At 45.9% G+C, this 57,671-nt stretch carries 46 protein-coding genes (1 of these 46 running past the window's edge); 17 read left to right on the top strand and 29 right to left on the bottom strand.

Going from position 1 to position 57,671, the window contains the following annotated elements:
- The 3 genes from acnD to prpB form a co-directional block, all read right to left on the bottom strand.
- A protein-coding gene (gene acnD / locus QN395_RS00230; protein ID WP_322121605.1) for a Fe/S-dependent 2-methylisocitrate dehydratase AcnD crosses the window boundary here: on the bottom strand, positions 1–1,150 show its start. The gene continues 1,442 nt to the left of window position 1, outside the view; the window shows 1,150 of its 2,592 coding nt (coding positions 1–1,150); the start codon lies at positions 1,148–1,150; its stop codon lies off the left edge, out of view.
- 103 nt (positions 1,151–1,253) lie between these two features.
- Positions 1,254–2,402: a 2-methylcitrate synthase gene (prpC, locus tag QN395_RS00225; protein WP_323491875.1), complete on the bottom strand. Its 1,149-nt coding sequence runs from the start codon at positions 2,400–2,402 to the stop codon at positions 1,254–1,256.
- A gap of 178 nt (positions 2,403–2,580) precedes the next feature.
- A complete protein-coding gene (prpB, locus tag QN395_RS00220; RefSeq protein ID WP_322119480.1) occupies positions 2,581–3,471 on the bottom strand; it encodes a methylisocitrate lyase in 891 nt (296 codons plus the stop codon).
- Positions 3,472–3,780: 309 nt separating this feature from the next.
- Here prpB and prpR point away from each other — a divergent pair, with 309 nt between their 5' ends.
- The 8 genes from prpR to phnE all read left to right on the top strand — a co-directional run bounded on the left by prpR (position 3,781) and on the right by phnE (position 11,599).
- Positions 3,781–5,496, top strand: coding sequence for a propionate catabolism operon regulatory protein PrpR (prpR, locus tag QN395_RS00215; protein ID WP_322119481.1), 1,716 nt, complete (start codon positions 3,781–3,783; stop codon positions 5,494–5,496).
- 255 nt (positions 5,497–5,751) lie between these two features.
- Positions 5,752–6,126, top strand: a complete 375-nt coding sequence (locus QN395_RS00210) for a response regulator (protein ID WP_322119482.1) — start codon at positions 5,752–5,754, stop codon at positions 6,124–6,126.
- 11 nt (positions 6,127–6,137) lie between these two features.
- Positions 6,138–6,749, top strand: coding sequence for a chemotaxis protein CheX (locus QN395_RS00205; protein WP_322119483.1), 612 nt, complete (start codon positions 6,138–6,140; stop codon positions 6,747–6,749).
- Positions 6,749–7,777 carry a sensor domain-containing diguanylate cyclase gene (locus tag QN395_RS00200; protein WP_323491874.1) on the top strand — a complete coding sequence of 343 codons (1,029 nt, stop codon included), beginning with the start codon at positions 6,749–6,751 and terminating at the stop codon, positions 7,775–7,777. The genes QN395_RS00205 and QN395_RS00200 overlap by 1 nt, the downstream gene beginning before the upstream one ends.
- A 287-nt stretch (positions 7,778–8,064) precedes the next feature.
- Complete coding sequence (locus QN395_RS00195) at positions 8,065–8,943, top strand: putative selenate ABC transporter substrate-binding protein (RefSeq protein ID WP_322119485.1); 879 nt, start codon at positions 8,065–8,067, stop codon at positions 8,941–8,943.
- Between the two features lie 6 nt (positions 8,944–8,949).
- Positions 8,950–9,888, top strand: coding sequence for a phosphonate ABC transporter ATP-binding protein (locus tag QN395_RS00190; protein WP_323491873.1), 939 nt, complete (start codon positions 8,950–8,952; stop codon positions 9,886–9,888).
- A gap of 11 nt (positions 9,889–9,899) precedes the next feature.
- Positions 9,900–10,748 carry an ABC transporter permease gene (locus tag QN395_RS00185; RefSeq protein WP_322119487.1) on the top strand — a complete coding sequence of 283 codons (849 nt, stop codon included), beginning with the start codon at positions 9,900–9,902 and terminating at the stop codon, positions 10,746–10,748.
- A gap of 41 nt (positions 10,749–10,789) precedes the next feature.
- Complete coding sequence (gene phnE, locus QN395_RS00180) at positions 10,790–11,599, top strand: phosphonate ABC transporter, permease protein PhnE (RefSeq protein ID WP_322121606.1); 810 nt, start codon at positions 10,790–10,792, stop codon at positions 11,597–11,599.
- A 121-nt stretch (positions 11,600–11,720) separates the two neighbouring features.
- Here the strand turns inward: phnE and QN395_RS00175 are convergent, their stop codons facing one another.
- From QN395_RS00175 to QN395_RS00155, 5 genes are all read right to left on the bottom strand, one after another.
- Entirely contained in the window at positions 11,721–12,713 is a 993-nt protein-coding gene (locus tag QN395_RS00175) for a YeiH family protein (protein ID WP_416200160.1), read from the bottom strand.
- Positions 12,714–13,339: 626 nt separating this feature from the next.
- Complete coding sequence (locus QN395_RS00170; RefSeq protein ID WP_322119489.1) at positions 13,340–14,512, bottom strand: alginate O-acetyltransferase AlgX-related protein; 1,173 nt, start codon at positions 14,510–14,512, stop codon at positions 13,340–13,342.
- A gap of 11 nt (positions 14,513–14,523) precedes the next feature.
- On the bottom strand, positions 14,524–15,933 hold the full coding sequence (locus QN395_RS00165; RefSeq protein ID WP_322119490.1) for an MBOAT family O-acyltransferase: 1,410 nt from the start codon (positions 15,931–15,933) through the stop codon (positions 14,524–14,526).
- 12 nt (positions 15,934–15,945) lie between these two features.
- Positions 15,946–16,620 (bottom strand): alginate O-acetyltransferase AlgF, encoded by a 675-nt coding sequence (locus tag QN395_RS00160; protein ID WP_322119491.1) that lies wholly within the window; start codon positions 16,618–16,620, stop codon positions 15,946–15,948.
- 126 nt (positions 16,621–16,746) lie between these two features.
- Positions 16,747–17,406, bottom strand: a complete 660-nt coding sequence (locus tag QN395_RS00155; protein WP_322119492.1) for an SGNH/GDSL hydrolase family protein — start codon at positions 17,404–17,406, stop codon at positions 16,747–16,749.
- 527 nt (positions 17,407–17,933) lie between these two features.
- Here QN395_RS00155 and argF point away from each other — a divergent pair.
- From argF to QN395_RS00140, 3 genes are all read left to right on the top strand, one after another.
- Positions 17,934–18,857 (top strand): ornithine carbamoyltransferase, encoded by a 924-nt coding sequence (gene argF / locus QN395_RS00150; protein ID WP_322119493.1) that lies wholly within the window; start codon positions 17,934–17,936, stop codon positions 18,855–18,857.
- Between the two features lie 108 nt (positions 18,858–18,965).
- Entirely contained in the window at positions 18,966–20,198 is a 1,233-nt protein-coding gene (locus QN395_RS00145) for an argininosuccinate synthase (RefSeq protein WP_322119494.1), read from the top strand.
- Between the two features lie 115 nt (positions 20,199–20,313).
- Positions 20,314–20,628 carry a pyrimidine/purine nucleoside phosphorylase gene (locus QN395_RS00140; RefSeq protein WP_322119495.1) on the top strand — a complete coding sequence of 105 codons (315 nt, stop codon included), beginning with the start codon at positions 20,314–20,316 and terminating at the stop codon, positions 20,626–20,628.
- A gap of 173 nt (positions 20,629–20,801) precedes the next feature.
- On the opposite strand, the gene murB is transcribed toward QN395_RS00140, so the two are convergent.
- Positions 20,802–21,830, bottom strand: coding sequence for a UDP-N-acetylmuramate dehydrogenase (gene murB, locus QN395_RS00135; protein ID WP_322119496.1), 1,029 nt, complete (start codon positions 21,828–21,830; stop codon positions 20,802–20,804).
- Between the two features lie 86 nt (positions 21,831–21,916).
- On the opposite strand from murB, the gene QN395_RS00130 reads away from it, so the two are divergent.
- Together QN395_RS00130 and QN395_RS00125 are read left to right on the top strand one after the other, a co-directional pair.
- A complete protein-coding gene (locus tag QN395_RS00130; protein ID WP_322119497.1) occupies positions 21,917–22,408 on the top strand; it encodes a YajQ family cyclic di-GMP-binding protein in 492 nt (163 codons plus the stop codon).
- Between the two features lie 96 nt (positions 22,409–22,504).
- On the top strand, positions 22,505–23,149 hold the full coding sequence (locus QN395_RS00125) for a retropepsin-like aspartic protease (RefSeq protein WP_322119498.1): 645 nt from the start codon (positions 22,505–22,507) through the stop codon (positions 23,147–23,149).
- A 100-nt stretch (positions 23,150–23,249) separates the two neighbouring features.
- Here the strand turns inward: QN395_RS00125 and aroG are convergent, their stop codons facing one another.
- The gene (gene aroG, locus QN395_RS00120) at positions 23,250–24,311 is read right to left on the bottom strand and encodes a 3-deoxy-7-phosphoheptulonate synthase AroG (protein ID WP_322119499.1); all 1,062 of its coding nucleotides are present in this window, start codon (positions 24,309–24,311) and stop codon (positions 23,250–23,252) included.
- Positions 24,312–24,350: 39 nt separating this feature from the next.
- On the opposite strand from aroG, the gene QN395_RS00115 reads away from it, so the two are divergent.
- The gene (locus QN395_RS00115) at positions 24,351–24,503 is read left to right on the top strand and encodes a hypothetical protein (RefSeq protein ID WP_323492428.1); all 153 of its coding nucleotides are present in this window, start codon (positions 24,351–24,353) and stop codon (positions 24,501–24,503) included.
- A gap of 212 nt (positions 24,504–24,715) precedes the next feature.
- Here QN395_RS00115 and QN395_RS00110 read toward each other — a convergent pair whose 3' ends face one another.
- The 10 genes from QN395_RS00110 to QN395_RS00065 all read right to left on the bottom strand — a co-directional run bounded on the left by QN395_RS00110 (position 24,716) and on the right by QN395_RS00065 (position 44,366).
- Positions 24,716–25,129 carry a tetratricopeptide repeat protein gene (locus QN395_RS00110; RefSeq protein WP_322121607.1) on the bottom strand — a complete coding sequence of 138 codons (414 nt, stop codon included), beginning with the start codon at positions 25,127–25,129 and terminating at the stop codon, positions 24,716–24,718.
- A 6-nt stretch (positions 25,130–25,135) separates the two neighbouring features.
- A complete protein-coding gene (locus QN395_RS00105) occupies positions 25,136–29,431 on the bottom strand; it encodes a cellulose biosynthesis protein BcsC (RefSeq protein WP_322119500.1) in 4,296 nt (1,431 codons plus the stop codon).
- Positions 29,432–29,685: 254 nt separating this feature from the next.
- Positions 29,686–34,206 (bottom strand): UDP-forming cellulose synthase catalytic subunit, encoded by a 4,521-nt coding sequence (gene bcsA / locus QN395_RS00100; protein WP_322119501.1) that lies wholly within the window; start codon positions 34,204–34,206, stop codon positions 29,686–29,688.
- Positions 34,206–34,973 carry a cellulose biosynthesis protein BcsQ gene (gene bcsQ / locus QN395_RS00095; RefSeq protein ID WP_322119502.1) on the bottom strand — a complete coding sequence of 256 codons (768 nt, stop codon included), beginning with the start codon at positions 34,971–34,973 and terminating at the stop codon, positions 34,206–34,208. Before bcsQ (QN395_RS00095) ends, bcsA begins: the two co-directional genes overlap by 1 nt.
- Positions 34,970–35,554, bottom strand: coding sequence for a BcsR/BcsP family cellulose biosynthesis protein (gene bcsR, locus QN395_RS00090; RefSeq protein WP_322119503.1), 585 nt, complete (start codon positions 35,552–35,554; stop codon positions 34,970–34,972). The genes bcsQ (QN395_RS00095) and bcsR overlap by 4 nt, the downstream gene beginning before the upstream one ends.
- A 39-nt stretch (positions 35,555–35,593) precedes the next feature.
- Positions 35,594–36,091, bottom strand: coding sequence for a cellulose biosynthesis protein BcsD (bcsD, locus tag QN395_RS00085; RefSeq protein WP_322119504.1), 498 nt, complete (start codon positions 36,089–36,091; stop codon positions 35,594–35,596).
- Positions 36,092–36,455: 364 nt separating this feature from the next.
- Complete coding sequence (gene bcsQ / locus QN395_RS00080; RefSeq protein WP_322119505.1) at positions 36,456–37,235, bottom strand: cellulose biosynthesis protein BcsQ; 780 nt, start codon at positions 37,233–37,235, stop codon at positions 36,456–36,458.
- Positions 37,236–37,296: 61 nt separating this feature from the next.
- Positions 37,297–38,757 (bottom strand): metalloprotease TldD, encoded by a 1,461-nt coding sequence (gene tldD / locus QN395_RS00075; RefSeq protein ID WP_322119506.1) that lies wholly within the window; start codon positions 38,755–38,757, stop codon positions 37,297–37,299.
- Positions 38,758–38,923: 166 nt separating this feature from the next.
- Positions 38,924–39,736 carry a carbon-nitrogen hydrolase family protein gene (locus QN395_RS00070; protein ID WP_323492427.1) on the bottom strand — a complete coding sequence of 271 codons (813 nt, stop codon included), beginning with the start codon at positions 39,734–39,736 and terminating at the stop codon, positions 38,924–38,926.
- 265 nt (positions 39,737–40,001) lie between these two features.
- The gene (locus QN395_RS00065) at positions 40,002–44,366 is read right to left on the bottom strand and encodes a YhdP family protein (RefSeq protein WP_323492426.1); all 4,365 of its coding nucleotides are present in this window, start codon (positions 44,364–44,366) and stop codon (positions 40,002–40,004) included.
- Positions 44,367–44,811: 445 nt separating this feature from the next.
- Between QN395_RS00065 and glnE the strand changes: the two genes are divergently transcribed.
- A complete protein-coding gene (gene glnE / locus QN395_RS00060; protein ID WP_322119509.1) occupies positions 44,812–47,598 on the top strand; it encodes a bifunctional [glutamate--ammonia ligase]-adenylyl-L-tyrosine phosphorylase/[glutamate--ammonia-ligase] adenylyltransferase in 2,787 nt (928 codons plus the stop codon).
- 129 nt (positions 47,599–47,727) lie between these two features.
- On the opposite strand, the gene pbpG is transcribed toward glnE, so the two are convergent.
- From pbpG to QN395_RS00045, 3 genes are all read right to left on the bottom strand, one after another.
- The gene (gene pbpG / locus QN395_RS00055) at positions 47,728–48,732 is read right to left on the bottom strand and encodes a D-alanyl-D-alanine endopeptidase (protein WP_322119510.1); all 1,005 of its coding nucleotides are present in this window, start codon (positions 48,730–48,732) and stop codon (positions 47,728–47,730) included.
- A gap of 293 nt (positions 48,733–49,025) precedes the next feature.
- A complete protein-coding gene (locus tag QN395_RS00050) occupies positions 49,026–49,721 on the bottom strand; it encodes a nitroreductase (RefSeq protein ID WP_322119511.1) in 696 nt (231 codons plus the stop codon).
- Between the two features lie 130 nt (positions 49,722–49,851).
- Positions 49,852–50,283, bottom strand: a complete 432-nt coding sequence (locus QN395_RS00045; RefSeq protein ID WP_322119512.1) for a thioesterase family protein — start codon at positions 50,281–50,283, stop codon at positions 49,852–49,854.
- A 438-nt stretch (positions 50,284–50,721) separates the two neighbouring features.
- On the opposite strand from QN395_RS00045, the gene QN395_RS00040 reads away from it, so the two are divergent.
- On the top strand, positions 50,722–51,288 hold the full coding sequence (locus QN395_RS00040) for a phasin family protein (RefSeq protein WP_322119513.1): 567 nt from the start codon (positions 50,722–50,724) through the stop codon (positions 51,286–51,288).
- Between the two features lie 99 nt (positions 51,289–51,387).
- On the opposite strand, the gene QN395_RS00035 is transcribed toward QN395_RS00040, so the two are convergent.
- The 6 genes from QN395_RS00035 to QN395_RS00010 all read right to left on the bottom strand — a co-directional run bounded on the left by QN395_RS00035 (position 51,388) and on the right by QN395_RS00010 (position 56,966).
- Positions 51,388–52,110 (bottom strand): ABC transporter ATP-binding protein, encoded by a 723-nt coding sequence (locus QN395_RS00035; protein WP_322119514.1) that lies wholly within the window; start codon positions 52,108–52,110, stop codon positions 51,388–51,390.
- Complete coding sequence (locus QN395_RS00030; RefSeq protein WP_323492424.1) at positions 52,110–52,880, bottom strand: ABC transporter ATP-binding protein; 771 nt, start codon at positions 52,878–52,880, stop codon at positions 52,110–52,112. Before QN395_RS00030 ends, QN395_RS00035 begins: the two co-directional genes overlap by 1 nt.
- Positions 52,881–52,891: 11 nt before the next feature.
- Entirely contained in the window at positions 52,892–54,088 is a 1,197-nt protein-coding gene (locus tag QN395_RS00025) for an ABC transporter permease subunit (RefSeq protein ID WP_322119516.1), read from the bottom strand.
- Positions 54,089–54,098: 10 nt separating this feature from the next.
- The gene (locus tag QN395_RS00020; protein WP_322119517.1) at positions 54,099–55,028 is read right to left on the bottom strand and encodes a branched-chain amino acid ABC transporter permease; all 930 of its coding nucleotides are present in this window, start codon (positions 55,026–55,028) and stop codon (positions 54,099–54,101) included.
- Between the two features lie 538 nt (positions 55,029–55,566).
- A complete protein-coding gene (gene ispH, locus QN395_RS00015) occupies positions 55,567–56,502 on the bottom strand; it encodes a 4-hydroxy-3-methylbut-2-enyl diphosphate reductase (protein WP_322119518.1) in 936 nt (311 codons plus the stop codon).
- 8 nt (positions 56,503–56,510) lie between these two features.
- Positions 56,511–56,966 carry a peptidylprolyl isomerase gene (locus tag QN395_RS00010; protein WP_322119519.1) on the bottom strand — a complete coding sequence of 152 codons (456 nt, stop codon included), beginning with the start codon at positions 56,964–56,966 and terminating at the stop codon, positions 56,511–56,513.
- Between the two features lie 305 nt (positions 56,967–57,271).
- Here QN395_RS00010 and QN395_RS00005 point away from each other — a divergent pair.
- A partial coding sequence (locus tag QN395_RS00005) for a helix-turn-helix domain-containing protein (RefSeq protein ID WP_323493087.1) occupies positions 57,272–57,671 on the top strand: 400 nt, incomplete at its 3' end.

The following is a 57,671-nucleotide window of genomic DNA, read 5'->3' as shown; positions in this document are numbered from 1 at the left end:
CTGCGATACCTTTGCTTGCCAGATCAGCAGTGGCAACACGTGCATGCGGGTTGGACGGGCCGGCCATATTACGTACTACGGAAGACAGATCAAATTTCAGTACCCGCTCATACTCAGCTGTCTTCAAGCTATCTGCCCACAAGCCAGTGTGCTTGGCATACGTCTCCACCAGTTTGACTTGTTCATCTTCACGTCCAGTCAATTTCAGATAGTCGATCGTTTGTTGGTCGATAGAAAACATCGCTGCGGTCGCGCCATATTCCGGTGCCATATTGGAAATCGTTGCACGGTCGCCAAGGGTTAATGCAGCAGCGCCTTCGCCATAAAATTCGAGATACGCGCCAACCACTTTTTGTTTACGCAAAAACTCGGTCATGGCCAGAACGACGTCGGTCGCCGTAATATTCGGTTGTGGACGACCAGACAGTTCTACGCCGATAATATCTGGCAAACGCATCCACGAGGCACGACCCAACATCACGTTTTCTGCCTCTAAGCCACCAACACCAATCGCCAGTACACCCAAGGCATCCACATGTGGTGTGTGACTGTCAGTACCGACTAGAGTATCGGGGAAAGCCACGCCATCTTTGATCTGAATCACCGGAGACATACGCTCCAGATTGATCTGATGCATGATGCCATTACCCGGCGGGATCACATCGACATTCTTGAACGCTTTTTTAGTCCAGTTGATGAAGTCGAAACGATCTTCATTACGACGGTCTTCAATCGCACGATTTTTATTGAACGCATCGGGATCAAAACCGCCACACTCCACTGCCAGCGAATGATCGACAATCAACTGTACAGGCACCACAGGATTGACCTGAGCCGGATCACCACCTTGGTCCGCAATCGCATCACGCAAACCGGCCAAATCAACCAGCGCAGTTTGTCCGAGAATGTCGTGACACACCACACGTGCCGGGAACCACGGAAAATCCAGATCACGCTTACGTTCAATGAATTGCTTCAATGAGTCGGTCAGTGTCGCCGGATCGCAACGACGTACCAGATTCTCGGCAAGAACACGAGATGTGTATGGCAACTTATCATACGCACCAGGCGCAATCGCATCGACTGCGGCACGCGTATCGAAGTAATCCAGCGTAGTGCCTGGGAGTTGTTTGCGGAATTGAGTATTCATCATTCAGTCAGTCTAAAATAATCGAATCGCAGCAGCCAAGAAAGTGGCAGGTATGTCATGTGCATCCACCAATTTCTTGTTTGCTAGCTAGCGAAAAAGCTGTTTACTTACGGTCTTTCAGCGCCACAAATTGCAAATCTTCAGGACCAACATAATTCGCGCTTGGACGAATGATCTTGTTATCGATACGCTGTTCAATGATGTGTGCTGCCCAGCCGGAAGTGCGCGCAATGACGAACAACGGTGTGAACATGGCAGTTGGCACGCCCATCATGTGATAAGACACGGCAGAGAACCAGTCCAGATTCGGGAACATTTTTTTGATATCCCACATTACTGTTTCTAAGCGTTCAGCAATATCAAACATTTTGGTAGAGCCTGCCTCAACCGACAACTGACGTGCGACTTCTTTGATGACTTTGTTACGGGGATCAGACACGGTATAGACCGGATGTCCAAAACCAATCACCACTTCTTTATTTTCTACCCGCTTTTTGATGTCCGCTTCTGCTTCATCCGGATTGTCGTAACGCTTCTGAATTTCAAATGCAACTTCATTAGCACCGCCGTGTTTTGGTCCGCGCAAAGCACCAATGCCGCCGGTGATAGCGGAGTGGATATCAGAGCCTGTACCAGCGATCACGCGGCAGGTAAATGTGGACGCGTTGAACTCGTGTTCTGCATATAAAATCAGCGACGTATGCATGGCTTTTTCCCATGATGCGCTTGACTTTTTACCGTGCAACAGATGCAGGAAATGTCCACCAATAGAATCATCATCCGTCTCGACGTCTATCCGTTTGCCGTTGTGACTAAAGTGGTACCAGTACAGTAGCATGGAGCCAAGAGACGCCATTAACTGGTCAGCGATATCACGCGCGCCTGGCGTATTGTGATCATCTTTTTCTGGCAAGGTGCAACCTAAAACCGAGACACCCGTGCGCATGACATCCATCGGATGGGCAGACGCTGGCAGAGCTTCTAGCGCTGCTTTCATATTAGCGGGCAAACCGCGCAAGGATTTCAGCTTGTTTTTATAGGCTTTAAGCTCAGCGATATTAGGCAATTTGCCGTGCACCAGCAGATGCGCAATTTCTTCAAACTCGCAGGCATCTGCAACGTCCAGAATGTCGTAGCCGCGATAGTGCAAATCGTTACCAGTTTTGCCGACGCTGCACAGAGCAGTGTTACCGGCAGCAACACCAGATAAGGCAACGGATTTTTTTGGTTTGAAAGGAACGGCTTCAGTCATCGTGTTCTCCACAGTTAAATATGAATATACTCCCAATCAGTATAACTAGACTGTCCAATGATTCTATGGACAATTAGCCTATTTATCAAAAAATAATGGGGAGTATATTGTTTTAATACAATTAATCACTTAGTTCTTGGCCTGGATTTACAGGCATATACAAAAAATTAAGCACAACTTATTTTGCTTTTTGCTGCATAAACAAGGCATCCAGCTTTTGCTCAAAATCATAGTAGTTAATACGCTCATACAATTCCATGCGGGTTTGCATGGTATCGACCACATTTTTTTGTGTGCCGTCACGACGGATCGCGGTGTAGACACTTTCGGCTGCCTTGTTCATCGCGCGAAAAGCGGACAACGGGTATAGCACCAAGCCCACATCGGCAGCGGCTAATTCTTCCACTGTGTACAACGGTGTAGAACCAAATTCTGTGATGTTCGCCAAGACCGGCACTTTGACTGCCGCGGCAAATTGCTTGTACATCGCCAGCTCTGTAATCGCCTCAGGGAAAATCATGTCTGCACCCGCTTCTACGCAGGCAATGGCACGTTCCATCGCAGCTTCCAGCCCTTCCACTGCCAGCGCATCAGTACGCGCCATGATGACAAAACTCTCATCAGTACGCGCATCCACTGCTGCTTTGATGCGGTCTACCATCTCTTGCTTGCTGACAATTTCTTTATTCGGACGATGACCACAACGCTTGGCGCCGACCTGATCTTCGATATGCATCGCTGCAGCGCCAAACTTAATCATCGACTTGACCGTGCGCGCCACGTTAAAAGCTGAAGAGCCAAAACCAGTATCCACGTCCACCAGCAAAGGCAGATCGCAGACATCGGTAATCCGGCGGACATCCGTCAAAACGTCGTCCAAGTTGGAGATGCCCAAATCTGGCAGCCCCAACGATCCCGCAGCGACACCGCCACCCGATAGATAAATCGCCTTAAAACCTGCTCGTTTCGCTAACAAAGCATGGTTAGCATTGATCGCGCCGACCACTTGTAGCGGCGATTCTTCTTGCATCGCCTGACGAAAACGGGCTCCAGCGGAGAGTTGATTCATGATGTGACCTTTCAAAAAATTATGCAGTATTTCGTTTTACCAATACGGTTTTACTAGCCTTGCCTTTGCAATCAATATGCCAGTCACATTAGTTCATGCACGATTTTTATCAAGCACCATACAAATCAATGACTTAAAGTTAAATCATCAGATAGTAATTTCCTGCAAAAAGCAAATTTGTTTCAAATCAATGTTTCAACTGAACCATAAGGAGTAAAATGAAACGCCACTTGAAACATCTTTTGAAACATTGCATGAAACACACATTGCAACATACCCAGTAATATCACTCACAGAATCTGGCTCATCATGCGCTCACCTCCACCAATTGCACGTGACAGCGGCGACAAACCCGTTATCTGGACGGTTTCTATCTCGCGCTTGTTCGATCTATTCCGCGACATCATGGTCGAATACGATGGCAGCGCGACCATCGAACCATTACATCTCGGATTTGAAGAAGCCGCCCAACATATCCGCCAGCGCCTGCTCACGGAACGTTGCGATGCAGTAATTGCTGCCGGATCGAATGGCGCCTATCTCAAAAATCGTCTACCGATTCCCGTCGTCATTGCCAAAGCCAGCGGCTTTGATGTCATGCAAGCCTTAGCGCGTGCGCGCAAAGTTTCTGCCGAGATCGGCTTGATCACCTATCAAGAAACGATGCCAGAACTGGTCGAATTCAAAAATACGTTTGGTTTTAAGCTGGAGCAACGCACTTATGTCACCGAGGAAGATGCGCGGGCACAAATTAGCGAACTGAAGGCAAATGGCATCAAAGCCATCGTCGGCGCAGGCCTGATCACGGATTTGGCGCAAGAAGCGGGTTTGACCGGCATCTTTATGTACTCAGCCGAGTCTATCCGCCAATCCTTCGAAGACGCCTTAGAAATCGCCCGATTAACCCGTCTAGAATCTGCCCGAGGCAGGCATCATCCGGCGGCAGAATCCTTACGTGCACGCCACAATCTCTCGGATCTGCGCGGCGAGTCTGCTGCAATGCTAGCAACCCGCCAGTCCATTATGCTTTTCGCCCGCTCCCCGGCAACCGTCTTACTGCAAGGCGAAACCGGCACTGGTAAAGAACTCGCCGCACAGGCGATGCATAAAGAAAGCCCCAGAGCACGCCACCCTTTTGTCGCCGTCAATTGCGGCGCGATTGCAGAATCTTTATTAGAGTCAGAATTGTTTGGCTACGAAGACGGCGCTTTTACCGGATCGCGACGCGGTGGTCATGCAGGCTTATTTGAGGCAGCCCATCGCGGCAGCTTGTTTTTGGATGAAATAGGCGAAATGCCTTTGAGTCTGCAAACCAGATTGCTGCGCGTTTTGGAGGAACGCGAAGTGGTCCGGGTTGGTGGCATACGCCCGATTCCGGTGGACGTCCGGATTATCAGTGCCACTCATTGCGATCTGGATGCCAGGATAAAAGAGGGTCGATTCCGCTCCGACTTGTTTTACCGTCTGGCTGTGCTGCGCCTGCAGTTGCCAAGCTTACGGGATCGTAAGGACGATCTGGTGCCATTGGCAGAATGGTGCCTGAAACAGGCGCTTGCGAACCTTGGCAAACGCCCACACGCCAATCTTCATGCAGAAATATTAACTTGCAGCAATTTATTGGCGCGCCATGACTGGCCAGGTAATGTCAGAGAACTACGTAATATGATGGAAAGACTCGCCTTGTTTTTAGCTGCAGAACCTTTACAAGCGTTAACGCCAAGTCTGCTGATGAAGGTAGCTCCCGAGCTTGCATCGGGGCTTACACCTGAGCTTGTACAGGAACTTAGTCCGGGGCTTGTGTATGGTGAGATTAGCAAAGTAATTAGCAACCGAGTTGCTACGGAAGCAGCATTAGCAAATCTATCAGAAGATACGTCAGACATTCTGCAGGCAAATTTAAACGGCGCATCCTTAGAAAAAGTCATGCAACATTTTGAGAATAATCGTGAAGCCGTTGCGCATTATTTAGGGATCAGCAGAACGACCTTATGGCGTAGGTTAAAGAATGCAAAGATTGTGTCTTAACCCAGATTTCCCATCAGACCGCTACCGCTGCGCATAAACACAAATGGCATGCGGTGTGCAGGGCAATAACACCACTGCGATATCAGTGCAAACGCTACAGAGACAATTACACCTTTGGCGAACTGCCCGGCGTTGTTCTAATGGAAAATCTGGGTTGATGTTGCCAAATCAGGTGTTACTTCGCATGCCCCTTCGGGTAAAATGCCTGTAACAAAAAACAAATAAATAAGTACTTAAGTTAAGAAAGTAATGCGCATGACATCAATCACAAAAAAATTACTGATCGTGGATGACAGCAAAGTATCCCGTATGGTGATCAAAGCCCACATTCTGGCCAAGCATGCAGATTGGATTATTGTCGAGGCAGCAACGGGTGAAGAGGCCATCCTCACTGCTGATAAAGAATTACCTGATTTTTGTACGATGGATGTCAACATGCCCGGCATGCTAGGCACCGACGCCGCAGAGAAAATTCTGGGTCAACATCCTTCCATGCGTATCGTGATTTTTTCAGCCAATATTCAAGAAACCTTACAAACCCGCGCACAAGCTTTGGGCGCTGTTTTTGTCGCCAAGCCAGTGACAGAAAAATCGATCGCAAACGCACTGACTCATTTTCTAGGCAGCTAAGTTAAATCCTTATGAATACTTTAACTGAACTTCATCTCGACGCACTTAGCGAAGTATTTAATGTCGGCGCCGGCAGAGCCGCAGCCAGCCTGAGCGAAATCGTCGGCGATGAAGTAAGGTTATCCGTACCCAAAGTCGAGGTCAGAAAATCGACCGAGATTGATGCCTCCATCATGGCGATTGCAGGCAATCGCTTTGGCGCAGTGACGCAGCAATTTACAGGGCCATTTGACGCTGAAGCGGTGTTGATCTTTACAGAAGATCATGCGCTGGAAATTGTGCGCGACATGATGGGCTCGCAAATGAGCATAGAAGAATTGGCAGAGTTTGAACAAGAAGCCATGTGCGAGCTAGGCAACATCATACTCAATGCGTGTTTATCTGCCGTCGCAGACATGCTCGATATCTCGTTCAACAGCTCGTTGCCACACTATGCGATTGCCTCGACTGAGGATCTGTTTAAGCGCATTGCTCAGACTACGGAACATCCCTATATTCTGGTATTGCATATCGATCTGGCGATAGAAAAACGCCATTCCGAAGGCCACCTGGTTTTCTTGCTGAGTTCTGCATCATTAAAAAATCTCGTTGATCAAATTGACCGTTTTTTAGGTAACATCTGATGACTGAATCCGCAGGGGAACCGGTCAACAGTTCCCAGCAGCTTCTTGTAAAAAAAGCTGACCAAATTTTTAACACGATTAACATGGGCTTGATTCTTGTCAACGCCGATGAACAAGTGTTGATGTGGAATGACTGGATGGTCAAGCACAGCGATGTCAGTACCGACCAAGCAATCACAAAAAAACTCGCTGAAGTGTTTAATGAAAGCCCGAGCGCGGCTTTTTTAACCTCGCTCCGCAATACCTTAAATTACGGCTTGCCTGTCGTATTATCGAACGCTCTGCATCGCTCGCCGCTGGCCTTATATGATCCCAGCGAACTGAGTGACGACCGTGTACGTATGCACCAATCTATTTCGATCACACCGTTATTTTCTGATGATGAAGAACGCTGTTGCCTAATCCAGATTACCGACTCCAGCGCCTCCATCAAGCGCGAAAAAATGTTGCGCTCACACTCAGAGATATTGAAGAAAGAAGCTAGTACCGACAGCCTTACCGGCATCTACAACCGGCGCTTTTTTGACGAGCATTTTGCAATTGCGATGGCGCATTCTCGTCGCCAAAAATTACCCTTATCGATCTTTATGTTGGATATTGATTTCTTTAAAGAGTACAACGATTTTTACGGTCATATCGCGGGTGACAAAGCGCTTATCAAAGTCGCAAAAACATTAAAGACACAGCTCTTGCGTGCGACCGATATCGTGGCACGTTATGGCGGTGAAGAATTCGTTCTGATGATGCCGAATATGCCAGAACAAGGTGCGATGCAATTTGCGGAGAAAATCCGTGCTGCGATTTTTGATATCGCCATTCCACATACCAAATCCCGGATTTGTCAGCAAATCAGTATCAGTATCGGCGTCAGCACGTATTTGAGTGATAAAGATATTTCACTCCATAATTTGCTGGAAGCTGCCGATGCAGCGCTGTATAAAGCCAAACAAAGTGGTCGTAATCAAAGCCATTATTTAGCATTAGAGCACGAACAAAATCCAGCTCCGACCGACACTAAAGATGTGTAGTGCTTATTGAACAAAATTGAATAAAATTGAGCCGAGTTAAGAAAAATAGCTTAGTGCAGATGTAATTATCTTGCTCTTTTTCTCCGATCTCTTTTGCATTACTTTACGCTTCGCTGTTGCTCTTTAATGTTGTTCACCACTTGTTTCTTCTGGGTGTTCGATCAATTTATTGAATATACTCCCCAATTTATTTTACAAATATGACTGATAGTCCAATGAATATATGGACGACTAAAATATACCCACTACCAGTATTATTATTTCAACTTTATTCAAGGAAACACATCATGCGCTTTTTATCTTCTTTTTTACCCTCACGCCGCTTGTTCCATGCCGCTGTCGCTGCGACTTTATTATCCGCATCTGGCTTAGCATTGGCGCAGCAGGTATTGCGGGTTTCTGCGATCCCTGATGAAGCACCGACAGAGTTACAACGCAAGTTCAAACCACTGGGCGCGTATCTGGAGAAGAAATTGGGCATGAAAGTTGAATTCACGCCAGTGACTGATTACGCCGCTTCGGTTGAGGGTTTGATCAATAACAAACTGGATATGGTCTGGTTCGGCGGTTTTACCTTTGTGCAAGCCAATGCCCGCAGCAAAGGTCAGGTCGTTCCGCTGGTACAGCGCGAAGAAGATGAAAAGTTTAAATCCGTTTTCATCACTACCAATCCCGCTATCACTAAGCTAGAAGATTTGAAGGGCAAGACCTTCACCTTCGGTTCAGAATCCTCCACCTCTGGTCATTTAATGCCGCGCTCGTATTTGCTGGCTGCCAAAATTAATCCTGATACCGATTTAAAGCGTATCGCTTTTTCTGGCGCGCATGATGCAACGGTGGCTGCGGTGTCTGGTGGCAAGGTAGATGCAGGCGCCTTGAACATTTCGGTCTGGGAAAAACTGGTCTCACAAAACAAAGTGGATACCAAACAAGTGCGAGTGTTCTTCACGACACCAGGCTATTTTGATTACAACTGGTCGGTACGCGCCGATATGCCTGCGGAATTGCGCAAAAAAATCAGCGATGCATTTTTATCTTTAGACCCAGCCAATCCACAAGATAAAGAAATTTTAGATTTGCAACGTGCGACTCGTTTTATTCCTACTAAAGCAGAGAACTATAAAGCGATCGAAGCTGCTGCACATAACGCTGGCTTGCTGAAATAAATTTGCATGTCAGACTCAAAAGTAACTGGCCTCATGGAGAACGGTGCCAACGTGAGCTCAGCCAGCGTGCAATTGGATGGTGTGCATGTAGGCCATCCTGCGTCCAGTAATCGTTCGGGCAAAAACGCAGGTGCGCCAGAATGGGCGTTGAATAATCTGACGCTGCATCTAAAGCAAGGCGAGCAAGTCGCGATTATCGGCCCGTCTGGTGCAGGTAAAACGACTTTGCTACACACCCTGGCTTGCGCCTTGCGACCCGAGTTGGGTCAGATTCAATTGCTAGGTCAACAGCCGTGGACCTTGTCACATCGCGCACGACACAACTTACGTAGCCAACTTTTTTTAGCGCCGCAAACCCCACCACTACCGGCAAGACAACGCGTGATTACCAGCGTGCTGGCGGGTTGTCTGCCGCAATGGTCGCTGTGGAAATCCTTGCGTAGTCTGCTCAAACCGACCGACCCGCTCGCTGCCTGGCAGGCTTTATCACGTTTTGATTTGCAAGATAAATTATATGCACGCGTGGACCGCTTATCTGGTGGAGAACGTCAGCGCTGCGCTTTAGCACGGCTCATTTTGTCTGATGCAAAACTGCTGTTGATTGACGAGCCGCTGTCTGCGCTTGATCCAAGACTGGCAATCCAAACACTGCAAACTCTGCAACAAGAAGCAACCCAACGGCAAGCCACGATGGTATGCAGCCTGCATCAGGTTGAATTGGCACGTCAGTATTTCAAACGGATTATCGGCTTGCGCGACGGCAAAGTTTTTTTTGATAGTGAACATGTGACAGATGAGATGATTGCCGCGTTATATCAAAATGCAAGCGCTGATCTGCTAGAACCGGGTATGGCGAGTATGGTCGGCAATCCAAATCCGTCAGATGCAATGCAAGCCGACATTGATGCACTGGCTAATTGTGCCGTTGATCAGCGCTGCTTTTAATAATCGTGCGCATGTTACTGACCTCCATGCCATCTGGCTCCACAATAACAACTGATCCCGCCTGGCGCGGTCGCATCACTCTGTTTGTCCTCGGATTGATACTCTTGTGGCCGATGCTGGTGATGACGGAATTCAAACCGTGGGAACTGATGGACGCGCAAAGTCTGAATGCGACCTGGCGTTTTCTAATCGCGTTTTTCCCGCCAGCGCATTCCACAGAATTTCTGCTTATCGTCGCAACCGCAACTTGGCAAACAATCGCGATGGCAAGCGCGGGCATGGCGCTCGCCATGATCGCAGCGATCCCTCTGACACTGATCATTAATGAGCACCTGTCCATCTCACGCATAGGATTGCGGCGTATGAGCTGGCCTGCGATGCTTATCCGCCAGACCATACGCTGGGTACTCGTGCTGTTGCGTAGTGTGCCGGAGCTGGTGTGGGCCTTGTTATTTGTCCGCATTGTCGGCTTGGGACCGACCGCGGGTGTGCTGGCAATTGCCCTCACCTATGCGGGCATGCTAGGAAAAGTGTATGCCGAAATTTTAGAAACCAGCGATCCGCTGGCAACCGATACCTTGCTGCAAAATGGATGCAGCCGACTCACCGCCTTCTTCTATGGCGCTTTGCCTAACGCTGCGGCAGAGCTGACTTCGTACACGATTTATCGATGGGAATGTGCGATCCGCGGCTCGGTCGTGATGGGTTTTGTAGGCGCGGGGGGCTTAGGGCAGCGCATGGATGAGTCGCTCAAAATGTTATCTGGCGCAGAAGTGTCGACCATGTTGCTGGTGTTTGTGGTGCTGGTCGCGATCGCCGATAGCGTCAGTAAATTATTCAGAAAAGGACTGGCGACATGAGTCACCCTGATCTGGATGTGAATGCGAATGTGAATATAAATATGAATGCGGCCAAGCCAGCAGTCAATTTACCCAAAGCACCACAGATGATGCGCCCTGTCACCGCCGTCACATTATTACTTTTATTAGCATTGGTGATTGCCAGTTTTATCAGCTTGCCGTCCAAATGGAATGAATTATTTACCGCAGACGCTGGTAGCAAAACAATCGAATTTCTGCAAGGATTTGCACCGCCTGATCTCTCCACCGGCATGCTGCACAAAGTCGGCATTGCTACGTTTGAGACCTTGGCGATGTCGGCTTTAGGCACCTTGATTGCGGCAATCTTAGGACTACTTTTGGCGCTGCCCGCCAGCGGACGCTTTGGCGTCATCGCCATGAGCACGACCCGCTTGTTTCTGAATGTCGCCCGTGCCATACCGGAACTGGTGTGGGCATCCATCATGCTGATCGCCGCAGGTTTGGGGTCATTCGCCGGTACGATTGCCTTGGCCGCACATACCACCGGCGTGCTAGGACGATTATTTGCAGAGAGTTTAGAAAATACGTCGCCGCATGCAGAATCCACTTTACGCATCAACGGCGCCACCGCGATCAACGCATTTTTGTATGCCAAGCTACCGCAAGCCTTGCCGCAAATGCTGTCATACACCTTATACCGCTGGGAAAACAATATCCGCGCTGCCGCCATTTTGGGCGTAGTCGGCGCTGGCGGTTTGGGGCAAATGCTGAAGTATTTTTTGTCCTTATTCCAAATGCAAAGCGCTGCCACAGTGATCATTGCAATGCTGATGTTAGTTGCGATGGTTGACTGGCTTAGCTTTGCTCTACGACGCTGGCTGATGCATTAATTCGCCAGACTATTCACTCAAGCAGCTCCACATACTCCATCCATGTATATATTGACTGTCCATATATTCTTTGGACAATAAGCTATTTTCTATAAAAATAATGGGGAGTATATGAAAATCCCTATAAAAACATACTAACAACGCAGTTAATCCCCAGCCCGCCTGTAGTCAACCAAAGGAACAACACAGCAGCAAGCAATAAAGGTTTGATGCCAGCTTTACGAATCGCCGAAACATGTGTGGTCAAACCTAATGCGGCCATCGCCATGGCTAAGATCACGGTATCAATATCAATCGCGACAGATACGACGGCATGCGGTAAAAAAGCCAGGGAATTTATACCAGCGACAACAACAAAGATTAGTGCGAACCAAGGAACGACGATCTTGCCTGGCTTGTTGCTGATCATTTGATCGGCAAGATCCTTGTCATGCGATGCAGCTTTGCTACGGGATAGATACGCCGACAAGATGATTAAAAACGGTGCCAGCATCATTACTCTGACCATCTTGGCGATCACAGCGGTGTTTGCAGCGTCTTCACTAATCGCATGGGCTGCAGCAACGACTTGGGCAACCTCGTGCACGGTGGAGCCAGTAAAAATACCATACGCAGTTGGGCTGACCTTCAACCAATGCAGTTGAGCATTCAGGTGATACAGCGCTGGATATAGAAAGATTGCTACAGTGCCGAACACCACTACAGTTGATACGGCGACCATCACTTGCTCTGCCTTGGCTTTAATTACAGGCTCCGCCGCCATCACTGCCGCAGCGCCACAGATAGAACTACCGGCGCCAATCAGCATGGCAGTTTTTTGATCCAGCTTAAAGACCTTAGTACCGAGAAACCACGCAAGGCAAAAAGTGCTGGTCAAAACCGCAGCATCAATCACGACTCCGCTGATACCTACCCGGGCAATGTCTTGAAACGTCAGACGCAAGCCATATAAAATAATCCCGAGCCGGAGTAAATTTTGTTTACTGAAAGTGACGCCAGCACCGCTAGTCACCGCGATACGTGGATAAATCGTGTTACCAACCAGCATACCCAGCACAATCGCCAGCGTCAGCGCGCCAATACCGTTGGCTTGCAGGAGGGTGATTTTGCCCATCGCTATCGCAATACTGGCGATCAAAAGCGACAATGCGATGCCAGGCAAATAATGGGGTATTTTCGTGAAAAACGTATTTAAACGAAATGCATTTGAACTCAATAAGTTTGAACTAAAGCTGGCTGAATTAGTGGCGAAGCCGGAAGCAGAATTAGTGGCGAAGCCGGAACCAGATTCTGTATCCGTCTTTATATCGTTGGTCTGCCTTAAAGCGGCTGTCGAAGTCATGTCCATCTCCTTGGGTCTATCTAGATCAGATTGGATCTAATTGGAATATGGCTTCACTTTAGCAGTCGATTAAATACCAGTAAAACGAATAATTTATGTATTTATTAGCTGTTTTTTGGGTTGATTATTTGAATAGATGAAATCCTGAGCCGTTGTTTGATTCACCGACGCCGGCGGATGACTGCTAAAGGCATGCGGAGATGGTAATGCCGACGCAGTAATACCTCGGCATTGCGAGTCTTTAGGAATTTACGATAAAGCGACGCGATACGTCCGAGTATGTTTTTTGAAATCCTCTTTCAGACGTCCAATAAAAATGCGACTGCTGGCATGATTTCACGCTAGCAGCCGCATTTTTATTGGACTTTAGTTTTGGGAATTTCTAAAAACTTCTTACTCTATTTCATTTGCTTCTGATAATTCAGCCATTGTGTTTCAGCTGCACTCAAAGGCTTTTGTAGCATGCGCTCGGGCACTTCCCATAAGACGACTTTTGGAGGACTTTGCTGGAAAGTTTTCCCGCCTAAGTAAGCCAGAGCAGATCCTTCGAAATTACCTCCTTCTTTTGCAAAACTAGCGACGGGTGCACCTAGATAATGACCTAAAAATGGGACGAAATTCGCATTTCTGGAGAATGAGGTACCGATCAAGGCCACTGTCGGTAATCCGGTATCACCGAACAAATCATCGCTGGTGTTGGAGCTTGCGCCAGAGTCTGGTGCAGCGCTGGCGACAATCGTCGTCAACTGGGTCTGTTCCGGCTTCGGACGCAAAATAGCAGGTAAGCCTTGCAAATTGGATACCCGTAACAAATCACCATCTCGCGCTATTGTTGTGCTGTGTAATGCTGCCTTGTCAGGAGCTACAGTTGGCATCGCTTGCATTTTTTCTGCTTGCAAATAACTTGCGATAGCGGCAGCAGCGGCATTTGCGCCGTTTTCATTCCAGTGCGAATCAGTACGGTAATAACGTTCACCCGGAGTCGCGGCCAACACTGGCTCCAGATTAATTGTATTAATTTTTGATTGTTTGAGTAAGGCAACCCAGTTATCAATGCGTCCTGCAAAACTGGCGGGTCTGTGCAAACCGCACAAATGCGCTTGCTCTATGCGTGACTTGTCTGGCACAACGGCGATCACTAATTGTATGCCGCGCCCAGCCAGATTTTTCGCCAAAGCTTTGACAATATTGGCACGAGCTATTGCCGAGTTATTAGGATCTGGGAAAGTTTCTAGTTCATCGCTAAGAAAAAACCAGTCTTTGCAACCAGTGCTGACTGCTGTACCAGTATCACCGGCGATGGTCCAGGTAACAGCGCGCTCTATTTGGCTGAATGGCTTACTGAGTAAAAAATGCTCATTCAATTGCGCTGAAAACCGACGGGTAGATTCGCCACCGAATAATTGCTGTGGCTCAGTAATGCCTGTCCATGCGGTTTCAGGCACATCCCGCAAAGAGGCAATCGTCACGCCAAAACCAGCAACCAATACAATCACAAATGCGATTGCTGGTAAGAAACCGATGATGTTGGCACGGCTGGTTTTTGATGTATTTGGAGTAAATTCGCTCATGGTGATATTCCTTAAAACTGGAAGTACAGGAAAGGAATGGCTTTTTGCCCTGCCAACACAATGACGCCATAGACAAAAGTGAGTATCGGCCAGACTGCGCGCCACACACCACTCCAACCCACAGTAGCTAAGCCACCACGCTTGGCAAAACTGCTAGCGGGATAAATCACGCACAACAAACCAATCGCAAAAATCAACAGCAAGCTAGGTCGCAAGGCCAGTCTGACCGCATCACCCATGGCGAAGCCATTAGCTCCGATTTGTCCAGCCAGCATGCCTAGGGCGGCATCAAAACTGCTAGAGCGAAACACCGTCCAAGCCAGCATCACCACCAACAAGGTCAAAGTGCGTGATGCGGCATTGGGCATGGAATAACCACGCATCGTAAACGCGCGGTCACAGCACAATGCAGAACCTTGAATAATCCCCCAGATCAGAAAATTCCAGTTATCACCACCATGCCACAAGCCGCCAATCGCCATCGTCAGCATCAGGTTGACATAGGTGCGGATTGCCCCACCGCGATTGCCACCAAGAGCTATATATAAATAGTCGCGTAGCCATGACGACAATGTCATATGCCAGCGTCGCCAAAAATCTTGAATTGACACTGCCAGATAAGGATTATTAAAATTTTCCTGAAAACGGAAACCGAGCATCAAGCCTAAACCAATCGCCATCGCACTGTAGCCGGCAAAATCAAAATACAGTTGCAAGGTATAAGCAGCGCAGCCGGCCCAGGCATCCATAAAGGATGGTTGATGCAAGCCAAAAGCGATTGATACAAACGGTGATAAGGTATCGGCAATTAACACTTTCATCGAAAAGCCGACCATAAAACGACGCACGCCAGCAGCAAACTCTTCTGACGAAAAAACCCGCTCACGCAGCTCTTTGTCGATGACTTTATAGCGCACTATCGGCCCTGCAATCAGATGGCCAAACATCGCCATATACGCACTAAAAGAAATGATGCTGTACTGCGCCGGGACAGTCTTACGACGGACATCGACCACATAAGAAATCGCGTGCAATACCGTGAATGACAAGCCAATCGGCAACATCACGTTGACCCACGGAATGGTGGGCAAGTCATGTCCGGTAAAAAAAGTATTCAGGGATTGCACCACCATATTGGTATATTTATACCAGACCAAAGATGCCAGATTGAGGACGATGGTGGTCGCCATGATTCTGGTCTTAACGCGTTCATTCTGAGCTTTGTCGATCAAGATTGCGGCGCCCCATGCGAGAACGGTCAAGGCGATGATCAACAACAAAAATTTAGGTGTCCACCAGGCATAAAATAACCAGCTACCGACCAACAAGGTGTGGTTGCGAAAACGCTGTGGTGTAATTAAATAAAACGCAAAGAAAATAGGTAGGAAGAGAGTTAAAAACTCAAGGGACGCGAATACCATAACTGCTTCCGCTTAAGAGTTATTATCGCGTACAAAAAACGCTATTCGCCCTACTTTGAGCGGCAGTACAAATACGCTGTATCGCTCGCCAGCCTGCAGTTGTGACATGTCTAGCGCAGCGCCGACGGACTTACCATCGCAACTGGCCTGTACCGAGAGTTTTACAGGATTGATTAAACGACGTTGTACAGTCGCTGGTTTAACTGCTTCTAAAATTGCCGTATTTTTCGCGCCGCCAGATAAGGCCGCACTTGCGCATTTTTCATCCAGATTAGACAACGATAAGGACGAGCGCATTGCGTTGAAATCGGTTGGTGATTCTCTGACGATCATGCTCTTGGCGGATGCATCTTTACCGACCACCGCAATCGTAATGAACTCACCAGGTTTAGCAGTAACTTCCACCGGTACTTTGTGACTACCGATTTGTACCGTCGCAGTTAATTTACTGCCCGCTTTGACAGGATAAAAACGGGAAACACGTGCATCACCCTGATTGCCCAAGGCAATTTTGGCCGCGCCATTGACTACGCTGGCTTTATCGTCACTTGCATTCAAAAAGCGCACAAAGGATGAATCTTCACTGGGACCGGTTTCATACAATTGCGTATCGGCATAGGCCGCAAGTGGATTGATGGCAGCCAGCGTTGCGAGCGAGGAAATGCATGCGGCGAAAAGTTTTTTCATAATATTGGGCAGAGTAAAGAGAACGAATTACCTACGAATTCAAAGTCAGGATTAGTGTGTAAGCGCAGTTCCGACGATTGCCCTTCTACAAGGCAATCGTCAACAGCATTCACCGCTAACAACTAATTAATGCTTGATGGTTGCCAACACAGCTGGGGCAGCAATCGCATTACCAATCGCAGCACCCCAAGATTGGTAGCCCGAAGTCGTGAAATGCTGACCATCAATCGTGCTCCACTCACCTTGCTTGGACATTTTTTGAGAATCGATATAAGTACATGGTGCGACGATATCAGCAAGATAGGTAGACATCTCTTTAGCGCGGGCATAAGTCTTGTTAAATGGGCCGCCTTCGGTACCCCAGGCTGGACCTACCCAAACGCAGCTAACGCCGTTATTTTTGATACCTTTAGTCAAGCGAGATACTTGCTGCCAGATCCAGGTTTTTGGTAATTCTGGCTGGGTGTAAGCTGCCATCGTGTCAGCATTGACAACAACGACTAGATTCGGCTTGTAGGTTTTAATCAATTCATTAAAAGGACGTGTCGCAGCGTCAGGACCAGTTTTAACTTCGACCGGACCGTCTTTAATACGTACGGCACCACCGCATGAGGACTGAGTTTTAACCATCCACTCACCGGCAGCTACACCGCAGGCACCGTACGAATATACGACCGCACCTTTGCTCATTAAATCGTCGTGCAAAGTGGTAATCAGATAATCCGGTGTGGACATATGGCTGTCACCAATAATCAACACAGTTAAACCAGCAAGAAGTGCGCTCATAATTGATCCTTTTTAATGAATGAGATGAAGCTTGAATTATAAATTTGATGCACTCTTTAATTACAAATTTCTTAGAAGAATTACTTGAAATCATCAAAATAGTCTTTGATGTGACACAAATTTACAAAACACAGGTGAGCAGACGATTCCACACGGAAACAAATTGTAATTATAGTATCGAAAAAATCACAAACCATAACGCGACGAATCATTTTGATTCACTTAAAACTTATTTGCCTAATTCAATTTTTTAGTGCGTCTACATTCATCACCGGCTCAATCAAAAATCAATACATCAGGACTTGCGCAAAATTGTCTCCACAAGGCTTGGTGACGACGACAGTACCTTAGGGCAGACAAGATGCCGCAGCGCAGCCAAGGCGATTTTTGTGTAAGCCCCATTCAATGAGAAAGTTGAACCAAAGAAGCGTTTTCCACAATTTATATGGCTTAGATAACTAAATCCCTTATAATGAAGCAGTTATAACAAGCGGCGGCAGAATTTCCTCTTGCCGCCGATTTCATTTATGGCTATCAAACATTTCCTGCAGTTCTCTGATTTCACACTGGCTGAATTCAATTATGTGATGGAGCGCGCGCGCATTATTAAGCGCAAGTTCAAGCTCTATGACCCTTACCATCCGCTGCTAGATCGCACCTTAGTCATGGTGTTTGAGAAAAATTCTACGCGTACTCGTTTATCGTTTGAAGCTGGCATGCACCAGCTTGGCGGCGCTGCGATTTATCTTAATACGCGTGACAGCCAACTCGGTCGTGGCGAACCGGTCGAGGATGCTGGTCAAGTCATGTCACGCATGTGCGACATCATTATGATCCGCACCTTTGAACAAGAGATGATAGAGCGCTTTGCGGCCAATTCGCGCGTACCTGTCATCAACGGACTGACCAATCAACATCATCCCTGCCAGGTATTTGCCGATGTATTTACCTACATCGAACATCGTGGATCTATCGAGGGTAAAACCGTGGCGTGGATAGGCGACGCGAATAACATGCTGTATTCATGGTTGCAAGCAGCACAGATTTTCAATTTCCATCTCAACATTTCTACCCCAAAAGGCTATGAACTGGATTTGGCGCAAGTCACAGTGGATAGTCAGTTTTATACTGTATTTGATCGTCCATCAGATGCTTGCGAAGGCGTTGATCTGGTCAACACCGATGTGTGGACTAGCATGGGTTACGAAGAAGAAAATCAGGCACGCCTGAAAGCATTTGATGGCTGGATCGTAGACGAAGCCAAAATGGCTCGCGCCAAACCTGATGCCTTATTCATGCATTGTCTGCCGGCACATCGTGGTGAAGAAGTCTCAGCAGGTGTCATCGACGGCCCACAATCAGTCGTCTGGGATGAAGCAGAAAATCGTCTGCATATACAAAAGGCCTTGCTGGAATATCTGGTCGTTGGAACAATTACCGAGGCAGTCTAATCGCCCAGCCGACATGAAGATCAGTTAAACCTCACTGGATTTTCAAACATTGAAGCAAGTAAAGTTAGTCAAATTCAACATCGTAATAAAGTACACAGAGAGCACATCATGAGCGATATCAAAAAAGTAGTGTTGGCCTATTCCGGCGGCCTGGATACCTCAGTCATTCTGAAATGGCTGCAAGATAATTATCAATGCGAAGTCATCACCTTTACGGCCGATCTTGGTCAAGGTGAAGAGCTGGAACCAGCGCGTCAAAAAGCGATCAAATTTGGCATCAAGCCTGAGAATATTTATATCGATGATGTCCGTGAAGAATTCGTACGTGATTTCGTTTTCCCGATGTTTCGCGCCAACACGATTTATGAGGGTGAATACTTGCTGGGTACATCGATCGCCCGTCCGCTAATTGCTAAACGTCTGATTGATATTGCCAAGGCAACAGGTGCCGATGCGATCTCACACGGCGCGACCGGCAAAGGCAATGATCAGGTACGCTTTGAACTAGGTGCATACGCGTTGATGCCGGGCGTAAAAATCATCGCGCCATGGCGTGAATGGGATTTATTGTCGCGTGAAAAATTGATGAAATATGCGGAAGATGCCGGCATTGAAATCGATCAAAAGCATAAGAATGGCGGCGCACCCTACTCCATGGATGCCAACCTGCTGCACATCAGTTTTGAAGGTCGCCATCTGGAAAACCCTAGTGCCGAAGCAGAAGAAAGTATGTGGCGCTGGACTGTTAGCCCGGAAGCGGCTCCCGATCAGGCCGAGTATCTGGATATTGAATTTGAGCATGGCGATATCGTCGCGCTCAATGGCGTGCGTATGTCACCTGCAACCGTATTAACCGAGTTAAACCGCTTGGGTGGCAAGCACGGCATTGGCCGTCTGGACTTAGTAGAAAACCGTTATGTCGGCATGAAATCACGTGGCTGCTACGAAACACCAGGCGGTACCATTATGTTGCGCGCGCATCGCGCAATTGAATCCATCACATTAGATCGTGAAGTCGCACATCTGAAAGATGATCTAATGCCACGTTACGCCAGCATGATCTACAACGGTTACTGGTGGGCACCAGAGCGTGTCGCACTGCAAACACTGATTGATCACACACAGCAAACAGTCAATGGCTGGGTACGCCTGAAGCTGTATAAAGGCAACGTGATCACCGTGTCACGCGACTCCAAAACAGATTCTCTGTTCGACATGACTATTGCGACTTTTGATGAAGATGGCGGCGCCTACAATCAGGCAGATGCAGGTGGATTTATCAAACTCAATGCATTACGTATGCGGATCGCCGCGAATGCGCGCGCAAAACGCGGTCAATAAAAGTCTTTTTTAAACCCGCAAATCTAACAGCTCGTGATTTCTATACGGGCTGTTTTTTTAGGGCTTTCCACTGAATTTATCTTCAAATAACTCTTAGCACTTATAGGTCATAGCCATGACAACTCAATTCGATCAAGTCAGTGTCGTTAAAAAAGCGAATATCTATTTCGACGGCAAATGTGTTTCACATACCGTTTTATTCGCCGATGGCAGCAAAAAAACGATAGGCGTTATCTTCCCATCCAGTCTGGTGTTTAACACAGGCGCACCAGAACTAATGGAAGTCACCGCTGGCAAATGCCGCATCCGCTTAGCGGGCGAAGATCAGTGGAACGAGTATCAGGGCGGACAAGAATTCAGCGTACCTGGCAACTCCAGCTTTGCAATTGAAGTGACCGAGACATTGGATTACGTTTGTCACTTTGAGTAAACGATTAATAGAATAAATGGGGGAGTATAGGAAGAAACATATGTTAATGTCCAGACTTTCTATGGACGATTAAAAATACACCCCTGTAGTATATTTTAAGGACAGAGCGCAAACGGTCCGTAATATATGAAATTTGTAAGAACAGATGGTGAACCTAGGTCACATGAACTCAGCTAGGCAAACACGGGCTCAATCTCAAGATTAACACCAAATTTTAACGCAACATCATGTTGAATCTGCTTCGCTAATTGACGTACATCCTCCCCTGTAGCGCCGCCGCGATTGACCAATACCAAGGCTTGTTTCTCATACACCCCGGCTCGTCCCAGTGATCGCCCTTTCCAACCAGCCTGTTCGATCAGCCAACCCGCAGCTAATTTAAATTGCCCATCCGGCTGCGCGTAACTGACCAAGTCTGTATAGCTTTCTAATAAGCGCTTACGCAGATCCGCGCTCACAATCGGGTTTTTAAAAAAACTACCTGCATTCCCGATCACTGCAGGGTCAGGTAATTTATTTTGTCGAATAGCGATAATGGCGTTGCTAATATCCACGGCTAGCGGCGCATGAATATGTTGATCAGTTAAAAACTTCGCTACGTCGGCATAGTTGATATGTGCTTGCCATTGTTTTGGTAAGGCAAACGTAACATCCAAAATAAGCAGTCGGTCTTTATACTGATGCTTAAAAATGCTGTCTCTGTAAGCAAATTTACATGCCTCTTTATCCAGCACGATAATCTCGCCGGTAACAAAATCAAACGCACTCAGACTATAGAAATAATCCTGCATTTCTACGCCATAAGCACCGATATTCTGAATCGGTGCAGCGCCTACCGTACCTGGAATTAACGAGAGATTTTCTAAACCGCCATAACCTTCTGCCAATGTCCACAGAACAAACGCGTGCCAGTTCTCGCCTGCTTCGGCTTGTAAGTACACATACTCAGCGTCCTCCGCTAACTTATGCTTTCCCATCAAACTCATTTGTATTACTAGTGCATCAAGCCGATCGGATAGTACGAGATTGCTACCACCGCCTAAAATCAGACGCGGTAGAGTAGACAAAGTAGGATCTGCATGCAAGCTAAGCAATTGTTCGCGCGTTTGAAGTTGCAAAAAAGACCTGGCCTTAGCTGCAATCCCGAAGGTATTGAGCTTTTGCAGCGGATAATCGTGTTGAAGAGGAAGTTTGTTTGCCATAAGCGCAGAATTATAGCCTTTGGCCTGTCGTACCTGCCTGCATTTGCTAAAATGATGCACGTTAATTTTTTCACTAAGGAAGCATCATGCCCTCATTTGATACCGTCTCTGAAGCCAACATGGAAGAAGTCAAGAATGCGGTGACGCAATCGAACAAAGTCATCACTAACCGCTTCGACCTTAAAGGCACTAGCGCCAAAATCGAACTGAAAGACAAAGAACGCGAAATCATTATTTTTGGCGACTCTGATTTCCATCTTGAACAAATCATGATTGAAGTAACGCAAACTTTAGGCAAACGTAAAGTCGATGTGCGCTTCCTTGACATGGGTAAGATCGATAAAATTGGCGGCGACAAAGTCAAACAAGTCATCAAAGTTAAAAATGGCATTGAGACAGAAGACGCAAAAAAAATCGTTAAGGCACTCAAAGAAAGTAAGCTCAAAGTACAAGCGACAATTCAGGGGGATGCAGTACGGGTCACTGGTGCCAAGCGTGATGATTTGCAAGAGGCGATGGCGCTGCTGCGTAAGGATATTAAAGATTTGCCGCTGGAATTTAATAACTTCCGCGATTAATTATTAGCAATGAGTTTTAAATATAGTTTTCAGGAACTGCTTTAAACTCGCTGCGCCTCTTTGCTTTTACAATCATTTTTTAGCTGCAAACCACCTATGAAAATTTCCTCGCGTTTGCTCTGCTTACCACTGTTGTGCTGTGTATTATCGTCAGCATTGGCAGCGGAAATTGGCGTAGTTGGTTTGTTCCCAGGTAAAGCCGTGCTAGTGGTAGAAGGCAATCAACCGAAAACGTATTCCGTCGGCAGTACCATCACCAACGGCATCAAATTAATTGCGGCAGATAATGAGACTGCCACGATTGACGTCAATGGCAAACGCCAGGTATTAGCGATCGGGCAGTATGTACACAGGGCGGCGGCCAGCACCAGTAACAACGTCGTATTGCAGGCAGATTCTCTCGGGCATTTCACCGCTAAAGGCCAGATCAACGGTGGCAGTAGCTTAAATATGTTAGTGGATACTGGCGCCAGTCTGATTTCCATTCCTGCGGCAGATGCGGTACGACTTGGTATCAACTACAAAGCTGGCCAATTAGGCCGTGCTAACACGGCTAATGGCATTGTGACAGTCTATAAAATCAGACTAGATTCGGTCAAAATTGGCGACCTAGAATTACAGCAGGTAGATGCATCTGTGCTTGAGGGTGGTCTTACATTTACTCTGCTCGGCATGTCATTTTTAAACCGTGTAGAAATGCGGCGTGAAGGCGATCAAATGACTTTGACCAAACGCTTTTAGAATAAACCCAGATTTATTTGGAAACGTGAAAAAGGCTGAAGAGTAATTGACTCATCAGCCTTTTTCATCTTTAAGCTTAGGATTTTTTCTTAGCTTGCTCTTATCCCTGCTGCTTAAGACGACGTTGCTTCACCGCCTCGGCCAAGCCTTCTAATACCTTGATGCTGTCATCCCAGGCAATGCATCCATCGGTTACGGACTGGCCATATAACAACTCTTTACCGGGTATCAGGTCCTGCCGTCCTGCAACCAGATGTGATTCCACCATAACACCGACAATACGATTGTCACCGGCAGCGATCTGGCTGGCAATATCAGCGCAGACCGGAATCTGATTGGCTGGATTTTTTGAGCTGTTCGCATGTGATGCATCGATCATCAACCTAGATGCCAAACCATTGCTGGCGATATCTTTGCATGCGGCATCAACACTGGCGGCATCAAAATTAGGGGCTTTACCACCGCGTAAAATGATGTGGCAATCTTCATTGCCATTAGTGGACACTATGGCGGAGTGACCACCCTTTGTGACGGATAAAAAATGATGCGGATGCGAGGCAGCTTTAATCGCATCGACTGCAATCTTCACATTGCCATCAGTACCGTTTTTAAAGCCGACAGGACAAGATAAGCCAGAGGCTAATTCCCGATGGATTTGCGACTCCGTAGTACGTGCGCCAATCGCGCCCCAGCTAATCAAGTCCGCAATATATTGCGGACTAATCACATCCAGATATTCGGTTCCGGCAGGCAAGCCAAGCTCATTAATATTTAATAGTAATTCACGAGCAATGCGCAAACCATCATTAATACGGAAACTATTATCCATATACGGATCGTTGATCAAACCTTTCCAGCCGACCGTAGTACGTGGTTTTTCGAAATACACGCGCATCACAATCTCTAATTCACCGGCAAAGCGCTCACGCTCCTCGACTAGCTTGTGCGCATACTCCATCGCAGCTTTGGTATCGTGAATCGAGCATGGACCAATGACAACCATGACGCGATCGTCTTGTGCGTGCAAAATACGATGCAAGGCAGTACGTGCATTGGCAGCGGTATCCGCGGCTTTTTCTGAACAGCCAAACTCACGGATCAAGTGCGAGGGTGGGATCAACTCCTTCATTTCCCGTATACGTAGATCGTCAGTGCGTAGCATGGTGTAGCTCCCTGTTAGTGTTCAATAAGTGTTCAATAAATGCTCAACAAACGTTCAATAAAAATTCAAAAACTGATTCATCAAAATGATCAAAAAAAAACCGCCATCGCTGGCAGTTTTTTAGAAATTTGGTTGGCTCTTTTTCTTCGTGCGCTTACCGTTTTTCCACCGCCTTTGGCTGGGAATAGCTAAAATAAAAGAAGAAAAAGAATTGTGTGAGTTTCATTTAATTAGTGGCTTTTTATTTATTTCTAAAGACTGACTATAATTATTTCAACAATATTTATGGCTTCAAAAAATAAGACGACACTCATATTGCATTAAAAACTGGCATTTGGCAAGCGCCTGCATTATGAAATTATGTACACGCATTTTGAGACCACGATAAGACCCGGCGATATGATTTATTTTTTCCAAAGTGCAGGTGGTTCTGGTGGAACATTCGACTGATTAGGATAAACATTCATAATTGGCTCTTTTCTCTGCGCAAGTAACTGCGGCGTATATCGACTCATCCAGGTACGTAATTCATTTAGATTAGCCGCGATATCAGTACGATTAGGGCTGAGTTTATTTGCGCGCTCTAACAACGTTAGTGCCTTTTCATTATCGCCCTGGGCAGCGTAAGCGACGGCTTGATTATTTAAAGCGGAGGCATCGAATGGATTACTTTTTGCCGCCTCTGCAAATTTTTTCACTGCGTTATTGTTGTCCCCTTGCGCCAAATAAGCCCGCCCCTCTTTTTGAGGATCATCTGCGAGTGCAATTGCCGGCACTATCATCAGCATCGACATCAATAATATAAATTTTGAAAGCATCACGGTTTAATTCCCCAGATAATAAGGTTTAGGCGCTACCGGAGGAAAGACAATTGGCTTTCTTTGTGGCTCAAAGTTATAACGCAAATAAATGGCGCCAGAACCATCGGTAAAGTCACCGGAGTTGTCTATAGAAAAACGTCCGCCGACAAAAAACTGCGGTGCAATTTGATACTCTAATCCGCCTAATAATTTGTACTGTATGCCACTATGCGATTGTCCGGGATAGGTCGTTGCGATATTCAGCGTTGGATTAGCGGCAGCAAATGCCTCTAGTTCAGACTGATCTGCTTTTGAGTTAGGGTAGTAGAGACTACTTTCTTCAGTAAAGTGTTGAATACCAATTGAAGCACCAATCTGATAAGCAAGATTTCCTTTACGTCCGCTCAGGTCTATTGGCACACCAAGCGCAATATAATTTTTTGGGCTGAAGTAACCACCTTGTCCGTAGCTGAAATAACGTAAATTCTTTTTATAAAAAAACGACGTCATATTCAAACCGGTAGTCGCTACCATATCGCGACTACGCAAGAAGCGCCAATAGGCGCCACCGCCAAGATCAAAGGTACTGTTCGAGGCGACGTTTTTCCCATTGACTGCTGCATAGCCACCACTGGCATACAGACCGCCATCGTCAACATCATAAGAAGTGTCGAGATGGACACCCGTCTTTGTCACACCACCCCACGTCAGTCCATACAAACTATCGGTAGTCCCTGCATATGACAAGTAACTATCCGTCACAGAACGGCGTGCGACTTCTACGCCAAAGTTAATCTCATCAACTCTGCTAGACCAACGTAAGCCTCCGACCACATTACGGACCGAGAAACCAATTGGACTAGAACCGATATCTACTTTTAATCCGTTTAATTCATAACTCAGACTGAGGGCAACCCCGTTCGATTTTTCGTTCAATTCTGCAATATTTGACAATCCTGATTGCTGGGCGACGCTCGTGAAAGATTGTTTGGCAAACTTAGCTCGCTCGTTGATCTGAATATTTTTTCCAAACTGGCCAGCGACATTAGTATCATTAAGATTCAAGGTTCCAGCATCAAGCGACACCGGAATAATTTTTAGGCCAAACTGTCCCTGCCCTAAAGAATTTAACTGCAGATCTATGGGAGTTTCCAGATCTTTCAATTGTGATAGACCTACTTCGCCGCTGCGGGCCCTCGCTGCAAAACCGATTGACAGCTGTGAGCGGTTTAAGGCATTGAGGGCATCGATCTCACCAATTAGCGATGCCTCTTCTTCAGTGACAGGAGCTTTCGTTAGCGAGGATCGTGATACCGGAGCAGCACTCATAGTTGCAGTTGTTGATGGCAACTGAGTACGGGATACTGGTACAGCCGCGGTGGACACATTATTCATACTTGAGGGACCACCACCAGCGAGAACGCGGTTGGGGTTGGTCAAAGTTGTAGACGCCGTAATGCCTGGACTTGGGTTTGTATTAGGCAACGTGCGAGGAATCAAGGCGTTAGAGGCAGGCGGCAAACCAGTTGAAGCTTTAGATTGCGCTGTTTGAGGCGTATTGGATGCGGTGTTCGCTGCATTCACTAGTGCAACGGCAGGAGTAGTTTGAATTGCGTTTGATACAGTTGAAGCCGGAACAGCGCCAGTAAGTTTGGTATTAGGCGCGACTTCTCTCAATGCGGGTCTCGGCACAGGAGCATCAGCAACACGTGCTTTTTTTTCTGCGAATGGATTAAGGGAAAAATTATTGATATCAGTCTCTGGCGCTTGCTCAACCAGCCTGAGTCCATTAGCTCCCATACCTACCATGGTTTGCTGCGATTGCTCTAAAGCCAATGCTTGCTTAAAATAAGATAGTGCTTTGCTGTTCCGTCCTTGAGCTAGTGCTACTCGCCCAGCCAATGCAATAAAGCGGGGATTATCTGGCTGCAACTTCATCAAAGCGGATAAATGGTTCTCTGCAATAGGAAAGTCTTTGACTTCTATTGCCGCGTAGACTAAGCCTTGACGTACCTCAATATTATCCGGTTCAGTTTGTAATACCCGGGTATACAACTCTTTGGCAGAGTCCATTTCTCCAGCAGCGACAAACATTCTGGCGAGAGCTAACAATAAAAGACTGTCCTCAGGGTCTGCAATCAAGTAAGGTTGGATGTAACTATACGCACTAGCCAGTTCACCTGTCTCACGTGCCTTTTCAGCCGATCTTAAAGCAATCACACGTTGAAGATTTTTAAAAGAAGTCGCTTCAGCTTCTGGCAATTTGGGTACTGCTGCAATCTTTTTAATCACCGGCTCCAACTCAGCATCCTGATTGGTACGCAACAATACATCTGCATATTGCAACAGCAAACCACTGGACGGCTGCGACATCTTCTGTACTGCTTGCCGTATTAACGTAAGACCACGCTCCGGATCGCCGTTTTTGATGTAAAGATCCGCAATTGCTCCTACAAATTCGGGCTCACTACCCGCTGCAACTTCAACAAGGGATAAAGTATTTTTAGCTTGCGGTATATCACCTTGCTTAAGCAATAAGTTAATACGATCTAGCTGAACATAAATCCACATCCGTTTTTGTAAAACAAACATTTCTGGCTTACGTGATTTAGCAGGAATTCTTTCCATAGTAACCAAACCCTCCCACCACAATTGTTGCTGCGCGCTCAACAAGGCGCTCACATATAAGGCATCGGGCTGAGGATTATCAACATTAGTTAACGGATCAAGCAAAGAACGCGCTTGCCCTGGCATGTCATGTTTTAAGTAAAGCTGCGCTAAAGCGAGGCGCATCCAGACATTATCCGGCGCTATCAAAATAGCATCCTCCATAGCTAATTGAGCACCAGCCAGATCACCAGCTGTTTCTGCCAATTTTGCTTTCTCCAAATAGTCGTTTGCTTTTATATCAGACAAGCTAGCAAGCTGTGCCGGCGACATATAACTGCTTAAAGCATCTAAATCCTTAATCCGCTTTTGCAACATCAGTACATTGATCAATCCACTGAGTGCTTTTAAATTATTCTTATCAAGATTAAATACTTGGCGATAGTTGGCCTCAGCAGAGGGCAAATCATTTTCTGCAAGCAATGCATCGCCCAATTGCAAAATTCCGACTGGTTCTTTACCATTCAGCTTCACTGCTTCTCGTAAAAAAGCAATTCCCTTGGCGCTATCACTATTCTCGAATGCATTTCTAGATTCTTCAATTAAAGCCCAATACGATGCACTCTCATAAGCTTGCTGCCATTGGTTTTTATTTTTCTTGGACGACAAGTCGATAGCTTTTTTAATTAAAGTACGAGCTTCAATAGACTCTTCTTGCTGCATCTTCACTAAACCCATTCCTCCTGTTGCAGTCGGATCTTTGGGATGAACCTTGAGAATTTTTTGAAATTCAGCTTCTGCAGTTTTGATGTCGCCATCTTCTAATGCCTTGAAACCAGCAGTCTGGATTTTTAGCAGAGGATCCTCAACGGCGATCTTTGGTTTAACAGCCGTCCGTCTCTCTGCAACAACTACGTTTACCGGAGGTTTATTTAAATTAGTCAGACGATCTTGTATCGCCTTATCGTTTGGATGTTTTGCTAAGTAGCCTTGAAAGTATTTAGCATTGCCATCCCGAGTATTCATCCAAGTCAAAGCCTGACGCCATGAGTCGCTAGCTTGTTTTGCAACATCTGCTTTACTGCTAAGCGCCTCTAACATCGACAGGCCATCACGACGCGTTGACTCACGATAGGTCAGCACTTGTGCCAATGCCAAAGCGTACTTATTGTTACCCAGATTTTCCTTATTTAGTTTTTCTATACCGCGTTTTGCTTCGTTATACCCCGCTAAAGTACCAGCTAAAGTTTGATAGTATTCAAGCGCTGCATCACCTTTCAGCTTACTAGGATCGCCCATAAGCTTATAAGTCTCTACTGCAGCCTCGGGATCCCCTTGCTGCGCAAGACGCCGAGCATCGTCTAATTGACCTTTACCACTCCCAACACCGCGGCGCACTGCCTCTTCTACAACACGAACTTGCGCGCTACTTCCTTGGAATTGTTTGAGTTTAGCTAGGTAGATTTTAGCAAGTTCTGAGTTACCGCTCTGGGCTTCAATCACACCTAGCGCCCCTAACGCCTCAATGCTATTAGGATCAATTTTTAATAATTTGCGCCACGCGTCAGCAGCATTATCATCACGTCCCCTTTGTGACCAATATTGTGCTTGCTCTATCAGTTTTTGATTTAAAGAGGAATCGGCGAATGCAAGATCACTCTCGACAACCGTCATCAAAAGCGCCAGCACCATCGCTTTTTTCTTAAAAACCATTCATTTCCCCTATTAATCACGTTCTAATTGTAGAGAACCACTTAATGTCTACAAGATCCGCATCTATATTTAAAAATTTTAAAAAGTGATTATTGTCTTAGCAAGAGCTTATTTTTCGTACAAATGCAAATGTCTATGTATCTTCAACATAAAAACATTTGCATTCAGAATTTCGCGGTGATCCGGCTTAAATACGTGAGTAACGGCTGTAGCGACTAATCCACTTACATATCCATAATAGACTTGCAATATCCTTAATGACCTTCTTTGAGTGCCAATCTAGATGCTGCTTTTTTACGAAGGAAGCGGAACAAAATTGTCGCAACGATTAATGACGCTAACATCAGAAAAGCAATCAAGATCATTGGATGGTTGGATAAAAACCATTTCACCCGAGTCCAGAGAGGTAAACTACCGACATAATAGGTGTCGCCAATCTGTACGCTCTCTATTTTGTCCCCTTTAACAATAACTAAGTCACCTTGATACTTACTTCTGAGATCAGGCTTTGCCAAAGCTTTTGTTAAGCCTAACAGATTATCACCGTCGCCCGAGGTAAGTACGACAACACTGCGCCCGCCGGTAACTGGTGATTCAAACTGCATCATCGCACCAAACGCGCCCCCGCTACTTGCCAGCATCTCTCCGGCACGGCGTTGGATATTATCAATATCTCTGCCAGTCCAATTTGCTAGTAAGCGTAGAAAACCTGATGGCAATTGGAGCCTGTTACCTTTTTCATCAATAGACAAAGGCATGTATTTTGACCATTGCTTTAATAACGGAGTGTTGCCGTTTGTGCCAATCACAATAACATCTTTGCCACTCAATTTATCAGTGTCCGTTCCGGATATGAGCACATTATTGGTCACAGGATAGCCAGTAGATTCTCCCATACGCCCCATCAAATCAAGGAACACTTCTATCTCTTGTGGGCTAGGTCTCTCTGGCATGACGATAGCAGTTTCTGACAAGTCTGCCATTCTGGTAAAAGGGAAACCGCCGTTAGCTACGTGGGCTAAATTAGGCATTGCGGTGTAATGAGGCATACCTGAAAAATCAATCGTCGAATCAGGATCAATCGCTGAACTGATATTGTCCAGATACACGTCCTTACATGGACCCTGCTTTACATAATCATAAAAAAATTGGAATTGAAGCTGATTTTCAGCGCCGATCTGGAAAGTTGGAACCTGCACTTGCTCTTGTGCAACACGATTTCCTTCTTTAAAAAGAAGTAACACTGACTCTTTAATTTTCCCTTTATCAATTTGCGTCCCAGAGAGTGACAAAGAACGAATAAACTCACCGTTGATGCTGACGTTTAAAGTTGATTTATCCAGTGTCGGGCGAGGAGTAAAACGATACCGTAAATCAATTGGTACTCCATCTTTTTGCCAAGTAAACAAATCAGGCGCAACTCGCATGTTAATGCGAATCAAGTCTGGATATAAACCGTTAACCTGTAAATCTTTACGTATTGCCATCTCCCCAAACTTGACTGGGCGATCTGTTGGAAGCCAGTTTGGCGCATCATATGGCTTACGCTGATTTGCTTCTTCGAAGTTTTTAATCAAAGCCTTGTCTCCTGACAATGCTAACTGTCCCAAAGCCAGAGTCTCTGCAGCAATTTTCAATTCAGCGGCGTTTCTACCTAACACTAATAAAAGCTTTTTATTCAAATTAGCTGGGTTCGCAATAATAGCTAAAGTTGGGCCAGAAATTACCGGTAATGTAATTCCCGCAGGTGCCTCAGTTGAAGTAGCAAATACAACCGCATTACCCAAGGGCAATGATTGCGTTGAAATAGGAAATTTCGCACCACGATAAGACGCTAAATGACCAAACCAAGAGGCAACAATTCCAGCATTTCGTAATACATCAAGAGATGGTGCTGTTGAAAAAATGAAGGGGAGCTCTAATAATTTAGCGTCACGACTATCAAAAAAAGGAGCCGGGAGCAAGGCCAAATCATTTTGCAAAGCAATAGAGGCGACTGTTAATTCAAGGTTAGAAGTGTTTCCAATATTTGCCCACAAGCTCGAATGTGAGGGATCCTCGCAGTCTCTGGTGTAATGGCCAATCAATTTGAAACTTAATTTATTAAAGTCAGCAAAAACACGCGGATCGATGGCGTTTTCACGAACGACACCACTGGCAGTTTCTTTAGGTAAAGGAACAACGGTGATCAACTCATTGTTCACAGCTACTTTGATATGCGATAGGTCTGGCAACAGAGCGGGAGAATATGCCAAACCATATTTAAGCTTCGCTGCGGTAATGATTTCATCACTGCGAACCGTGAACGGATAAGAGCGTTCGCCCTCAACGCCACGTAACTCAACATCAGCAGCCGAACCCATTTGTTTTAAACTAATGTTGACGGTTCTCTGAGGCAAACTTGATTTAGAACTAATTTCAGTCTCGACAACAGTGCTGGCTGACTCACTAATTGTTGCGTCAGATTTAGTATGTTTTGTCTTTGCATCAACATTATCTTGCCCAAGTAAAAACAGACCAAAAAGTAAAGCTATCGCCGTAGTTCCTCGCTTGCGCATGAACTTGCCCTTAATTGTTTTCATCATCGGAGAGTTTTTCATTTTCTTGTTAAAAGGCATAGTTTTATTCCCTAGGTACTGGATGATACTTGAACCAAATCTCGAAAAACCGACATAGCTATGTATGGAAATTTCCTTCAGTCCATTCAAAGGATGATCAAAATCACGCTCCTTTGCCCAATTTAGCCAGACGTCTGCACGTCCAACCGTACAACTTACTAAATTAATTTCTTGTTCCAAAGTGAGCTTCTGAAATTGAACACTCAACAAACCCTGTTTGGAAAAAACTGCATTGGCTGGAAAAATGTGTTCCCCAGTCGTACCGTACAAAGAGACGTGAACCTCCTCATTTTTAGCAATGAAAACTTCTTCCGGTATTCGCAAGGACATACCACCAAGGGAGAAATCCTCGGTTTCACATACAAGAGAATGTCCGCCCGGCAATTGCAATATCGCACTTAACCTTGCCTTAACCCTATGCGTCTTACGCACTTGCTTAGACTCAGTAGCCACTGCCAAAGTGGCACCTAAAATAATCAAATTATAAAAAGTCCACAACATGTTCAAAATAACAGTATCTAGCTCATAAGAATTCCACCACAGTGCTCGCCCAATACCAATGATGAATCCAAGTATATTCAGGCCTAACATGACAAGATAAGGCTTAGAAATAACCCAGTCAAAGTGCTCCTCCTCGACCAAACCACCTTTTGCAGTCACATTGAAGGTACCCAGTTTAGGATTAATCAAAGCAACCAAAGTGGGGCGAAAAATATACCAAGCGAGAGTTGCTTCATACACTTCAGCCCAAAACGAATGACGATGCGCGCCCTGAATACGGGAGTTAGTCATATTGGCATGCAATAAATGGGGCAAGGAGTATGCAGCGATTGCAAGCGCGGAAGCCTTGATGAGATGAATTTCAAAAAACAAATACGCGATCGGCGCCAGCAAAAAAATCATGCGGGGTAAGCCGTAAAAAAAATGTAGCATTGCATTGCTATAACAAAGCCGCTGACCAAACGATAATCCTTTACCAAGCAAAGGATTGTCTGTGCGGAAAATTTGCGCCATCCCCCTGGCCCATCGGATACGCTGACCTACATGAGCGGACAAACTTTCGGTCGCTAAACCAGCCGCTTGTGGTAACGCTAAATAAGCCGTGTTGTATCCTAGTCTTTGCATTTTTAATGCGGTATGCGCATCTTCTGTAACCGTCTCAACAGCGATGCCACCAACCTCCATTAGACAGGAGCGGCGCAATACAGCACAAGAACCGCAGAAAAAAGTCGCATTCCAAAGGTCATTGCCATCTTGTATCAAGCCGTAAAATAATTCACCTTCATTGGGTACGTTGCGGAAGGTATTCAAATTACGTTCAAATGGATCAGGCGATAAAAAATGATGGGGAGTCTGAACCATTGCCAATTTTTCATCAGCCAAAAACCAGCCCATCGCATATTGTAAAAACGAGCGCGTGGGCATGTGATCACAATCAAAAATAGCGACGTACTCACCAGTCGTTCTTGCAAGTGCAGCGTTGATGTTGCCAGCTTTCGCATGCTTATTGTCAGAACGGGTAAAACACTTAACACCAACGGATTCGGCGAAGACTTGAAACTCAGGACGACGTCCATCGTCAAGGATGTAGATATTAAGTTTATCTTTAGGCCAATCAATACCTAATGCGGCCAGCACGGTAGGCTTTACCACACTCATATCTTCGTTATATGAAGGGATGAATAAATCAATAACTGGCCATAAATCAGTATCAACTGGCATCAATATTGGCTTACGCTTTAGTGGCCATGCGGTTTGTAGATATCCCAGCAATAATACTAGCCAAGCGTACACTTCTGCAGAAACCAAGACTAAAGCGAACGCCAAATCCAATATATTTTCAGCATCGATTGTGGAGTGAACACGCCAATAAATATAACGGCTGGTAGCACTCACCGAGAACATAATCATAACCAAGGACACCAAAGTACCTGAGTAGCGGCGTAAATAAGTCGCAGTCCCAAAAACCACTACAGAAAACAATATCTGATAAGGAAGTTCAAGCGGAATACTGATACTTGTCCAGTACAACATTGCGGCCACAACTAATGCGACAGCACGGGTAGATTTAAGCTCCCAGCCCTGCCAATTTACTAATCTGCGCCCCAACTCGTTTAGGCGGCCATATAGATATCGGGAATTGAGAATCGAACGCATCAGGTAACCAAATTGAAATGTGTTTGCAGCCAATTAGCAATCTGGTGCAAATCATGGGTGGCTGAACAATTCTTGGCGTAATACGCCACCGGGGACTGACAGGCAAGCGCCTCGCTAACGGCCTCATCTTTATGAATGCTAATAGGAACTAAATCGTCTCCCAAATTTTTTCTTAACATTTGATAAACATCTCGATGCAACTGCTTGGTCACATCCATTTGATTAATGATATAACAAGCACCAAAAAAATCTTCTCTGTCACCGCAATAGTAGTGCAGCAATGACTCAATCGATGGGATGGTAGAGTAGGAGGCAGCATCCGGCTTTAGCACAATCAGCGCGATGTTGGCACAATGCAAAACCTGTTGTAAATAGACTGTTGGACCTGGAGGTGTATCGATAAGCACTATGTGATCATCGGCCAGATTTAGAGATTTCAATTGCGACGATAACCATGTTGATTTAATTTTGACATGATGTTCAAGGCTACTTCTGTCAGTTTCGCTGACGATACCATAAGGCAAAAAATCAACCCCATAAGGGCTAGAGTACATAGCATCTCTCCAAGGCTGCCCCAATACACTTTGTCTAACAACGCCATTGGCGTCATCATATTGCATACCATAATGCAAACGTAATGCATTTTGAGGATCAAGATCAAGGATAGTGACTTTGCCACCAAAAGCGACAATCTCCGCAGCAAGGTTTGCCGTAACCGTGGTTTTTCCAACACCACCCTTAGGGGAGACGACGGCAATTACCCTCATGGTTTAAATATTTTTTTAAAAAATGAATTGACTGGTGACTCAGGTAATTTTTCCGGTTCAACTTTTTGCGCCAAGCGGTCAAATAAGGCATGTAATGAAGGCGCAGAACTATTATCCCGTGCGGCAATAGGCGCCGAAGCAGATGCTGCAATTGATATTGAGGGAGTCGACTGTGCACTTGAGACATTCATGCCGCTCACACCATTTGAATTGCCCCGAGGAGCCAGTGCTGGTATTTGTGGTTGTGTCTTTATTTGAGCAGTCGCAAGATTGTCTACAGATGTAACCGGTACTTTTGGAGCAAAACCTGCAAACGAACTACTACCCTCGTGAATCGACTGATTCACTGACTGAGGATTATAGGTTGTGTTATTGGCCAACATTGTCGGTGCTTTAACGACAGATTCCGCTCTCGCTATTGCATTCCTCATAGGATGAGCGGTGGCTGTTTTAGCACGTACATCTCTCAGCAAAGGCCAACGTTGTTTGGCTTGCTCGTTTAACTCATCACTATGAATCTCTTGATAGGAATCTACTTTTCCATCAATTTTCTTGAAGAGATTTTTAATATCATTTTCCATAATATAAGCCCCAACTTTGTTCTGCAGACAATGATCTGATCAGCGACGAGTGAAGTAAGCCTGCTCCTCAACTTGCTTTTTCAATTGAAACACAATCAAAAGACCATCATCCAATACGGCTCCACGTTGTGACAAACGCAAAGATTTATCAATACCCATTGATTCAAACCAATAAGAATAAACACCCTCTAACAAAGCAGGAGACCAATCCAAAGCTTGTTCACCAAAAGCTACTTTAAGAGGACTTGCGTTATGCTCGATCAATAGGCAGTCCGACTCGTCGCGCAATTGCACCCAACCCCAATCGAGGTCGGCCCAAACTTTGTTGATCCCAGATTCGAGAGTGAGCAAAGTTTCACCGCCATCAACCTTAAAACTAGCGGCCATTGTCAGCCCCAACTTATACATAAAAGTGCGCAAATCATTTACATCTCCCTGCGCAGAAAATTCAACAGAGAATGCGTTTAAAAATGCACGCCACTGAACAGAGCATTGCTGCTGTTCGTAATAATTAATATTGCTGACTGGTTTACTCACATCGAACCTTTACATACGTAATCGGATCATAACTACTGACCAGACTGGGCATTGTTAGTATGTTGAACTGTAGCATTTCAATAAGACTATCGTCCAGTAAATAGAGATAGACAAATGTTAAGTATTTATAACTTCCTATCGAAATATTTAACAATTCAATCCGGATTATTTAACATAGGCAGATAGGAACTAAGCAATCATTAGGCCATAATTGCATGTTTCCTCATAAAAAGTAATCGTTTATCAATAACCACTATTAACAAAGAATAGAGATTACTCTCTTGACCTGGCACTGCACTCTTGAAAATACGATTTTTACAATCAAACCTAATTTAATGCTGCAAGTTCATAAAAAATAAAGTATTTATCGTCTTGATTGTATCTCATACAACGTCTGCATTAAATCCACGACCAGCTCTTGAACGGCCTGTGCTGCCGGGCTATCAGGCTCAGATTGAAGGATAGGATACCCATATGCGAGTGCCTCTTCCAGTTGTGTACTTTCTGGGATAACGCAAGGTAGCATTCTGTCACCCAGCCGCTCAGAGAAAAGTGCGATTACGTCTTGCGCCAGTTGTTTCTTTGAGCCCTGATTCACCACGTAAGCAGACGGTTTGAATATAGTGGATCTGGCGTTATGGGAATCAATCAAGGATTCCATCTCTGGAATAGTGGCATACGAGGCAGCATCGGCCAGCAATACGACTAATAGAAAGTCCGCCGCATTTATTGCTTGAGTTAAGTAGATAGATGGACCAGGAGGTGTATCTAAAAAGACAAACGTATCTTTTGGCAAATTAGCGCGCAATAGCTGGTTGAGTAGCCAATCCTCATCTTGCTCCAGAACTTGTTCAAAAGCGATGCGCTGTTGCTCGCCTGCACTACCGTAGGGCACAAAATCGACCCCAAAAGTACTTGAGTAAGCGGCATCCCACAACCGGGAAGTAGCTCGGTTAGCAATTGTGCTAATTCCGCTAGTGTCTGACTGATCTCCCCCACCCATATGCCATTGCACAGCATTTTGTGGATCGAGATCAATCACCAGACTCGGGTAGTCGCGTTGTGCGATACCCGCACTCAGGTTGGCGGTGGTCGTCGTTTTACCCACGCCGCCTTTGGCAGAAACAATAGCGATAACAATCATGAGCCGTACCTTTGGGCAAGGCTAAACCAGTTTAGAATTTCATCTATCAACATCGTTAAGATCAAGCTGTGCCGCCCACAGTAAGACCATCAATACGCAAAGTAGGCTGGCCAACACCAACAGGCACGCTCTGCCCTTCTTTGCCGCAAACACCGATACCAGAATCCAGACGTAAATCATTACCAATCATTGACACACGATTTAAAACATCGGGGCCGTTACCGATCAAGGTTGCACCTTTTACCGGGTAGGTGACTTTGCCGTTTTCTATCATGTAGGCCTCGCTCGCAGAGAAAACGAACTTACCGTTCGTGATATCGACCTGTCCGCCACCAAAATTAACGGCGTAGATACCATTTTTAACGGATGCCAAAATCTCAGCAGGATCTTTGTCGCCAGCCAGCATGTAGGTATTAGTCATACGCGGCATTGGTAAATGAGCGAAAGATTCACGGCGGGCGTTGCCAGTGACTGGCATTTTCATCAAACGGGCGTTCATTGTGTCTTGGATGTAGCCTTTCAAAATGCCGTCTTCAATCAAAGTCGTGCATTGAGTCGGATTGCCCTCATCATCAATATTTAATGAGCCACGCCGATCCTGAATGGTACCGTCGTCCACTACAGTCACGCCTTTTGCCGCAACGCGCTCGCCGATACGACCTGAAAAGGTGCTAGAACCCTTGCGATTGAAGTCGCCCTCCAGTCCATGACCAATGGCCTCATGCAGCAAAATTCCAGGCCAGCCAGATGCGAGCACAACAGTCATAGGACCAGCAGGCGCTGGTCGTGCATCCAGATTCACCAATGCGGATTTGACTGCCTCGTCCGCATATTGATCAAGTAAAACATCGGAGAAATAACCGTAGTCATAACGACCGCCGCCACCGCTGGACGCCATCTCGCGGCGTCCATTTTGCTCTACGATCACGGTCAGGGAAACCCGTACCAGCGGTCGGATATCTGCAGCAATCACGCCATCGCTACGCGCGACTAACACGACGTCGTACTCACCGGACAAGCTAGCCATTACCTGCACCACACGCGGATCTTTAGCTCTGGCGATTTTTTCTAAGCGCTCTAGCAAAGTGACTTTTTGAGTTGCATCTAAAGACGCAAGCGGATCGTTTTGCAAATACAAACTACGGCCACCGACACCTTGCATACTGGAAGCGACTTTGATTTTGCCCGTGCCCTGGCGTGCAATCGTGCGGGTTGCGTTGACTGCATCTTGCAAAGCTTGCTCAGAAATCTCATCCGAATACGAGAATGCTGTTTTATCGCCAGAAATTGCCCGTACGCCTACGCCCTGATCTATAGAAAAACTACCGGTTTTGACGATGCCTTCTTCCAGGCTCCAGCCCTCGCTTTTGGTGAACTGAAAATATAGATCAGCGTAGTCAACCTTGTGGTTAAACATGGAACCAAGTACTTTAACCAGCTTGGATTCATCCAGACCGAACGGGGTCAATAAAATATCGCGGGCAATCGCCAGGTGGCGCAGATTGGGTTCAAATGGTGTCATAGTGTTCTATCAGTGTTTTTGAGTATTCTAAGTGTGCCAATTACAGAATAAGAATGGCGAATGAATAGATTGTAGAGCATGTCTGGCATATAAATAAATTTGCGCAAAGTATGGTTTTGTATCGATCGACGGATGGGACAAATTATCGGACAAGTTAGCAGAGAAATTAGCAGGCTAATTTTCTATGCTTTAAAGCAGGCAAGCTAGTCCTGACGGCGCTCAGATTGGCCCAATCTAACTCACCACCAACCACACCTTCACCTTCCGCTAGCACATCCACAATCTTGCCCCAAGGGTCGACCAACATGCTATGCCCCCACGTACGGCGACCATTAACATGCTGCCCACCTTGCGCCGAGGCTAGCACATAACATTGGTTTTCTATGGCTCTGGCACGCAGCAGGATTTCCCAATGCGCTTGTCCTGTCGTGAAAGTGAAAGCTGCCGGGACCACAATCAAAGCACAATCTCCCATGGATCGATACAGTTCTGGAAAGCGTAAATCGTAGCAAATCGATAAACCAATTTTGCCAAAACCAGCATCAAAACTCACTACATCATCGCCCGCCGTAATAGTGCGGGATTCTTCATAGGACTCTGTGGCTTTGGTAAAACCAAATAAATGAATTTTGTCGTAACGACTAACTAGCTCGCCTTGCGGGTTATATACCAAAGTCGTATTCAAGACTTTATCCGACTCTGTTGATACCAACGGCAAAGTACCACCGATAATCCAAACGCCCAGACTGCGTGCACTATCCGCTAAAAATTGTTGAATCACACCCGGCTGCTCAGCGTTGCCAATATGCTCGGCAATCTTAAATTTATCCGCTTCATGCAATCCCATGATGGGCCAGTATTCCGGCATCAATATCAATCCGGCACCTGCATCGGCGGCCTGCTTTAGCAAGCGCTGCGCAGTCGCCAGATTCTCTTGTAAGACAGGCGTAGAGATCATTTGTATAGCGGCGATTTTCATTTATATCCTCTGAAAAAAACAGCAGGCTCAGTTGGCAAAACCAAGCTACAGATTACGAGGGATTTTAACATACTCCCCATAATTTTTAAAAAATATATCTTATTGTCCAATGATTACTTGGACAACTACAATATACCCATATCCAGTATATTTAATTACCTAGGTAGTGAACTTGCAATACTCAGTCAAAATCCTGATCAAACTAGAGCAAGCTTTACCGGTTCCGAAACTTCCGCCGCCAATCATCCAAGCAGTTTTCTAATACCTATTTAACTAATATCGCCTCAGCTTTAGGTAAGGTATTTTGTGCTTCTTTATGGTCCATCTTGGTGACTGTCGGTTCTTTCCAAGAGCCAGCCACCGAGTACTCGTACGTGAAGGCTCTCGCCAATGGTTCACGCAAAAATAGTTGTGCCAAAAATGTACCCAGACCAATCACAGGATTAACGGCTAAACCGTACACGACTGAAGCAGTGCCCGCATTAATTTCGGGAATCACTGCCACGTGCAGATTTTGCGACTCTTTCACAAGATCGGCGGTGCCGTCCATCAATACGGTTGCGTTCACGCTACGCATTTTTAAGTTTTCTGTTCTTGCCGTGCCCTGCTGAATTTGGGCTGTTCCCAAAATTGAATCAAACGCAAACCCATCTGAAAAGACATCCCGAAAATCCAACGTCAAACGTCGCGGCAAGGATTGCAAGCTCAACACGCCCAATAACTTCGCCGCACCTGGGTCCACTTTTAAAAACTGTCCTGCGGCCAGCTCCAACTGTACTTGGCCCGTCATACTTGGTACATCCAGGGCAAACGGCAAACCGTTCCATGTTACATCGCCCTGCAATTTGCCACGACCGCCACGCAACACGTTGGCAAAACCTAATCGATCTAATAATTTGCCTGCATCGCTAATATCTAAAACGTAATTTAAATTAGTTAAGCCTTCGCCAGCACGACTACTCCATTTGCCAGACCCCTTTAACTCTGCATCCTCGTTCTTAAGCGATATCTTTTGCATGCGCCATTCGCGCCCGGTCGATAACGGGAAATTATTAGCAATCAACTCCAGACGACCCAATTTTTTATTAAATAGCTCAAAATTATCCGCCACAATATCTAAACTTGGGATTTGGGTGCCGCTGCTTTTGCCTTCCAACAAATCAGTCACGTCTGAAGCTGCCGACTGTGGAATAGTCAACTTACTCAAGCGTGCCAGTACGTTGCCCAAGCCTTGCACATTTGCGGACTCGCTCCAGCTCAAATAACCCGAGGCTTGGCTGGAATCGATATTTGCCTGCCACAATCCCTTTTGATGCGTAGCACCCAACACGACGTTATCCAGCTTTTTTCCCATCACGTGTAGCTCGGCAGTACGCACTGCCAACACGCTCGGCTCTAAATAAGCAGACACATCAAAATCAGCTTGGGTATTTGTATTGCCAATAGCTCCGGGAACAATGTCGCCACTCTCGTTAGTGTTGACACCCTCTTTAGTAACGGCAAGCTTAGTGTTTGTATTAGCACCCAGGCTCATCAAACTACGCCATTCATCCACATGCAGAGATTTAAAATCGATATTTGCGTTCAGCCCGCTATCTGGCTCTGGCGCAGGAGCATTAACGCCAATCCCACCGCGCAAAACTTGCCAATTGGCATTATTCTCAACGGACTTTTGGCGTTGGTATTTGATGGCAATAACATTCCCTAAATTCAGCTTCAGCTCATCGCGTATTAGATTAGCATCATTAGAAAGCTGCGGCAGCATTTCAAAACGCAATGCCATATTCTCGTTAGCAAGTTTGCGTAAAGGCGCAGGGAAATTCAGCGCTAGTCCTTGCAGGGACGATTCAATCAAAATTTCTGGCTGACGTTTTTTGACGTTGATACTAGTCGTGTAATACGCAGAGCCTTGTATCTTGTCGACCAAACGCTCTTTGGCTAAGACCGGAAAGTTTTTACGTAAACCGTCGGCAGTCGCAAATCCATCTAGTTTGACACGGATACTGCCGTCTTTTTGAGAGCCCCCTGTGACCACCGCAGCGCCGCCTAATATTGTGCCTTTAAGCGTATTTAGCGCTACGCCTTTTTCATTAAATTCCAACTTGCCATTGACGCCACTGATCATGGGAATACTACTTTGCAGCAGCACGTCATTACCTGCAAACTGCAAGGCTCCCTGGACTTTGGAGTCGACCATATGACGCAAAGGTAGTTGCAATTTCAAGCCTAGTTGCGCCGTCGCGCTGGCCTTGCTGTCTTTGAGAAAATGTCCAAGCCAGCCGTCGACCGGACTGGCGTTCACATACTGCAACATGGTTTGCAAATTGCCATTGACTGTACCGTCAATATTCAAAATCCCATCATGCGACAACAGATCAGGAATTACCGCTTTCACTTTGCTTAAATCGGCACCATTGGTTTTTGCAGTCTCGACACGGATCTCCATTTTGGCGCGGTCAAATATAAAGCTACCGTTAATACTATCAATCACTGGCCAAAGCGGATTCTTGCCATCTTCCGACAAATGTCCGGGAGCGAAATCGAGCTTACCGTTGACTATATTGCCTTTAACCCAAAATTCACCCTGATGATTTGGGCGCCCCTCATGTACAGCAAACGGGAAATGTGCCAGATCACCTTTAACCCGCAAAGTCACATCATCTGCGCGACCATCCAGCAAGGCTCCGATCAGCCAGTGACGCAAATCCTCTGGCGCATTGGCCGGGATAAAGCGATCGATTTGCTTAAGGTCAAAGCCCGAGAGTTTGCCCATCAGATCGACTTCACTGGACTGCGTAGCCGTAGCGGATCGATTAGCTTGATTAGGTGAAGATAGATGGTTCTGCCGCATCGACATAATGTATTTTCCAGACAAAGAACCCGTCATCTGGTCTTGCTGAAACTCCATCTGATTCAACTGTACGGCTAATTTATCTTGCGCTAAAAATTGCCAGCTCGCTTGCATTTGCAGCTTTTTAAACGGCATCAAAGGATCGACAAAATACCCCGACATTTGCAACGCCAGGTCTTGCGAATCAATCGTAAAGTTGCCGCCTTTATCGCTGGCATCTAAAGTGCCGGACAAATTATCAAAACCAGGAATCGCAGGCACCGCAGCTTTGGCAGACGTATTACCGCTTTTGGCTTCTGCCAAACGCGCAGATTGCGGCTGCATAGACAGGTTATTGAATTCACCAGTGACGCTGTAGGATGCAATGGCTGGATAACTACCCTGCCATTTCGCTCTAAAATTTTTGAGCTGTCCCTTGGGCGCAAAATCAATTAGCATGCGGCGCTGATCTGCCGGCAAAGGCAAATGTTCGGCGAAATTTGCTAAAGTTTGCAGATCTAATTGCTTAGCGTACAGCTCCACTTTTTCTGGCTGTCCGTTTTCACCGGGAGTAAAGTTTTCGGTAATACTGGTTGCTGGCAACAACTGTCCGTCCCGCGCCTTCATAGAAAAATTAATCAGCGCAATCTGATGTCCAGCCTGACCGAATAAACTAGGCAGATAGCGCACGCCTAAGGCCGCACGCTCGCTCGCCACAATACGTCCACTGACTTGCTGCATATCCAGCACGGGCAAGTCTTTGCGAAAGGTTCCCAGGACATCGGTCAATTTAATATCTGCGGTCAAATCGGCAATCCGCCCATCGTCCCAACGCACCCAGGATCGGACTGAGCCAAAGGCTGTTTTAATATCCGCAGGCAAATCGATATACGCTTTCACGGTTGCCAAATCGGATTGGCTCACATCGGCATATAAGTCGCCAGTCCAGTTAGAGAAATCAGAAATTTTTCTGGTAAAAACCGGATGCTGAAAATCACCACGGATATCCAGGGGCGCTGCCAACGTTGCAGGCGGAACTGCCTTAAAAGCAAACTGGTGCCGCCGCCATTGGTTGGTCAAGATAAAATTAACGCCTGACAATTGCAACGCAGGGGCTTTGCGCTGCAAATCCGTCCAACTCACGCTGCCGTCACGGATCACAATTTCATGTTGCGCTAAGACCCAATCGAGGCCTTTACTTTTATCCGCATCCTCTTCCGAGGGTTTGGTATCGATCAAAAAACCTGCGACATAGAGCTTGCCGTCGGGCTGTTTTTCTATCGCCAGCGATGGGCGCATGACTTCTAATTTATCCAACCTTAACTCAGCGAAAATCACTGATGTCCACGACAGGCTGGCAGATACTTGCGGCAGCACAAGAGCCACTTTACCCTGCTGATCGTGGATGATGATATTGCCTAGCTCTAACACAGGATTAAGCTTATTCCAGGATGCATGCAAGGTCGTAATGCGTAGATCACGGCCTATGGTCTTACTGGCAATTTGCTCGATGTCGCCCTTATAGCGATCGACGTTGGGCAGTACGCCATAGCGCAGCACCAAAAACAAAGCGCAAAACAAGAAATAACAAATGACAAGCAGTTTAAAAGTTACCCGCAACAGGGCAAATAAAGCCAGACCGCATGCCCAGCCAAAAGAATTACAGGAACGCAACAATACACCGAAGGGGGAAGATCGGAGCTGTTGGGTTGGCAACGGCGCAGGCACATCAGTAGGCTGACCGATAGCCTGATGCGGATCGCTTGCAGGAGAAGGTGGCAAAGGCGGCGTATTTTTCATTACTTATAAGACTTACGCACAATTATTCCGGCAAGGTAAATCGAAGAAAACCACAAAACCGAGTGGCGAAACACTATTGAGAGCACAGTAAAGAAAGTAATGGGCACCAATCTGCGCAAACGGTTTTGCGTAAGCTCTACATTACACCAACGCATTTTCCAGAAAATATCGCCCGGCAATGACAAAAACTGATCTGCCAACACGCTGCTCTTTACATCAAAAACCAATATACTCCCCCACTAATTATAGAAAAATGTCTTATTGTCCAGGTTTTATATGGACGATTAAATATACTTATAGAGAGTATATTTTATTTATGCGTATTTCTGTACGCTAGCTCACTTATACAGACGATCGAAATTATCCTGAAAAATCTGCCTTCAAAATCCTACCGGCGCCTGTCATTTGCCTTAAAATCATTTCTCTACTTCACCAATACAAGCATATGAACAAGCTTACGGCAAACAATACCGATGTGTTTTTAGATGGCGGCTCAGATGGCCGTTCAGATGGCCGTTCAGATGATCTATCGGACCAACTCCCACATTGTTTGTCGCGCTTTGTAAGTCGCTGGCTGCAAGCGGACAGCAGCCGCATCACCATATTGCAAGAGACAGTTAGATTATCGTTGAGCCCAGTGATTTTTGCTCAGATTTTACAAAAAGAAATACAAGCAGGTGCCAGCTTGCACAAAGCGATGCGCCGCTTACGTAATCTGGTGATTTCTAGCCTGATTATCCGTGACTTGAATGGACAAGCCGATCTGGATGAAGTCGTCACAACAACGAGCAGTTTTGCCGATTTTGTCGTGCAACAGCATTTGACTGCCTTGATGCAAGAGGCTGTTGCCCTCTACGGCACGCCGATTGGAGAAGAATCCGGTGAGGCGCAAGAATTAATCGTGCTCGGTATGGGTAAGCTGGGGGGCGACGAACTGAATGTATCTTCCGATATCGACTTGATTTTTTGTTATGCCGAGAACGGCGATACCAATGCCAGTGCCGAGCAACGTGGCTTATCTAACCATGAATTTTTTAGCCGGCTTGGTAAAAAATTAATTGCAGCAATTTCTGAAGTCACCGAAGACGGTTTCAGCTTTAGAGTTGATATGGCCTTGCGCCCCAATGGCAACTCCGGTCCATTGGTCGCTAGTTTTGCGATGGTTGAAGAATATTTTATGGTGCAAGGCAGAGAATGGGAGCGTTACGCCTGGGTTAAAGCACGTGCGCTCACTGGCAAACCTTTGGATATTCTGGCGCTAGATAAAATTATTCGACCGTTTGTATATCGACGTTACCTGGATTATGGCGTGATCGATTCGCTGCGCTCGATGCACGCACAAATCCGTGCCGAGGTCATACGACAGGAAACCCGTCATCCAGAACGTAGCAACAACGTTAAACTGGGGCGAGGCGGCATACGGGAGATTGAATTTTTAAGCCAGGTATTTCAGTTAATACGGGGCGGACGAGAAGCCAGCTTGCGCGACCGGTCTACTCGCAACACGCTACGTACCCTTGCAGAGAAAAATATCCTAGAGTCTGCCGTCGTCGATCAATTGCTGACCTCGTACGATTTTTTGCGCAATCTGGAACATCGCTTGCAATATCTGGATGACGCGCAAACACATACATTCCCAGCCAAGGAAGAAGATCAGCTGATCATCGCGCAAATGATGGGCTATGGTTCTACCCGCGAATTACTCAATGAACTAAGCCTACACAGACAATTTGTTGCCGAACAATTTGATGCTATTTTCAAAGAGAAAAAATCGCTGAAAAAAACCGGTGATGATAGCGTGCTGGCAGCGACTTTATCTGGTGCAGATGGTGACGAAATGCTGGAAGTTTATCTCGTCTCATTACATTTCCATGATGTGCCAAGTGCAGTAAAAAGACTGATGAGTACGTGGCGAGCGCCGCGACTGCAATCGCTGTCCGATAATAATCGTAATAAATTAGTCGCCATCATCAATAGCGCCTTAGCACTGATTGCCAAACAAAGTAGCGGTCAGTTGGCAACGCTAAATCGTCTATTGGATTTTATTGAAGCGATCGCCAAAAGATCGGCCTATCTTGCGCTGCTGACCGAGTATCCGTATGCATTGGAGCGTGTCGTCAGGATGATGGGCGCGAGCGATTGGGCAGCTAAATTTTTAACCCGCCATCCAATATTACTTGACAGTGTTCTGGACGAAACAGCCCTACATCAAGATGTCGACTGGGACAATTTTAGTACCGAACTACAACAACAATTAGACCAGCACCAAGGCGATACTGAGCGCCAGATGGAAACCCTGCGTGAGATGCATCACGCCCTGCTATTCCGTTTGCTGGCACAAGATTTAGAGGGTAAAGCCAGCGTAGAACATTTGGCCGATGCCTTGTCGCAACTGGCGGATGTGATCGTGGCAGCGACGATACAAGCAGCCTGGCAAACGATTTCCACTCGCCACCGGGAGCAACCGCAATTTGCCGTCATCGCCTACGGTAAATTAGGTGGTAAAGAATTGAGTTATGCCTCCGATCTGGATGTCATTTTTTTATATGACGACGACGATCAAGACGCACCGGCCAATTACGCCAAACTGGCGCAGCGCTTTATTACCTGGATGACTTGCCACACACCTGCCGGAATTTTGTTTGATGTTGATATCGCCTTGCGACCAGATGGTGCTAGTGGTTTGCTGGTATCGTCGGTTGCCGCATTTGCCAAATATCAGGAAAAATCTGCATGGCTATGGGAACATCAGGCCTTAACGCGAGCACGATTTTGTGCCGGTGATGCGCGTATCGCAACGCAATTTGATCAGATTCGGGAGCAAGTTTTAAGACAAGTACGTAACCCGGACAAACTCAAAGAAGAAGTGATCAAGATGCGCAAAAAAATGCGCGATGCACATCCCAATCGCTCTAATTTATTCGACCTGAAGCAAGATGCAGGCGGCATGATAGATATTGAATTTATCGTACAATTTTTAGTCTTGAAGCATGCCCATACCTACCCGCAATTAACCGCGAATATCGGCAACATCGCGCTGCTTAAACTATGTGGAGAATTAGGCTTAATCGATGCTACTCTGGCAGATCAAAACGCCAACGCTTATCGACTGCTACGCAAGCTTCAACACAACCAGCGCCTGCAAGGAGAAGAGCAAGCCCGTGTTGCACCAGAACAGATTGCAAAGGAAGTTACCAGCACGCGCGCGCTTTGGCATGGCTTGCTGGAATAAAAGCGGAGTAAGGCAGGAAATAAAAAACGGCTGATAAGGATCATACTATCCCTATCAACCGTTTTTTTAACCACTTGCAAAACCCGATTAGCCAAATTAGCCGGACCAGATTTAATTTAGATTGAAAAATCAGGCTTGCGGTTTAATTGTTTCTAACCACTTACGAATACGTCCCGCATCAGCCAGCCGGGAATATTTACCTTTGGAGTCAAGAAATACCATCACAATCGCACGGCCCTCTATCATTGCCTGCATGACCAGACAACGACCCGCTTCGGAAATATAACCAGTCTTTTGTAAGCCGATTTCCCAGGTAGGATTTGCGACTAATTTATTCGAACTTGAATACTGTAAAGGACGTCCGCCTGGAGAAACAATATAGCTGGTGTCCGTTGAATATTGGCGAATTACTGGATGCTGGTAGGCCGCGTTAACCAAGCGCACCAAATCCTGAGCGCTGGCGACATTGTGGCTAGATAAGCCGGAAGAATCGACGTAATGCGTTTCGGTCATGCCTAATTCTTTTGCCTTGGCGTTCATCGCAGCGACAAATGCTGGCAAACCACCGACGTAGTTTCTACCCAGAGCAGAAGCGGCACGGTTTTCAGAACTCATCAAAGCGATATGCAATAGATCGGCACGGGATAATTTGGAGCCAATTTTCAGACGCGAGCTTGTCCCTTTTTCTTTGTCGAGATCATCGTTCGTGATTTCAATCTCTTCACTCATGTCTTGCTTGGCCTCGACCACAACCAAACTCGTCATCAATTTAGTGATCGATGCAATCGGCAACGAAACATTCGAGTTTTTTTCAAACAGGACTTTGGAACTGGCTTGGTCTACAACGAAGGCAACATTGGATTGCAAAGCCAAAGGATCTTGCGTGTGCTTAAGACCTGCGATATCACCCATTGTTGCTTTTTCAGCGACAACGGCTACGACCGGGACGCGTTGTGTGACCACACGCTTCTTGCCATTAACGATAATCGTGTGTGTCACAAATTTGCTTGCAGCAAGTTTCGTGACTACTTTTTTGTGCACGTGCTTCTTGTGGTGCACAACTTCGGCAAATACGGCTGATGCTGGTAGCATCGCAACGCAAAGAATAAGTGCCTTACGAGCAAATTTAAGCATCAATCGCTCCCAAATATAAATGTAGAAAATTTGATGCAGTGTAGCAAAATTGTGAAAATTCGCAAGAGAATTAAAGACTTATGCGCATTACTTGAACAAAAGTCTAGTGTCACGGATTAGTCATAATCAATTTTTCCCGACGTGGATCGGATAGTTTAAGCAATTGATAATTATCTCAAGCCGAAGCGATCTACAAAATTACCCCGGCAGGCGTAGCAACAAAGACAGCATCTTAGTCGAAGTAGGAGCTGCAACGCTACCGAGACGGTGGCAATGATGGCTTTAGCTAAGTTCTAATCTAAAAACTTAACGAAATCATCAACTGCATCACGTTCTGTGATCAAGGTATTTTCTATCTTGCTGTGATCCGCGTAGCCAAGCGACATGCCGCAAACCAGCATTTCGTTTTCTGGCAAGTTTAATACCTCTTGAATAATTTTATGATACTGAGTGAAGGCCGCCTGAGGGCAAGTATCAAGACCGCGCCCCCGTGCCGCCAGCATAATATTTTGCAAGAACATTCCATAATCTAGCCAGGAACCTTGCTCCATAACGCGATCAATCGTAAAAATCAAACCGACCGGAGCATCAAAAAATCCGTAATTGCGCCCGTGCTGCGCGTGGATGCCAGATTTATTTTCTCGACCGAGACCAAGTAACGCGTATAAATCCCAACCAACCTTACGACGGCGCTCCTGATAAGGCGTGATCCACTTGACTGGGTAGTAGTTATATTCTTGTTTATGCTCTTGCGCCTTCTCTACATCATTGTGTACCGCGAGTATGCTGGCTGACAACAATCGCAATTTATCCCCGGTTAAGACATACACTTTCCAAGGCTGAGTGTTACTGCCTGAAGGCGCACGGGCAGATACCGTTAAAATTTTGCGCAGCTCTTCCTGATCAACTGGCGTCGGTAAGAAAGACCGGATTGAACGTCGGGAAACAATAGCTTCATCAACATGTTGTTGGCTTGGGGAATTAATCATTATTACTCCGTGTATAGTTTTTAGGACTTATCAGAAATTGTCTCAGCAAAGCGTGGCGACGAAGGCCGTACATACAAGTACGACCAGGAGACGCGACACAGCTAAGGTTGTTTTGCGAGGGCTCTGCATTTTAAATTGCTATTGTTTTTAACAAATCCCTTACACGGTCTGGGATAACCACTGGCCTACGGGTAATCCGGTCAACATAAACATGAACAAAATGACCTTGTGCTGAGGCAGTGTCTTCATCGTTTTTAAAAATGCCTACCTCGTAACGGACACTAGAATTACCAAGTTTAGTGACGCTGACACCGGCGCTGACCACATCCGGAAAAGCTACTGAATCCAGGTAATTGCACTGAGTTTCAATTACTAATCCGATGAATGGACTTTTCTCGATATCAAGCACGCTGTTGACAATCAGAAATTGGTTTACGACGGTATCAAACCAACTGTAATACACCACATTATTTACATGTCCATAAGCATCATTATCCATCCAGCGGGTGCTGATGACATGAAAATGTTTAAATGCACTTCTCTGTTTTGCCTCTATTGCCATTTTGTCGCGCTCCACATGTGTGACTCATATTTAGGACTTACACAAAACTGCCCCAAAGCGTTACAGCACCTAGTCTTACTAAAGTACTACCCTCTTCGCTACGCCCTGCCGGGACAATTTTGCGTAAGTCCCAATCTTAATGAAATACCATTTCCTGTAAAAATAATACATGAAGCTACGGGATGATTTCATCCCCTGGTCACAATTAGCTTCGATAATCGCCGCAGATTAGAAAGAATTTGCTAATAATCGTTTATCCCTATTTCTAATCATGCCATTATTTTCAATAAAGACAATTTTGTTGCAATGCACAATTTTCTTGACTTCGCTCAATTAATCAATAAAATGCTTCATATTGCATCGCACAATATCAGCTATAAATAGTTTCAAAAATGCAACCCCTGTCATCAAATTGAACGATCCTTTTAGGAGAAATCTATGTTTTCTGCACCAGAACAATTTTCCGCTGCCACTAAAGCAAATTTCGATGCTCAACTTGCCATGATGACTGCGCTAACGACTAAAGCATTTGAAAGCGTAGAAAAATTTGTAGAACTAAATTTGACCGTTGTTAAAACCTCCATGGAAGAATCTACAGCAAATGCCAAGCAATTAATGGCAGCTAAAGACCCACAAGAATTCTTTACATTATCAGCTGCCCACGCACAACCGAATACAGAAAAAGCTTTGGCATATGGTCGTCATTTATCAACAATCGTTTCCAGCACACAAGCAGAATTTACGAAGGCAGCAGAATCGCAAATTGCAGAAACAAATCGCAAAGTCGTAGCGTTATTTGAAGAAGTCTCAAAAAATGCACCTGCTGGCACAGAAGGCATGGTGACTTTCGTTAAAACTGCCATCACTAATGCCAACGCTGGTTACGACCAACTAAGCAAAACGACCAAACAAGCTGTCGAAGCGATAGAAACAAATATGACAACGGCAGTAGCGCAAATCACCAAAGCAACAGAAAAAGCAACGCCTAAAGCAACCAAGAAATAAGTTTTAATTTGAATTTGAAAATTCAAATTAAATAAACACAAAAAAGCCCCGAGTGAAATCGGGGCTTTTTTGTGTTTATCGCTTTGTCATTTGAGTAATTTACTCACCCAAATAAGCCGCCTGAACTTTAGGATCATTCAGCATATCTTTAGCATTACCAGACATAGTAATAGCCCCCGAATCCATGACGTAGCCTCGATGCGCCGCTTGCAGTGCCAGCTTCGCATTTTGCTCTACCAATAAAATAGTTACCCCTTGAGCGGAAACATTTCTGACTACTTCAAAAATCTTTTCCACCATGATTGGGGACAAACCCATAGAAGGCTCATCAAGCAACAGTAAATCTGGATGACTCATCAAAGCACGTGCCATCGCCAACATTTGTTGCTCGCCACCAGACAAAGTACCTGCCAATTGCGCCGCACGTTCTTTCAAGCGAGGGAAAACCGCAAACCACTTTTCTATGTCTGCATTAATTCCCGCTTTGTCATTGCGAATAAATGCACCCATCATCAGGTTTTCTAAAATGCTCATACGCGTAAAAACACCGCGCCCCTCAGGTACCATAGCTAAATGGTTATTCACCAGTTCAAATGAAGTTACCCCTTTAATGGATTTGCCGTTATAGAGAATTTCGCCCTCTACTTTAGAGCTTGGTAGCGTACCGGTAATTGCTTTAAGCGTCGTTGTTTTACCGGCGCCGTTGGCACCAATCAAAGTAATTAACTCACCTTTGTTCACCTCAAGATCAATACCTTTGACCGCTTTGATACCGCCGTAAGCAACCTTGAGGTTGCTGATTTTCAATACGTTATCAACCATTAGTGAGAACCTCCCAAATACGCTTCAATCACTGCAGGATTTTTTTGTATGTCTGCAGGTATACCCTCGGCTATCGGTTTGCCGTAGTCCAGAACCGTAATACGGTCACACAAACCCATCATTAATTTGACATCATGTTCAATCAGCAAAATAGTTTTACCCTCTGCTTTGATTTTTACCAGTAGCTCACGCAACGCTAACTTCTCAGTGGCGTTCATACCGGCAGCAGGCTCATCAAGTGCTAATAATTTTGGGTCCGTCGCTAATGCGCGGGCAATTTCTAAACGGCGCTGATCGCCGTAAGACAGAAATTTAGAAGTCCGGCTAGCAAACTGACCAATACCAACGAAGTCGAGCAGCTCTTGCGCACGGAGGCGGATTTCTGCCTCTTCTTTTACCGCCGCTGGGAAACGAAACACCGCACCAAAAACACCTTGATGAGTTCTGATATGGCGTCCCACCATGACATTTTCTAAAGCGGTCATTTCACCAAACAAGCGGATATTTTGGAAAGTCCGCGCAATACCTGCTTTGGCAACCTCATGTGGGGCAGAAGGTGAATAAGGCTTACCATCCAATTCAAATACGCCAGAATCAGGTTGGTATAAACCAGTAATCACATTAAAAAAGGTTGTTTTACCCGCACCATTAGGACCAATCAGGCCATAAATTTGGCCTTGCTTGATATTGATGCCGACATTCGATAAAGCCTGCAAACCACCGAAGCGTTTGTTTGCACCTTCAATTTTTAAAATAGTTTTTTCAGTCATGTCGATATCCCTTAAGCCTCGGCAGTTTTGTCATTGCTGCTAGTCGGTCGATCTTCGTGTTTTGGCGCTGGCCACAAACCGGCAGGTCGATTCAGCATGATCAGGACCATCGCAAGACCGTATAACAATTGACGCAATACTTCGGCTTCAACCAAAATTTTGCCGAATAAAAGATTTTGCAAAGGCTCAACGCTGTGACGCAATATTTCAGGCAAGGCTGCTAACAAAATTGCACCCAAAATAACCCCTGGAATATGCCCGATACCACCTAGCACCACCATCGCTAACACGACAATAGATTCAGTCAATGAGAAAGATTCTGGTGACACAAAGCCCTGGAATGAGGCGAACATTGCACCAGAAACACCACCAAAGGAAGCCCCCATTGAGAATGCTAATAATTTAATGTTGCGAGTGTTAATACCCATCGCTTTAGCGGCAATTTCATCTTCACGTATCGCAACCCAGGCCCGGCCTAAGCGCGAATTTTGCAAACGTAGTGAGACAAAAATAATGACAATACAAAGTGCTAAAAACAAGAAGTAGTAGGCATTCACTGAAGGCATGCTAAAACCAGCAATATTCAGTGTCGCATTTGAGCCAGCCTCACCGGACAAAGACACACCAAAAATCCGGATAGGGTCAATCATGTTGATACCTTGCGGACCATTCGTAATATTCACTGGTGAATTCATGTTATTCATGAAAATACGGATAATTTCGCCGAAGCCCAAAGTCACAATAGCGAGATAATCACCACGTAACTTGAGGGTAGGAGCGCCCAGCAAAGCACCAAACAATCCAGCCACAGCCGCCGCAATAGGTACGATTATCCAGACCGACAAATGCAAACCAGTCTGAGCGATTTCGGGACCGAAGACCGCCATCAAGAAATTACCAACAGCCGGATAATTATTGACAAAAGATTCAAGCACCACAGCAAACTGCGGCGAAGCAAGCAAAGCGGCAATATAGGCACCAACCGCATAGAACGCGATGTAACCTAAATCCAATAAGCCAGCGAAACCGACAACGATATTTAGCCCTAGCGCCAACATAATATAGAGCAAAGCAAAGTCAATAATACGTACCCAGGAGTTACCAAAATTGGCGGCAACAAAAGGGAATACAACTAAAATAATGGCGAGGACTGCAAAGCTAGAGTAAGCCTTACTAGGATTTGCTTTTATATCAAATAAATTCGACATTGTTTTCTCCTTAGGCTCGGTCTGCAACACGTTCACCCATAATGCCGGATGGGCGCAGCGTCAACACAATGATCAAAACAACGAAGGCAAAAATATCCTGATACTGACTTCCCAGTAAGCCTCCGGTTAACTCGCCGATGTAGCCAGCACCGAGACTTTCAATCAATCCAAGAATAATGCCACCGACCATAGCGCCATAAATATTCCCAATGCCTCCTAGTACCGCAGCAGAGAATGCTTTTAAGCCGGGTAAAAATCCCATTGCAAATTGAGCAGAAGAATAGTTTGCGGCCCACATCACCCCTGCGATTGCAGCCAGTGAAGCACCAATCGCAAAGGTCGCGACAATCACTTTATTCGAATCGACTCCCATCAATCCGGCAACTCTTGGATTCTCTGCGGTAGCACGCATAGCACGTCCCATTTTTGTTTTTTCCACGAGTAAGACCAAACCAACCATGGCGAGCGTCGCCAAAACTAGCAGTAGTACTTGTGTTTGTGAAATCACCGCGCCGCCAATCGCGATCGGCGTGGAGGGCATAATACTTGGGAAAGAAATTGGGCTGCGACCCCAGATAATCATCGCAAAAACCTGGACTAATTGCGAGATGCCGATCGCTGTAATTAATGGAGCCAGTCGCGGTGCATTTCGTAGCCTTCGGTAGGCTACCCTCTCGATCACCACGTTCAAAATAATACAAACTGGTATTGCCCCCAAAATCGCGATGATTAATTTGACGATCCCCGGGAGATCAGGAGCGACATGCTGAAGAAAACTAATAATCGTTAATCCTGCCATCGCGCCGACCATCAACACGTCGCCATGAGCAAAATTAATCAGATTAAGTACACCGTATACCATCGTATAACCTAGTGCGACTAAGGCATACATGCACCCTAGTACCAGTCCATTAATAATTTGTTGGATAAATGTATCCATATTGCTTCTCTCTTTAAGAACTAATCGGGATTTTTACTAAGATATCAACTTATCTCAATCTGCAAAACACTCAGCAAAAACCATTCCTGATAACAAAAAACGGCACTCCGTCTTTCATGAGTGCCGCTCAATTTCGACGCCTGTTAGCCTAAACGACGTGTCATGTAATCCGGAGCAATAAAATTGTGCTGATAACGCATATGAAACTCTCCTCTGCAACTTTGAATGAAAAGCTTTTTGTAATATTTTTAGATGCCACTTATATGCTACTTATATTTCATGCACTGCAATGATGCAGTTTATTAAAACAGGAGGAATTATAATGAGATTGAACATCAACACAATGGCAAAAATATTGCAGATATGTTTTGTTCGTCCCCATACTACACCACCACTACCGCCTGTAAAGCAGAAATCAGCGTTGCTGCCGATCAAAGCATAGCTATGTTAATGATGAGTAGACGAAATAAAATACTGAATAAAAACAGACTTGCAATTTAAAATTTGCAAGCATCGAAAGAACAATTCCTTTTGCTGATTACTTTATGCCCGTCAATCCTTTTGGCATAGGAAAAGTCACACTCTCCTCAGCACCGTCTAGCGTGCGTACGCTTAAGGCGCCTAACTGTTTTAAGTGCTCAATGACTTGTTGAACCAGTATTTCAGGGGCGGATGCGCCTGCTGTGACACCAATACGGCGACAGTTGTCCAACCATGCTGGTTGAATTTGTGTCTCGTTATCGACCATATAGGATGCCGCACCCTTCTTTTGCGCAACTTCACGCAGACGATTAGAGTTAGAACTGTTGGCGCTGCCAACAACGATCACTAAATCGACTTGCGGCGCCATAAATTTAACAGCCTCTTGGCGATTTGTTGTTGCGTAACAAATATCGCCTTTTTTGGGCTCGCTAATTTGGGGGAATTTACTCTTGAGGGCACCAATAATCTCTATCGTGTCATCGACAGACAAAGTAGTTTGTGTGACATAGGCAAGTAAATCCGGATTTGCAACTTCCAATAAAGCAACGTCTTCGACCGTTTCAACCAAGTGCATGCCACCCTCAGTTTGACCCATCGTCCCCTCAACTTCAGGATGTCCCTGGTGACCGATCATGATAATTTCACGGCCTTCTTTCCGCATTTTTGCAACTTCTATGTGTACTTTAGTGACCAAAGGGCAAGTTGCATCAAACACGGTTAAGCCTCTTGCCTCAGCTTCTTTTCTAACCGACTGTGATACGCCATGCGCCGAAAAAATAACCGTATTTCCGGCAGGTACATCATCTAATTCTTCAATGAAAATAGCACCTTTTTCTCGAAGATCGTTCACAACATAAGCGTTATGCACAATCTCATGACGCACATAAATGGGTGCGCCAAATTGTTGTAATGCGCGCTCAACGATTTCTATTGCTCTGTCAACGCCGGCACAAAAACCTCGTGGTTGCGCCAATAAAATTTCTTTGTCCATTTGTCGCTTTATAAAATGCCGATAATTTTTGTTTCAAACAAAACAGTTTGTCCTGCAAGAGGATGATTGAAGTCAAACAATGCACCCTCGGCGTCGATAGATCTCAAAATTCCGGCAAAGCGCCCACCCGAAGGGGCTGCAAACTCAACCAAATCACCGATCACATATTGCTCACCAAAAGCGGAATTTTCTTTCAATGTAGCGCGCGACACACGCTGAATCAGCTCAGGATTACGTGGTCCAAATGCATTTTCTGGTGCCAGTTCTTGCGTAATTTGCGAGCCCTCTTCCAGACCCAATAAAGCGCGCTCAAGTTCTGGCGCCAGTTGGCCCATACCCATTTGTAATGTGGCAGGACTTTCTTCAAAGGTACTAATAATGTTTTCACCGTCCAAAGTAGCTAAACGATAGTGCAAAGTCAGATATGCATCTGATGTAACGACTGGAATGACGGGATTTGACATGATAATAAGGATGTTCGATCAAGGCACTATTGTATGTCATTCCAATTCTAATGAAATAGAAGAACGCAGTGTGCAGGTATGGGTTCTGAGCAGACTTAATACAAAACACATGTAAACGGGGTGTAAATAAATGATTTTTCTTTAGATATTTGATTACTTCAATTTTCCATTTTTATATACTCCCCTTTATTTTTCTTAAAAATACCAGGCGGATTCAAGTACGAAGAGCAACGTTGAATAAAAAGTCAAAGGGTCAGATGCGATAGCATTCTGCCTTTTGACCAGCCAGTCGAAAGTTGCCGAATATGCGCTACACACACCTAACCCAAGACGAACGATACCAAATTTACGCACTGCGGTTAGAAAAAAAGACAGTCAGCGAGATTGCTGCCGCACTCCATCGTCATAAGTCCAGCATCCACAGGGAACTCAAGCGCAATACCGGAGGAAGCGGGTGGCGCCCCTTACAAGCGAAAAAAATAGCCGACGAACGACAAAAGAATAGTCGTAACGCACGACGTATTGATGACAACGACTGGCTCGCCGTCTCGACCTACCTGCGCATGGACTTATCGCCGCAGCAAGCAATCGAACGGTTAAGCCTGGAACGGCAGGAAAAAATGAAGAGCAGTCATGAAACCGTCTATCTGCGCATCTACGCTGACCGCAGAGCGGGCGGCACTCTCTTCAAGCATCTGCGGGGTC

This window comes from Undibacterium sp. RTI2.2 (genome assembly GCF_035018705.1).
In the GTDB taxonomy this organism is placed as follows: domain Bacteria; phylum Pseudomonadota; class Gammaproteobacteria; order Burkholderiales; family Burkholderiaceae_D; genus Undibacterium.
This window is presented reverse-complemented; position numbering and strand designations above follow the sequence as displayed.

What these genes read in the sequence shown, in the direction of transcription:
- bcsQ (WP_322119502.1), bottom strand. Translation starts at nt 34,973, where the DNA reads ATGAGGGTAATTGCCGTCGTCTCCCCTAAGGGTGGTGTTGGAAAAACC.
- bcsR (WP_322119503.1), bottom strand. Translation starts at nt 35,554, where the DNA reads ATGGAAAATGATATTAAAAATCTCTTCAAGAAAATTGATGGAAAAGTA.
- pbpG (WP_322119510.1), bottom strand. Translation starts at nt 48,732, where the DNA reads ATGCTTAAATTTGCTCGTAAGGCACTTATTCTTTGCGTTGCGATGCTA.
- phnE (WP_322121606.1), top strand. Translation starts at nt 10,790, where the DNA reads ATGAATGCGGCCAAGCCAGCAGTCAATTTACCCAAAGCACCACAGATG.
- QN395_RS00045 (WP_322119512.1), bottom strand. Translation starts at nt 50,283, where the DNA reads ATGGCAATAGAGGCAAAACAGAGAAGTGCATTTAAACATTTTCATGTC.
- bcsA (WP_322119501.1), bottom strand. Translation starts at nt 34,206, where the DNA reads ATGCGTTCGATTCTCAATTCCCGATATCTATATGGCCGCCTAAACGAG.
- tldD (WP_322119506.1), bottom strand. Translation starts at nt 38,757, where the DNA reads ATGACACCATTTGAACCCAATCTGCGCCACCTGGCGATTGCCCGCGAT.
- aroG (WP_322119499.1), bottom strand. Translation starts at nt 24,311, where the DNA reads ATGCTACGCACTGACGATCTACGTATACGGGAAATGAAGGAGTTGATC.
- QN395_RS00010 (WP_322119519.1), bottom strand. Translation starts at nt 56,966, where the DNA reads ATGTCAAATCCCGTCATTCCAGTCGTTACATCAGATGCATATCTGACT.
- QN395_RS00125 (WP_322119498.1), top strand. Translation starts at nt 22,505, where the DNA reads ATGAAAATTTCCTCGCGTTTGCTCTGCTTACCACTGTTGTGCTGTGTA.
- prpR (WP_322119481.1), top strand. Translation starts at nt 3,781, where the DNA reads ATGCGCTCACCTCCACCAATTGCACGTGACAGCGGCGACAAACCCGTT.
- QN395_RS00185 (WP_322119487.1), top strand. Translation starts at nt 9,900, where the DNA reads ATGTTACTGACCTCCATGCCATCTGGCTCCACAATAACAACTGATCCC.
- QN395_RS00210 (WP_322119482.1), top strand. Translation starts at nt 5,752, where the DNA reads ATGACATCAATCACAAAAAAATTACTGATCGTGGATGACAGCAAAGTA.
- QN395_RS00050 (WP_322119511.1), bottom strand. Translation starts at nt 49,721, where the DNA reads ATGATTAATTCCCCAAGCCAACAACATGTTGATGAAGCTATTGTTTCC.
- argF (WP_322119493.1), top strand. Translation starts at nt 17,934, where the DNA reads ATGGCTATCAAACATTTCCTGCAGTTCTCTGATTTCACACTGGCTGAA.
- bcsQ (WP_322119505.1), bottom strand. Translation starts at nt 37,235, where the DNA reads ATGATTGTTATCGCTATTGTTTCTGCCAAAGGCGGCGTGGGTAAAACG.
- ispH (WP_322119518.1), bottom strand. Translation starts at nt 56,502, where the DNA reads ATGGACAAAGAAATTTTATTGGCGCAACCACGAGGTTTTTGTGCCGGC.
- QN395_RS00165 (WP_322119490.1), bottom strand. Translation starts at nt 15,933, where the DNA reads ATGGTATTCGCGTCCCTTGAGTTTTTAACTCTCTTCCTACCTATTTTC.
- QN395_RS00065 (WP_323492426.1), bottom strand. Translation starts at nt 44,366, where the DNA reads ATGAAAAATACGCCGCCTTTGCCACCTTCTCCTGCAAGCGATCCGCAT.
- QN395_RS00025 (WP_322119516.1), bottom strand. Translation starts at nt 54,088, where the DNA reads ATGTCGAATTTATTTGATATAAAAGCAAATCCTAGTAAGGCTTACTCT.
- QN395_RS00155 (WP_322119492.1), bottom strand. Translation starts at nt 17,406, where the DNA reads ATGAGCGCACTTCTTGCTGGTTTAACTGTGTTGATTATTGGTGACAGC.
- QN395_RS00130 (WP_322119497.1), top strand. Translation starts at nt 21,917, where the DNA reads ATGCCCTCATTTGATACCGTCTCTGAAGCCAACATGGAAGAAGTCAAG.
- prpC (WP_323491875.1), bottom strand. Translation starts at nt 2,402, where the DNA reads ATGACTGAAGCCGTTCCTTTCAAACCAAAAAAATCCGTTGCCTTATCT.
- QN395_RS00115 (WP_323492428.1), top strand. Translation starts at nt 24,351, where the DNA reads ATGCTCAACAAACGTTCAATAAAAATTCAAAAACTGATTCATCAAAAT.
- glnE (WP_322119509.1), top strand. Translation starts at nt 44,812, where the DNA reads ATGAACAAGCTTACGGCAAACAATACCGATGTGTTTTTAGATGGCGGC.
- QN395_RS00105 (WP_322119500.1), bottom strand. Translation starts at nt 29,431, where the DNA reads ATGGTTTTTAAGAAAAAAGCGATGGTGCTGGCGCTTTTGATGACGGTT.
- QN395_RS00030 (WP_323492424.1), bottom strand. Translation starts at nt 52,880, where the DNA reads ATGACTGAAAAAACTATTTTAAAAATTGAAGGTGCAAACAAACGCTTC.
- QN395_RS00200 (WP_323491874.1), top strand. Translation starts at nt 6,749, where the DNA reads ATGACTGAATCCGCAGGGGAACCGGTCAACAGTTCCCAGCAGCTTCTT.
- murB (WP_322119496.1), bottom strand. Translation starts at nt 21,830, where the DNA reads ATGGCAAACAAACTTCCTCTTCAACACGATTATCCGCTGCAAAAGCTC.
- QN395_RS00110 (WP_322121607.1), bottom strand. Translation starts at nt 25,129, where the DNA reads ATGCTTTCAAAATTTATATTATTGATGTCGATGCTGATGATAGTGCCG.
- QN395_RS00140 (WP_322119495.1), top strand. Translation starts at nt 20,314, where the DNA reads ATGACAACTCAATTCGATCAAGTCAGTGTCGTTAAAAAAGCGAATATC.
- QN395_RS00175 (WP_416200160.1), bottom strand. Translation starts at nt 12,713, where the DNA reads ATGGGCAAAATCACCCTCCTGCAAGCCAACGGTATTGGCGCGCTGACG.
- QN395_RS00035 (WP_322119514.1), bottom strand. Translation starts at nt 52,110, where the DNA reads ATGGTTGATAACGTATTGAAAATCAGCAACCTCAAGGTTGCTTACGGC.
- QN395_RS00205 (WP_322119483.1), top strand. Translation starts at nt 6,138, where the DNA reads ATGAATACTTTAACTGAACTTCATCTCGACGCACTTAGCGAAGTATTT.
- QN395_RS00195 (WP_322119485.1), top strand. Translation starts at nt 8,065, where the DNA reads ATGCGCTTTTTATCTTCTTTTTTACCCTCACGCCGCTTGTTCCATGCC.
- QN395_RS00145 (WP_322119494.1), top strand. Translation starts at nt 18,966, where the DNA reads ATGAGCGATATCAAAAAAGTAGTGTTGGCCTATTCCGGCGGCCTGGAT.
- QN395_RS00190 (WP_323491873.1), top strand. Translation starts at nt 8,950, where the DNA reads ATGTCAGACTCAAAAGTAACTGGCCTCATGGAGAACGGTGCCAACGTG.
- QN395_RS00020 (WP_322119517.1), bottom strand. Translation starts at nt 55,028, where the DNA reads ATGGATACATTTATCCAACAAATTATTAATGGACTGGTACTAGGGTGC.
- QN395_RS00170 (WP_322119489.1), bottom strand. Translation starts at nt 14,512, where the DNA reads ATGAGCGAATTTACTCCAAATACATCAAAAACCAGCCGTGCCAACATC.
- QN395_RS00160 (WP_322119491.1), bottom strand. Translation starts at nt 16,620, where the DNA reads ATGAAAAAACTTTTCGCCGCATGCATTTCCTCGCTCGCAACGCTGGCT.
- prpB (WP_322119480.1), bottom strand. Translation starts at nt 3,471, where the DNA reads ATGAATCAACTCTCCGCTGGAGCCCGTTTTCGTCAGGCGATGCAAGAA.
- QN395_RS00040 (WP_322119513.1), top strand. Translation starts at nt 50,722, where the DNA reads ATGTTTTCTGCACCAGAACAATTTTCCGCTGCCACTAAAGCAAATTTC.
- QN395_RS00070 (WP_323492427.1), bottom strand. Translation starts at nt 39,736, where the DNA reads ATGAAAATCGCCGCTATACAAATGATCTCTACGCCTGTCTTACAAGAG.